This window comes from Bradyrhizobium sp. 61 (assembly GCF_023073075.1).
GTDB lineage: Bacteria > Pseudomonadota > Alphaproteobacteria > Rhizobiales > Xanthobacteraceae > Bradyrhizobium > Bradyrhizobium barranii.
Window position 1 is genome coordinate 1 of record NZ_JADPIU010000112.1, and the last position, 56,057, is coordinate 56,057.

The 56,057-nt window shown below is 64.5% G+C and carries 54 protein-coding genes (1 of these 54 running past the window's edge); 32 read left to right on the forward strand and 22 right to left on the reverse strand.

Annotated elements, in window-relative coordinates; all coding sequences use genetic code 11:
- Positions 1–224: 224 nt before the first annotated feature.
- The 6 genes from IVB46_RS42635 to IVB46_RS42660 form a co-directional block, all read right to left on the reverse strand.
- The gene (locus IVB46_RS42635; RefSeq protein WP_247316099.1) at positions 225–998 is read right to left on the reverse strand and encodes an SDR family oxidoreductase; all 774 of its coding nucleotides are present in this window, start codon (positions 996–998) and stop codon (positions 225–227) included.
- Positions 999–1,161: 163 nt separating this feature from the next.
- Complete coding sequence (gene pimD, locus IVB46_RS42640) at positions 1,162–2,304, reverse strand: pimeloyl-CoA dehydrogenase small subunit (protein ID WP_247316100.1); 1,143 nt, start codon at positions 2,302–2,304, stop codon at positions 1,162–1,164.
- 131 nt (positions 2,305–2,435) lie between these two features.
- A complete protein-coding gene (gene pimC / locus IVB46_RS42645) occupies positions 2,436–3,626 on the reverse strand; it encodes a pimeloyl-CoA dehydrogenase large subunit (RefSeq protein ID WP_014498260.1) in 1,191 nt (396 codons plus the stop codon).
- A gap of 52 nt (positions 3,627–3,678) precedes the next feature.
- Positions 3,679–4,866, reverse strand: a complete 1,188-nt coding sequence (locus tag IVB46_RS42650) for an acetyl-CoA C-acyltransferase (protein WP_247316101.1) — start codon at positions 4,864–4,866, stop codon at positions 3,679–3,681.
- A complete protein-coding gene (gene pimA / locus IVB46_RS42655) occupies positions 4,863–6,545 on the reverse strand; it encodes a dicarboxylate--CoA ligase PimA (RefSeq protein ID WP_247316102.1) in 1,683 nt (560 codons plus the stop codon). The genes IVB46_RS42650 and pimA overlap by 4 nt, the downstream gene beginning before the upstream one ends.
- A 159-nt stretch (positions 6,546–6,704) precedes the next feature.
- Positions 6,705–8,801, reverse strand: a complete 2,097-nt coding sequence (locus IVB46_RS42660) for a 3-hydroxyacyl-CoA dehydrogenase NAD-binding domain-containing protein (RefSeq protein ID WP_063980943.1) — start codon at positions 8,799–8,801, stop codon at positions 6,705–6,707.
- A gap of 130 nt (positions 8,802–8,931) precedes the next feature.
- Between IVB46_RS42660 and IVB46_RS42665 the strand changes: the two genes are divergently transcribed.
- The 9 genes from IVB46_RS42665 to IVB46_RS42705 all read left to right on the forward strand — a co-directional run bounded on the left by IVB46_RS42665 (position 8,932) and on the right by IVB46_RS42705 (position 18,861).
- Positions 8,932–9,798, forward strand: coding sequence for an IclR family transcriptional regulator (locus tag IVB46_RS42665; protein ID WP_063980942.1), 867 nt, complete (start codon positions 8,932–8,934; stop codon positions 9,796–9,798).
- Between the two features lie 66 nt (positions 9,799–9,864).
- Positions 9,865–10,662 (forward strand): ABC transporter ATP-binding protein, encoded by a 798-nt coding sequence (locus IVB46_RS42670; protein ID WP_166345288.1) that lies wholly within the window; start codon positions 9,865–9,867, stop codon positions 10,660–10,662.
- The gene (locus IVB46_RS42675) at positions 10,659–11,372 is read left to right on the forward strand and encodes an ABC transporter ATP-binding protein (RefSeq protein ID WP_014498266.1); all 714 of its coding nucleotides are present in this window, start codon (positions 10,659–10,661) and stop codon (positions 11,370–11,372) included. Before IVB46_RS42670 ends, IVB46_RS42675 begins: the two co-directional genes overlap by 4 nt.
- Before the next feature lie 12 nt (positions 11,373–11,384).
- The gene (locus IVB46_RS42680) at positions 11,385–12,263 is read left to right on the forward strand and encodes a branched-chain amino acid ABC transporter permease (protein ID WP_063980940.1); all 879 of its coding nucleotides are present in this window, start codon (positions 11,385–11,387) and stop codon (positions 12,261–12,263) included.
- Between the two features lie 2 nt (positions 12,264–12,265).
- Positions 12,266–13,285 (forward strand): branched-chain amino acid ABC transporter permease, encoded by a 1,020-nt coding sequence (locus IVB46_RS42685; protein ID WP_247316103.1) that lies wholly within the window; start codon positions 12,266–12,268, stop codon positions 13,283–13,285.
- 40 nt (positions 13,286–13,325) lie between these two features.
- Positions 13,326–14,555, forward strand: coding sequence for an ABC transporter substrate-binding protein (locus IVB46_RS42690; RefSeq protein WP_071916729.1), 1,230 nt, complete (start codon positions 13,326–13,328; stop codon positions 14,553–14,555).
- Positions 14,556–14,697: 142 nt separating this feature from the next.
- A complete protein-coding gene (locus tag IVB46_RS42695; protein WP_247316104.1) occupies positions 14,698–15,924 on the forward strand; it encodes an ABC transporter substrate-binding protein in 1,227 nt (408 codons plus the stop codon).
- A 240-nt stretch (positions 15,925–16,164) separates the two neighbouring features.
- Entirely contained in the window at positions 16,165–17,394 is a 1,230-nt protein-coding gene (locus IVB46_RS42700) for an ABC transporter substrate-binding protein (protein ID WP_247316106.1), read from the forward strand.
- Positions 17,395–17,577: 183 nt separating this feature from the next.
- Positions 17,578–18,861 carry a glycerate kinase gene (locus tag IVB46_RS42705; RefSeq protein ID WP_247316108.1) on the forward strand — a complete coding sequence of 428 codons (1,284 nt, stop codon included), beginning with the start codon at positions 17,578–17,580 and terminating at the stop codon, positions 18,859–18,861.
- Positions 18,862–19,057: 196 nt separating this feature from the next.
- Here IVB46_RS42705 and IVB46_RS42710 read toward each other — a convergent pair whose 3' ends face one another.
- Positions 19,058–19,579: a MarR family transcriptional regulator gene (locus tag IVB46_RS42710; RefSeq protein WP_071916733.1), complete on the reverse strand. Its 522-nt coding sequence runs from the start codon at positions 19,577–19,579 to the stop codon at positions 19,058–19,060.
- Between the two features lie 177 nt (positions 19,580–19,756).
- Between IVB46_RS42710 and IVB46_RS42715 the strand changes: the two genes are divergently transcribed.
- Genes IVB46_RS42715 through IVB46_RS42725 form a run of 3 tightly spaced genes read left to right on the forward strand, consistent with a single transcriptional unit; the run spans position 19,757 to position 23,300 of the window.
- Complete coding sequence (locus IVB46_RS42715; RefSeq protein WP_247316110.1) at positions 19,757–20,797, forward strand: branched-chain amino acid ABC transporter permease; 1,041 nt, start codon at positions 19,757–19,759, stop codon at positions 20,795–20,797.
- Positions 20,798–20,802: 5 nt separating this feature from the next.
- Positions 20,803–22,572 carry a branched-chain amino acid ABC transporter ATP-binding protein/permease gene (locus IVB46_RS42720; protein WP_247316112.1) on the forward strand — a complete coding sequence of 590 codons (1,770 nt, stop codon included), beginning with the start codon at positions 20,803–20,805 and terminating at the stop codon, positions 22,570–22,572.
- Complete coding sequence (locus tag IVB46_RS42725; protein ID WP_247316114.1) at positions 22,569–23,300, forward strand: ABC transporter ATP-binding protein; 732 nt, start codon at positions 22,569–22,571, stop codon at positions 23,298–23,300. The genes IVB46_RS42720 and IVB46_RS42725 overlap by 4 nt, the downstream gene beginning before the upstream one ends.
- 239 nt (positions 23,301–23,539) lie before the next feature.
- Here IVB46_RS42725 and IVB46_RS42730 read toward each other — a convergent pair whose 3' ends face one another.
- Positions 23,540–24,175 (reverse strand): pyridoxamine 5'-phosphate oxidase family protein, encoded by a 636-nt coding sequence (locus tag IVB46_RS42730; protein ID WP_247316115.1) that lies wholly within the window; start codon positions 24,173–24,175, stop codon positions 23,540–23,542.
- A gap of 121 nt (positions 24,176–24,296) precedes the next feature.
- Between IVB46_RS42730 and IVB46_RS42735 the strand changes: the two genes are divergently transcribed.
- Positions 24,297–25,181 (forward strand): LysR family transcriptional regulator, encoded by an 885-nt coding sequence (locus tag IVB46_RS42735; protein WP_208068779.1) that lies wholly within the window; start codon positions 24,297–24,299, stop codon positions 25,179–25,181.
- Between the two features lie 116 nt (positions 25,182–25,297).
- Here IVB46_RS42735 and IVB46_RS42740 read toward each other — a convergent pair whose 3' ends face one another.
- Positions 25,298–25,717: a PaaI family thioesterase gene (locus tag IVB46_RS42740; protein WP_063980931.1), complete on the reverse strand. Its 420-nt coding sequence runs from the start codon at positions 25,715–25,717 to the stop codon at positions 25,298–25,300.
- 316 nt (positions 25,718–26,033) lie between these two features.
- On the reverse strand, positions 26,034–27,203 hold the full coding sequence (pobA, locus tag IVB46_RS42745; protein WP_247345988.1) for a 4-hydroxybenzoate 3-monooxygenase: 1,170 nt from the start codon (positions 27,201–27,203) through the stop codon (positions 26,034–26,036).
- Positions 27,204–27,463: 260 nt separating this feature from the next.
- Between pobA and IVB46_RS42750 the strand changes: the two genes are divergently transcribed.
- From IVB46_RS42750 to IVB46_RS42790, 9 genes are all read left to right on the forward strand, one after another.
- Positions 27,464–28,480, forward strand: a complete 1,017-nt coding sequence (locus IVB46_RS42750) for a TRAP transporter substrate-binding protein (protein ID WP_247316117.1) — start codon at positions 27,464–27,466, stop codon at positions 28,478–28,480.
- 234 nt (positions 28,481–28,714) lie between these two features.
- A complete protein-coding gene (locus IVB46_RS42755) occupies positions 28,715–29,224 on the forward strand; it encodes a TRAP transporter small permease (RefSeq protein ID WP_071916740.1) in 510 nt (169 codons plus the stop codon).
- A gap of 2 nt (positions 29,225–29,226) precedes the next feature.
- On the forward strand, positions 29,227–30,546 hold the full coding sequence (locus tag IVB46_RS42760; RefSeq protein WP_071916741.1) for a TRAP transporter permease: 1,320 nt from the start codon (positions 29,227–29,229) through the stop codon (positions 30,544–30,546).
- A 210-nt stretch (positions 30,547–30,756) separates the two neighbouring features.
- Positions 30,757–31,218 (forward strand): DUF3237 domain-containing protein, encoded by a 462-nt coding sequence (locus IVB46_RS42765; RefSeq protein WP_247316118.1) that lies wholly within the window; start codon positions 30,757–30,759, stop codon positions 31,216–31,218.
- 253 nt (positions 31,219–31,471) lie between these two features.
- Positions 31,472–32,281, forward strand: coding sequence for a crotonase/enoyl-CoA hydratase family protein (locus tag IVB46_RS42770; protein ID WP_071916743.1), 810 nt, complete (start codon positions 31,472–31,474; stop codon positions 32,279–32,281).
- Complete coding sequence (locus tag IVB46_RS42775) at positions 32,278–34,161, forward strand: feruloyl-CoA synthase (protein WP_247316119.1); 1,884 nt, start codon at positions 32,278–32,280, stop codon at positions 34,159–34,161. Before IVB46_RS42770 ends, IVB46_RS42775 begins: the two co-directional genes overlap by 4 nt.
- A 25-nt stretch (positions 34,162–34,186) precedes the next feature.
- Positions 34,187–34,948: a 3-hydroxyacyl-CoA dehydrogenase gene (locus IVB46_RS42780; RefSeq protein WP_038933541.1), complete on the forward strand. Its 762-nt coding sequence runs from the start codon at positions 34,187–34,189 to the stop codon at positions 34,946–34,948.
- 25 nt (positions 34,949–34,973) lie between these two features.
- Positions 34,974–35,393 carry a thioesterase family protein gene (locus IVB46_RS42785; protein ID WP_085403547.1) on the forward strand — a complete coding sequence of 140 codons (420 nt, stop codon included), beginning with the start codon at positions 34,974–34,976 and terminating at the stop codon, positions 35,391–35,393.
- A gap of 90 nt (positions 35,394–35,483) precedes the next feature.
- The gene (locus tag IVB46_RS42790) at positions 35,484–36,635 is read left to right on the forward strand and encodes an ABC transporter substrate-binding protein (RefSeq protein ID WP_247316120.1); all 1,152 of its coding nucleotides are present in this window, start codon (positions 35,484–35,486) and stop codon (positions 36,633–36,635) included.
- 255 nt (positions 36,636–36,890) lie between these two features.
- Here IVB46_RS42790 and IVB46_RS42795 read toward each other — a convergent pair whose 3' ends face one another.
- Positions 36,891–37,619 carry a glutathione S-transferase family protein gene (locus IVB46_RS42795; RefSeq protein WP_135214678.1) on the reverse strand — a complete coding sequence of 243 codons (729 nt, stop codon included), beginning with the start codon at positions 37,617–37,619 and terminating at the stop codon, positions 36,891–36,893.
- 68 nt (positions 37,620–37,687) lie between these two features.
- Positions 37,688–37,948 (reverse strand): hypothetical protein, encoded by a 261-nt coding sequence (locus tag IVB46_RS42800; RefSeq protein WP_135214677.1) that lies wholly within the window; start codon positions 37,946–37,948, stop codon positions 37,688–37,690.
- A gap of 113 nt (positions 37,949–38,061) precedes the next feature.
- Between IVB46_RS42800 and IVB46_RS42805 the strand changes: the two genes are divergently transcribed.
- Positions 38,062–38,760 carry a YafY family protein gene (locus tag IVB46_RS42805; RefSeq protein ID WP_135214676.1) on the forward strand — a complete coding sequence of 233 codons (699 nt, stop codon included), beginning with the start codon at positions 38,062–38,064 and terminating at the stop codon, positions 38,758–38,760.
- Positions 38,761–38,765: 5 nt separating this feature from the next.
- Positions 38,766–39,089: a YkgJ family cysteine cluster protein gene (locus IVB46_RS42810; protein ID WP_247316121.1), complete on the forward strand. Its 324-nt coding sequence runs from the start codon at positions 38,766–38,768 to the stop codon at positions 39,087–39,089.
- Here the strand turns inward: IVB46_RS42810 and IVB46_RS42815 are convergent.
- On the reverse strand, positions 39,086–39,499 hold the full coding sequence (locus IVB46_RS42815; RefSeq protein WP_028148857.1) for a hypothetical protein: 414 nt from the start codon (positions 39,497–39,499) through the stop codon (positions 39,086–39,088). The genes IVB46_RS42810 and IVB46_RS42815 overlap by 4 nt on opposite strands.
- A gap of 293 nt (positions 39,500–39,792) precedes the next feature.
- Entirely contained in the window at positions 39,793–40,140 is a 348-nt protein-coding gene (locus tag IVB46_RS42820) for a DUF3307 domain-containing protein (protein ID WP_038942474.1), read from the reverse strand.
- Between the two features lie 402 nt (positions 40,141–40,542).
- On the opposite strand from IVB46_RS42820, the gene IVB46_RS42825 reads away from it, so the two are divergent.
- The 4 genes from IVB46_RS42825 to IVB46_RS42840 all read left to right on the forward strand — a co-directional run bounded on the left by IVB46_RS42825 (position 40,543) and on the right by IVB46_RS42840 (position 44,395).
- Positions 40,543–41,988, forward strand: coding sequence for a TAXI family TRAP transporter solute-binding subunit (locus IVB46_RS42825; RefSeq protein ID WP_166078267.1), 1,446 nt, complete (start codon positions 40,543–40,545; stop codon positions 41,986–41,988).
- Between the two features lie 123 nt (positions 41,989–42,111).
- The gene (locus tag IVB46_RS42830; RefSeq protein ID WP_071916752.1) at positions 42,112–42,330 is read left to right on the forward strand and encodes a hypothetical protein; all 219 of its coding nucleotides are present in this window, start codon (positions 42,112–42,114) and stop codon (positions 42,328–42,330) included.
- 157 nt (positions 42,331–42,487) lie between these two features.
- Positions 42,488–43,597, forward strand: a complete 1,110-nt coding sequence (locus IVB46_RS42835) for a cyclic nucleotide-gated ion channel (RefSeq protein ID WP_071916753.1) — start codon at positions 42,488–42,490, stop codon at positions 43,595–43,597.
- 12 nt (positions 43,598–43,609) lie between these two features.
- The gene (locus IVB46_RS42840) at positions 43,610–44,395 is read left to right on the forward strand and encodes an enoyl-CoA hydratase/isomerase family protein (protein WP_247345992.1); all 786 of its coding nucleotides are present in this window, start codon (positions 43,610–43,612) and stop codon (positions 44,393–44,395) included.
- Here IVB46_RS42840 and IVB46_RS42845 read toward each other — a convergent pair whose 3' ends face one another.
- Together IVB46_RS42845 and IVB46_RS42850 are read right to left on the reverse strand one after the other, a co-directional pair.
- On the reverse strand, positions 44,396–44,818 hold the full coding sequence (locus IVB46_RS42845) for a DUF6157 family protein (RefSeq protein WP_223153768.1): 423 nt from the start codon (positions 44,816–44,818) through the stop codon (positions 44,396–44,398).
- Between the two features lie 29 nt (positions 44,819–44,847).
- Positions 44,848–45,492, reverse strand: a complete 645-nt coding sequence (locus IVB46_RS42850) for a glutathione S-transferase family protein (protein WP_247345995.1) — start codon at positions 45,490–45,492, stop codon at positions 44,848–44,850.
- 84 nt (positions 45,493–45,576) lie between these two features.
- Here IVB46_RS42850 and IVB46_RS42855 point away from each other — a divergent pair, with 84 nt between their 5' ends.
- The gene (locus tag IVB46_RS42855; RefSeq protein WP_247316126.1) at positions 45,577–46,560 is read left to right on the forward strand and encodes a YafY family protein; all 984 of its coding nucleotides are present in this window, start codon (positions 45,577–45,579) and stop codon (positions 46,558–46,560) included.
- A 138-nt stretch (positions 46,561–46,698) separates the two neighbouring features.
- Positions 46,699–46,932: a hypothetical protein gene (locus IVB46_RS42860; protein ID WP_014498305.1), complete on the forward strand. Its 234-nt coding sequence runs from the start codon at positions 46,699–46,701 to the stop codon at positions 46,930–46,932.
- A gap of 56 nt (positions 46,933–46,988) precedes the next feature.
- On the opposite strand, the gene IVB46_RS42865 is transcribed toward IVB46_RS42860, so the two are convergent.
- From IVB46_RS42865 to IVB46_RS42875, 3 genes are all read right to left on the reverse strand, one after another.
- Positions 46,989–47,936, reverse strand: coding sequence for a fatty acid desaturase (locus tag IVB46_RS42865; protein WP_247346056.1), 948 nt, complete (start codon positions 47,934–47,936; stop codon positions 46,989–46,991).
- Positions 47,937–47,951: 15 nt separating this feature from the next.
- Positions 47,952–48,971 (reverse strand): alpha/beta fold hydrolase, encoded by a 1,020-nt coding sequence (locus IVB46_RS42870; RefSeq protein WP_247316127.1) that lies wholly within the window; start codon positions 48,969–48,971, stop codon positions 47,952–47,954.
- Positions 48,972–49,127: 156 nt separating this feature from the next.
- Entirely contained in the window at positions 49,128–49,931 is an 804-nt protein-coding gene (locus IVB46_RS42875; protein ID WP_247316128.1) for an MBL fold metallo-hydrolase, read from the reverse strand.
- A 129-nt stretch (positions 49,932–50,060) separates the two neighbouring features.
- On the opposite strand from IVB46_RS42875, the gene IVB46_RS42880 reads away from it, so the two are divergent.
- A complete protein-coding gene (locus IVB46_RS42880) occupies positions 50,061–51,473 on the forward strand; it encodes an AraC family transcriptional regulator (RefSeq protein ID WP_247316129.1) in 1,413 nt (470 codons plus the stop codon).
- On the opposite strand, the gene IVB46_RS42885 is transcribed toward IVB46_RS42880, so the two are convergent.
- The 3 genes from IVB46_RS42885 to IVB46_RS42895 form a co-directional block, all read right to left on the reverse strand.
- The gene (locus tag IVB46_RS42885) at positions 51,470–52,477 is read right to left on the reverse strand and encodes an NAD(P)-dependent alcohol dehydrogenase (RefSeq protein WP_247316130.1); all 1,008 of its coding nucleotides are present in this window, start codon (positions 52,475–52,477) and stop codon (positions 51,470–51,472) included. The genes IVB46_RS42880 and IVB46_RS42885 overlap by 4 nt on opposite strands.
- Before the next feature lie 16 nt (positions 52,478–52,493).
- Complete coding sequence (locus IVB46_RS42890; protein ID WP_247316131.1) at positions 52,494–54,107, reverse strand: acyl-CoA synthetase; 1,614 nt, start codon at positions 54,105–54,107, stop codon at positions 52,494–52,496.
- A gap of 68 nt (positions 54,108–54,175) precedes the next feature.
- Positions 54,176–54,943 carry an FCD domain-containing protein gene (locus IVB46_RS42895; protein WP_247316132.1) on the reverse strand — a complete coding sequence of 256 codons (768 nt, stop codon included), beginning with the start codon at positions 54,941–54,943 and terminating at the stop codon, positions 54,176–54,178.
- Between the two features lie 165 nt (positions 54,944–55,108).
- Here IVB46_RS42895 and IVB46_RS42900 point away from each other — a divergent pair, with 165 nt between their 5' ends.
- A protein-coding gene (locus tag IVB46_RS42900) for an ABC transporter substrate-binding protein (protein ID WP_085403529.1) crosses the window boundary here: on the forward strand, positions 55,109–56,057 show its 5' portion. It continues 257 nt past the right edge of the window; only the first 949 of its 1,206 coding nucleotides appear in the window; its start codon is at positions 55,109–55,111; its stop codon lies off the right edge, out of view.

Here is a 56,057-nt window from a genome sequence, read left to right on the forward strand (position 1 = left end):
TGCATCCGCTACGTCGGTCTGATCAAGGCGACCGGACAAGTCGTGCTCGCCTCGATCGCCTTCAACATGAGGCGGTGGGCCACGATCGCCGCGTGAGCCCCCCTCCGAGGGCGACAACTACAGATCTTGGCAGGCAATTGCCGGGACCAGGGCATTTGCTCCTGACGTCTTCAGCCTCAAGAGCCGATAACGCAACAGGCCCACAAGGGGAGAGGGGAAGAAGGCTACACCGCAGCCGTCGTCACGCCGCCGTCGATGACGATGGTCTGGCCGGTCATGAAGCTGGACGCGTCGGAGGCGAGGTAGGCGACGGCGCCGGCGATTTCGTCGGGTTCGCCGATGCGGCGAAGCGGCGTGGTGGCGGTGCGGCGCTTGAGGTTGGCTTCGTCTTCCCACAGCGCGCGGGCGAAATCGGTCTTGACGAGGCCGGGCGCGATGCAGTTGACGCGGACGCCTTTCGGGCCCCATTCGCCGGCGAGCGAACGGCACAGCGCGAAGTCGGCGGCCTTAGAGATGCCGTAGGCGCCGATCACGGTCGAGCCGCGCAGACCCCCGATCGAGGAGATGATGACGACGGAGCCGTTGCCGCGCTCCGCCATTTGCGGGATCGCCAGCGCGGAGAGCCAGATGTTGCTCTTGACGTTACTGCCCATGATCTTGTCGAAGGCCTCGTCGGTGATGTCGAGCAGCGGGCCGTAATACGGGTTCACGGCGGCGTTGCAGACGAGGATGTCGATCTTGCCGTAGTGCTTGATCGTGCCCGAGATCAGCGCCTCGACCTCGGCCTTGCGCGCGATGTTGCAGGGAATGACGATGGCATCACCACCAGCCGCGATGATGCCGTCGGCGACTTCCTTGCAGGCCTCCGCTTTCCGCGATGACACCACGACCTTGGCGCCGAGCTTTGCCAGCAGCTCCGCGGAGGAGCGGCCGATGCCGCGGCTGGAGCCGGTGACGATTGCGACCTTGCCGGTGAGATCGAACGGGGTGTTTTTCATTGTTGTTGGGCTCCGCTGATTCCATTTACTCGATGTCATCGCCCGACTTGATCGGGCGATCCAGTACTCGGCGGCTGAAGTTGCGTGAACGAACTGCCGCCGCGGAGTACTGGATGCCCCGGCCAAGCCGGGGCATGACAGTCTTCGCGTGGCCTCGATCAACTCAGATCAACCCGCTCCCATCCGCGACGCGGCGCTGGTGGTAGTCGGTGTCGCCAAAGCTGTTCTCGATCATGGTGAGGCGCTTGAAGTAGTGACCGATCTTCGCCTCCATGGTCATGCCGATGCCGCCGTGGAGCTGGATCGCCTGCTGTCCGACGAACTTCAGCGACTTGCCGATCTGCACCTTGGCGGCGGCGATCGCGTTGGAACGCTCCTTGGCGTCCTCGAAATCGCCGGCCATGGTCGCGAACATCGACATCGATCGCGCCTGCTCGGCGGCGACGAACATGTCGGAGGCGCGGTGCTGCAACGACTGGAACGAGCCGATCGCAACGCCAAACTGCTTGCGCGTCTTGATGTACTCGACCGTGGTCTTGAGCGACTCGTCCATCAGGCCGACGGCCTCGGCGCAGAGCGCGATGCGGGCTTCGTCGACGACACGCTCGATGAGCGCGAGCGAGTCGTCGGGATTGCCGAGCGCCGCATCCGCGCCGACCTCGACACCGGTGAAGGTGATGTCGGCGGCATGTAGGCCGTCCTGCGTCGGGTACGACTTCTTCGTCACGCCCTTGGCGCCCGCCGGCACCAGGAACACGCCGATGCCGGCCTTGTCGCGGCGGTCGCCCTTGGTGCGGGCGGTGACGATCAGGGTCTCGGCGTTCTCGCCGTTGAGCACGACGAACTTCTCGCCGTCGATCACCCAGCCGTCGCCCTTCTTCTTCGCGGTCGTCGAGACGTCGAAGAGATCGTAGCGCGAGTTCTTCTCGAGCTGGGCAAAGGCGAGCGTCTTGCTGCCGTCGATGATGCCGGGCACGTGCGCGGCCTTCTGCGCATCGGAGCCGGCGTGGCGCAGGAAGCCGCCGCCGATCACGACCGTTGCCAGATACGGCTCGAGCACCAGCGCCTTGCCGAGCGCTTCCATCACGATCATGGTCTCGACACCGCCGCCGCCGAAGCCGCCATCGGCCTCCGTGAACGGCAGACCGAGCAGGCCCTGCTCGGCGAGCTTGCCCCAGACGGCCTGGCTCCAGCCGCCCTTCTCCTTCATGTACTTCTTGCGGCTCTCGAAATCGTAGGAATCGGTCAGCAGGCCGTCGATGCTGTCCTTGAGAAGCCGTTGCTCCTCGTTCAGATCAAAATCCATTTCTTTGGTTCCTCGTACCCGAAATTATCTGGCTTCGTCATCCCGGGCGCGCATCGCGCGAGCCCGGGATCCATACTCCCGATCGTGGCTATGGATTCCGGGCTCGCGCTGCGCGCGCCCCGGAATGACGCCTAGAGCCCCAGCACCGCCTTGGCGATGATGTTGCGCTGGATCTCGTTGGAGCCGCCGTAGATCGAGACCTTGCGGTTGTTGAAGTAGCTCGGCGCGATCTGGGCGGTCCACTCCATGGCTTCGTTCGAGCCGTCGTCGCCGTGCACGTCGTAGGGTGCTGCGAACGGGCCGATCACTTCCATCAAGAGCTCAGTGGTGGTCTGCTGGATCTCGGAACCCTTGATCTTCAGCACCGAGGACGCCGGATTGGGCTTGCCCTTGCCGTGCTTGCCCTCGTCGGCGACGACGCGGAGCTGCGTCAGCTCGAGCGCCTTCAGCTCGATCTCGCAGGCCGCCAGCTTCTCGCGGAACGCGGCGTCCTGGATGATCGGCTTGCCGCCGGATTCGACCTTGCCGGCCAAATCGCGGATGCGGCGCAGCCGCTCCTTGGAGACGCCGACCCGGGCAATGCCGGTGCGCTCATTGCCGAGCAGGAATTTGGCGTAATCCCAGCCCTTGTTCTCCTCGCCGATCAGGTTCTCGATGGGCACCTCGACGTCGTCGAAGAACACTTCGTTGACCTCGACGCCGCCGTCGATGGTCTGGATCGGACGCACGGTGACGCCCTTCGACTTCATGCTGAAGACGATGAAGGAGATGCCCATCTGCTTCTTGGCGGAGGGGTCGGTGCGGCAGAGGCAGAAGATCATGTCGGCGTGCTGGGCGAGCGTGGTCCAGGTCTTCTGGCCGTTGATGATCCACTTGTCGCCCTTGCGCTCGGCCTTGGTCTTGAGCGAAGCGAGGTCGGAGCCGGAGCCGGGCTCGGAGAAGCCCTGGCACCACCAGTCGTCGACATTGGCGATGCGCGGCAGATACTGCTTCTTCTGCTCTTCGTTGCCGAAGGTGTAGATGACAGGACCGACCATGCTGACGCCGAAGGCGAGCGGCTGCGGCGCCGGATAGGACTGCAGCTCCTCGTTGAAGATGTAGTGCTGCACGGAGGTCCACCCGGTGCCGCCATATTGCTTCGGCCAGTGGCTGACGCCCCAGCCCTTCTTGTTGAGGATGCGCCACCACGTCACCATCTCGTCCTTCGAGAGGTGACGGCCCTCGACCAGCTTGCGCCGCGTATCCGGCGGTACGTTGTCGCGGAAGAATGACCGCACTTCCTCGCGAAACGCCTGCTCTTCCTTCGTGAATGCGAGATCCATCGGATCCTCCTGTGAGCTTCTTTGTTTCGTCGCCGTCAGGACGACGGTGAAATTACTGCAACACCTCGAACAAGCCGGCTGCGCCCATGCCGCCGCCGACGCACATGGTGACGACCGCGTATTTGGCCTTGCGGCGGCGGCCTTCGATCAGGGCGTGACCGGTGAGGCGCGCGCCCGACATGCCGTAGGGATGGCCGACCGAGATCGCGCCGCCGTCGACGTTGATCTTCTCGGGGTCGATGCCGAGCTTGTCGCGGCAATACAGCACCTGCACCGCGAAGGCTTCGTTCAGCTCCCAGAGGCCGATGTCGTCGACGGTGAGGCCGTGGCGCTTGAGCAGACGCGGCACGGCGAAGACCGGGCCGATGCCCATCTCGTCCGGCTCGCAGCCGGCGGAGACGAAGCCGCGGAAGATGCCGAGCGGCTTGAGACCGCGCTTTGAGGCTTCCTTGTCGCTCATGATGACGGAGGCGCTGGCGCCGTCGGAGAGCTGGCTGGCATTGCCCGCGGTGATCGAAAAGCCTTCGCCGCGCACGGGTTTGAGGCCGGCAAGGCCTTCAGCCGTGGTCTCGGGGCGCGGGCCTTCGTCCTGCGACAGCGTCACTTCCTTCATCGACACGGCGCCGGTCGCCTTGTCGGTGACTGCCATCTGCGTCGTGATCGGCGCCAGCTCGTCCTTGAACTTGCCGCCCTGCTGGGCCGCGGCGGTGCGGCGCTGGCTCTCCAGCGAATATTCATCCTGCTTCTCGCGCGAGATGCCGTAGCGCTTGGCGACGACTTCGGCGGTGTCGATCATGGGCATGTAGACCTCGCCCTTGATCTTGAGCAGCGCGGGATCTTGCGCGTGGAAGCTGTTCATCTTGTCGTTCTGCACGAGGCTGATCGACTCGCCGCCGCCGCCGACCGCGATCTCGACGCCGTCGAAGATCACCGAGCGCGCGGCGAGCGCGATCGCCTGCAGGCCCGAGGCGCATTGCCGGTCGATGGTGGTGCCGGCGACGGTCACGGGGAGACCTGCGCGGAGCAGCGCCTTGCGCGCGATGTTGCCGCCGGTCGCGCCCTGCTGCAGCGCCGCGCCCATCACGACGTCCTCGACCTCCTTCGGATCGACCTTGGCGCGGGCGACGGCCTCGCCAATGGCGTGGCCGAGCAGCGTTGCGCCCTCGGTGGCGTTGAGCATGCCGCGATAGGCCTTGCCGATCGGGGTGCGGGCGGTGGAAACGATGACGGCGTCGGTCAAGAGCGACCTCCTGATGGGTGTTGGGTGGATTGTGCTGGTTTCTGCTGCTGGCGCAATTCGTGGCGCGACAATTTTCCGACCGGCGTGCGCGGCAGATCGTCGACGAACTCGACGGCTGCCGGCAGCTCGTGCTTGCCGACCTTGCCGGCGAGCTGCGCGCGCAGCTCGTCGAGCGAGAACGGTTTTGCGTCCGGCTTGAGCTTGATGAAGGCCTTGGCGGCCTCGCCGCGATACTGGTCGGGAATGCCGAGCACGATCACCTCGTGCACGCCTGGTATGGTGTAGATCGCCTGCTCGATCATCTGCGGATAGACGTTGAAGCCGCCGGAGATGATCATGTCCTTCTTGCGGTCGACCAGGAAGAAATAACCGTCGGTGTCGACATAGCCGATGTCGCCGGTGAGGAAGCGGCCGTCCGAAAAAGACTCCGCGGATTCCTTCGCCTTATTCCAGTAGCCCTTGGTGACGTTCGGGCCCTTGATGCGGATTTCGCCGACTTCGCCCGGCGGCAGGACTTTTGTGGGGTTCTCCAGCGAGACCACGTCCATCTCGATCCCGGGCAGCATCAGGCCGATCGACCCCGGCTTGTCCGGTCCCGTCGGCGGGTGGCCGGTGCCGGGCGAGCAGGTCTCGGTCATTCCCCAGCCGCTGCGCAGCTTCTTGCCGACCTTGCGTTCGAAGAAGTTCGCGATCTCCACCGGCAGCGGCGCGCCGCCGGAGCCGATGACGGCGAGCGAGGAGAAGTCGCGCTTGTCGAGATCAGGCAGCGCTGCGATCGCGATCCACATCGTCGGCACGCCCGGGAAGTACGTCGCGCGCTTGATTTCGATGTCGCGCATCACCGCTTCGACATCGAAGCGCTGGTGGAGCGAGATCAGATTGCCGCGGCTGAGCGAGGACAGCAGCACGACGGTGAGCGCATAGATGTGGAACAGCGGCAGCACGCAGATCACGCGCTCGATCACGTCGCCGCGCGCCGCACGCGACGGCTTGCCCCAGACATCGTAGATCGACACCGCGGAGGTGAGATTGCCGTGGGTGAGCATCGCGCCCTTGGGCAGGCCGGTGGTGCCGCCGGTATATTGCAGCAGCGCGACGTCGTCCGCCGTCACGGACGGCCACTCGGCCGGCGCGGTGGCGCCCTCGACGAAGCTCTTGAAGGTGACGATGCGGGGATCGTCGGGGATCGGCGCCTGTGGCGTGCCGACCTTGCCCCAATCGTCGTCCTCGCAGACGACCAGGCGATCGATCAGGCCCTTCTCCAGGAACTTCAGCGCGGTTGGCAGCAGCGCCGCGAGGTTGGAGGTGACGAGCAGGCGCGAGCTGGAATCCGAGACCTTGTGCGTCAGCGCAATCTCGCCGTCGAGCGGGGAGAGATGCGCGACGCGGGCACCGGCCTTCAGTGCGCCGAAGAAATTGACGGGGTGATCGGGCGTGTTGCCGAGGAACAGCGCGACGGAACTGTTCCTGCCGCAGCCGGCACGCAGGAACGCCGCTGCCGCGCGCTCGGCCATGGCGGCGAGCTCGGTATAGCTGATCGGACGATCGCGGAATTCCAGCGCGGTGCGCGGGCCGTAATCGGCGGCGGCGTTCGACAAGAGGTCAGGCAGCGAGCCCTGGACGATGGTGTCGTCCCAACGCACGCCCTCGGGATAAAACTGTTCGCCGGGATGGGTCATTATTCTTGATTGGTTGAGCGAGCAACTAACAGAGACCGTCATTCCGGGGCGCGACAAAGTCGCGAGCCCGGAATCCATAACCACCAGCTGGGGTTATGGATTCCGGGCCTGCGCCTTGCGGCGCATCCCGGAATGACGAGGGTTGAGATGAAGCGGCCATCACGCCGCCTTCGACGCCGCGGCCAGCGACGCGAACGTCTTGCCTTCGGCCGCGAGCTTCTTCAGCAGCGGCGCGGGCTCGAGGCTCGGATCGTTGGTCTCCTTGGCGTAGAAGGAGAGACGATCGGCGATGTGCTTGAGGCCGACGGTGTCGGCCCAGAACATCGGGCCGCCGCGGTAGATCGGCCAGCCGTAGCCGTAGAGCCAAACCACGTCGATGTCGGAAGGACGCGCCGCGATGCCCTCTTCGAGGATCTTCGCGCCCTCGTTGATCATCGGGTACATCATGCGCTCGAGGATCTCCTCGTCGCTGACGACGCGCTTCTTGCGGCCGAGACGGAGCAGCGTCTCGTCGATCAGCTTTTCGACCTCCGGATCGGGCAGCGCCGAGCGACTACCTGCTTCATACTTGTAGTAACCCTTGCCGGTTTTCTGGCCGAAGCGGCCGGCTTCGCAGAGCGCGTCCGCGATCTCCGACTTGATGCCGCGGTCCTTGCGCGAGCGCCAGCCGATGTCGAGGCCGGCGAGATCGCCCATCGCGAACGGCCCCATGGGCATGCCGAATTTGGTGACCACGGCATCGACCTGCTGGGGCAAGGCACCTTCGAACAGCAGCTTCTCGGACTGCTTGCCACGCTGCGCCAGCATGCGGTTGCCGACGAAGCCGTCGCAGACGCCGACCACGGCCGGCACCTTCGCGATCTTGCGCGCGATGGTCACAGCGGTGACCAGCGCATCCGGCGCGGTCTTGTCGGCGCGCACGATCTCGCACAGCTTCATGACGTTGGCGGGCGAGAAGAAGTGCATGCCGAGCACGTCCTGCGGCCGCTTGGTCGACTTCGCGATCTCGTCGATGTTGAGGTAGGAGGTGTTGGAGGCGAGCACGGCGCCGGGCTTGACGTATTGGTCGAGCTTGCCGAACACTTCCTTCTTCACCGCCATGGTCTCGAACACGGCCTCGATCACCAGGTCAGCATCACCGACGTTCTCGATGCCGACGACGCCGTTGATCAGCGCCATGCGCTTGGCGGGCGCGTCGGCCGGGATGCCGCCGCGCGCGGCGGTCGCTTCCCAGTTCTTCTGCATGATGCCCATGCCGCGCTTGAGCTGCTCCTCGCCGGTCTCGATCAGGGTGACGGGCACGCCGGCATTGGCAAAGGACATCGCGATGCCGCCGCCCATGGTGCCGGCACCGAGGATGGCGACGCGGTTCACGGGCCGCGACTTGGTGCCTTCAGGGACGCCGGCGATCTTGCTGGCCTCGCGCTCGGCGAAGAAAGCATAACGCTGCGCCTTGGACTGGTCGCTGGAGACGAGCTTGAGGAAGCCCTCGCGCTCCTTCTTCAGCCCCTCGTCGAACGGCAGGTCGATGGCGTAGCCGACGGCGTCGGCGGCGGCGAACGGCGCTTCCAGGCCGCGCGACTTCTTGGTCATGGCGGCGACCGCATTGGTGAAGATCGAGCGGTCGGCCTTGGCCGCCGCGAGCTTGGAATCGTCGTCGCGCAGGCGCCGCAGCGGACGCTTCTCGGCGAGCAGCTTGCGCACGAAGGCTTCGCCGCCGGACGCCGGACCTTCGACGATCTCCTCGATCAGGCCGTTCTTGAGCGCTTCAGCAGCACCGATCGGATCACCGCCGACGATCATCTTGACCGCGAGTTCCGGCCCGACCGCGCGCGGCAGGCGCTGGGTGCCGCCGGCGCCCGGCAGCAGGCCGAGCTTCACCTCGGGCAGGCCGAGCTTGGCTTCCTTCACGGCCACGCGGAAATGACAGGCCAGCGCGACCTCGAGGCCGCCGCCGAGCGCGGTGCCGTGGATCGCGGCGACGACCGGCTTGGGCGAGTTCTCGATCTCGGCGAGGACGTCGTTGAGGGCGGGCGGCTTCGGCGGCTTGCCGAACTCGGTGATGTCGGCGCCGGCGATAAAGGTGCGGCCGGCGCAGGTCAGCACGATGCCCTTGATCGCGGGATCGGCGATCGCGGCCTTGATGCATTCGAGAATACCGCCACGCACTGCGGCACTCAGCGCATTGACCGGAGGACTGTTGACCGTGACGATCCCGACTTCGTCATGACGCTCAAGCTTGACCACTTCGCTCACGGCTTCCCTCCTTGGTGGGGATTTACTTTTGTTCGATTTCGCGGTGCGGAATTTAATTCCGCATCTTGACGGCAGGGTTATTTTGAAGCACGGACGTTGTCAACGACTCCGCGCAAGAAGCAGATCAGGGATGAAGCGTACAGGCAAGAAGACTGCGACCGATCGGAATTTCGTCGTCGCGCTTTCCCGCGGACTAGATGTTTTGCGCGCATTCCAACCCAGCGACGGACTTCTCGGCAACCAGGAGATCGCCGCGCGGACGAACCTGCCCAAGCCGACCGTTTCGCGCCTGACCTACACGTTGACGAAGCTCGGTTATCTGACACCGGTTCCCCGTTTCGAGAAGTATCAGCTCGCGCCCGCCGCGATGGCGCTCGGTTATGCGGCGTTATCCAATCTCGGCGTTCGGCATTTGTCCGAGCCATTTCGCGAGGAATTGATGCGCGCGACCGGCGGCGCCGTCGCGATCGGCGGCCGCGACCGTCACAGCATGATCTATTTCGGGCAAAGTCGCGGCAGCGAGACGGTCGGCGTTCAACTTGACGTCGGCTCCCGCGTGCCGATTGCAACCAGCGCGATGGGCCGCGCCTATTTCTGGGCGCTCGATGACGAGGGGCGCGCCGAGGTGTCCCGCATCCTGCGCGAACATTACGGCAGCCGGTGGCCGAAGATGCGCGACGGATTGGAACGTTCCGGCGAGACCGTTGCGAAATACGGTTTCGCGATGTCCGTCGGCGACTGGCACGACGACATCGGCGCCGCCGGCGTCGCGCTCAAGCTCAACGACGGAACCGGACCTTACGCATTCAATTGCGGCGCGCCCGCATTCCGCTTCACGGAAGAGCGTTTGATCAACGACATTGGACCGCGTCTGCTGGCGATGGTAAGGAACATTGAAGCGGCACTCGGGGGACTGATGCCGCAATCCAAAAAAGAAGTCAGCAAAAAGCTGAAATCAGGAGGAAAAGTTGCGCGTGTGGCCGAGGGGTTCAGATAGCCTTTGTCATCACCGGGAGCGGTTCGCATCGCCCCTTCACCCACTAACGTGTGTGGGCGAGACGAGATGACGCAGGCACAGCTCGCGCGGGGGACATCGCCCCTGCTCGCGGTTCGCGACGTCAGCGTCGTGTTCGGCGGCATCATCGCGCTCAACGGCGTGTCCTTTGACATGCACAAGGGCCAGATCCTCGGATTGATCGGCCCCAACGGCGCCGGCAAGACTACGCTCTTCAACTGCCTCTCGCGGCTCTATCAGCCGTCGTCGGGCGACATCCTGATGGAAGGCGTGAGCATCCTGTCGCGGCCTCCGCACCGGATCGCCGAGATCGGCATCGGCCGCACCTTCCAGAACGTGGCGCTGTTTCCGAACCTCTCGGTGATGGACAACGTCCGCGTCGGCGCCCATTCGAAGACCTCCAGCGACATCATCAGCGACTCGCTTCGGCTCGCCTGGGTCCGGCGCAGCGAGACCGAGGTCAACAAGAAGGTGCAGGAGATCCTCGCCTATCTCAAGCTCGAGGACGTCGCCCACACCATCGTGTCCGGCCTGCCCTTCGGCACGCAGAAACGCGTCGAGCTGGCGCGCGCGCTCGCGGCAGACCCGAAGATCCTGCTGCTCGACGAGCCGGCCGGCGGCCTCAACCACGAGGAAGTCTATCTGCTCGGCGACCTCATCCGCCGCATCCGCGACGACCGCCACATGACCGTGCTGCTGGTCGAGCACCACATGGGCCTCGTGATGTCGATCGCCGACCACGTCGTCGCGCTGAATTTCGGCAAGAAGCTCGCGGAAGGCACGCCGGCCCAGGTGCAGGCGGACCCCGACGTCATCAAGGCCTATCTCGGGAGCAAGGACCAATGACGACGCTGCTCAACGTCAAGGACCTGCGCGCCTATTACGGCCAGGTCCAGGCGCTCCATGGCCTGTCCTTCTCGCTCAACGAGGGATCGTTGACGACGCTGCTCGGCGCGAATGGCGCCGGCAAGACCACCACCCTGCGCGCGATCTGCAACATGGTGCGTTCCACCGGTGCAATCGAGTTCGAAGGCAAGCCGCTCAGCAACCGCTCCACCGAGAGCATCGTGCGGTTCGGCATCGCCCACGTGCCGCAGGGCCGCGGCACCTTCACGACCATGACGGTCGAGGAGAACCTCCAGCTCGGGGCCATCACCCGCAAGGACAGCGCCGGCATCGTTTCCGACATCGAGCGCATGTACGCACATTTCCCGGTGCTGAAGCAGCGCCACACCCAGCAGGCCGGCACGCTCTCGGGCGGCGAGCAGCAGATGCTCGCGGTCGCCCGTGCGCTGATGCTGCGGCCGCGCCTGATGCTGCTCGACGAGCCGTCCTTCGGACTGGCGCCGCTGGTCGTGCGCGACCTGTTTGGCATCCTCGGCAAGATCAACCGCGAGGACAAGGTGTCGATCCTGGTGGTCGAGCAGAACGCCCAGCTCGCGCTCGAGCTCGCCGACCAGGCCTATGTGATCGAGACCGGACGCATCGTGATGTCGGGCAATGCCAAGGACATCGCGAACAACGAAGAAATCCGCAAATCCTATCTGGGTTACTGAGGAGCCGGCACGATGGAGCTGTTCACCAACCAAGTGCTGGCCGGCATCGCCACGGGCGCGATCTACGCCTGCATGGCGCTCGCCGTGGTCATGATCTACCAGGCGATCGACCATCTCAACTTCGCGCAGGGCGAGATGGCGATGTTCTCGACCTTCATCTCCTGGCAGCTGATGCAATGGGGCGTGCCTTACTGGGCCGCCTTCATCCTCACGCTGGCGCTCTCCTTCGTCGCCGGCATCGCGATCGAGCGCATCCTGTTCAAGCCGCTGGCGAAAGCGCCGGTGCTGACCAACGTCGCCGGCTTCATCGCGCTGTTTGCGATCATCAACTCCTCGGCCGGCCTGATCTGGGACTTCACCATCAAGCAGTACCCGACCCCGTTCGGCTCCGCGCCGTTCCTGGGCAGCCAGCTGATCTCGACCCACCAGGCCGGCATGATCGGCGTCACGGTGCTGCTGCTGCTCGGCCTCTACTTCTTCTTCCAGTACACGCGCATCGGCCTGGCCATGCGCGCGGCCGCCTCGGTGCCTGAATCGGCCCGCCTCGTCGGCATCAACACGTCCTGGATGATCGCGCTCGGCTGGGGCATGGCGACCGCGATCGGCGCGATCGCCGGCATGCTGATCGCCCCTGTCGTGTTCCTCGAGCCCAACATGATGGGCGGCGTGCTGATCTACGGGTTTGCCGCCGCCGTGCTCGGCGGTCTCACCAGCCCGTTCGGCGCCGTGGTCGGCGGCTTCCTGGTCGGCATCTTCGAGAACCTCGCCGGCACCTACATCCCCGGCGTCGGCAATGAGCTGAAGCTCCCGATCGCGCTCGCGCTGATCATCTCCGTCCTGGTTGTCAAACCCGCTGGCCTGTTCGGCCGGCACATCGTCAAGCGAGTTTGATCATGAGCGCTGCAGAAGAAGTCGTTGCAGAAGGCCACGAGGCGGTCGAGGCCGTTCCGAAGCGGGCCATGACGCTGGGCACCGGCACCTCGCTGGTGGTGCTCGCGGCACTGCTGATCGCGCCCGTCTTCGTCAAGAACTTCATCATCTTCCAGATGACGATGCTCCTGATCTACGGGCTCGCGGTGCTGGCGCTGAACATCCTGACCGGCGGAAGCGGCCAGTTCTCGCTCGGCCAGAGCGCGTTCTACGCGGTCGGCGCCTATACGACAGCGGTGCTGATGGAGCACTTCAACGTCAATTACGCGCTGACGCTGCCGATCGCCGGCGTCGTCTGTTTCGGCTTCGGCTTCCTGTTCGGGCAGCCGGCGCTGCGGCTCTCCGGCGTCTACCTCGCGCTCGCGACCTTCGCGCTCGCCACCGCCATGCCGCAGCTCCTCAAGCTGAACTTCCTCGAGCACTGGACCGGCGGCGTGCAGGGCCTCGTCGTCACCAAGCCGGACGCGCCGTTCGGGCTGCCGATGTCGCAGGACATGTGGCTGTATTACTTCACGCTCGTGGTCGTGATTGCGATCTACATCTTCTCGGTGAACCTGCTGCGCTCCCGCTCGGGCCGCGCCTTCATGGCGATCCGCGACAACGAGATCGCGGCCTCCGCGATGGGCATCGACGTCGCGCTGTACAAGACGCTGGCGTTCGGCGTCTCCGCCGCCATCACCGGCATCGCCGGCTCGCTCGGCGCCATCGCGGTGCAGTTCGTGGCGCCCGACAGCTACACCATCACGCTCGCGATCTCGCTGTTCCTCGGCATGGTCGTCGGCGGCGTCGGCTGGCTGCCCGGCTCGATCGTCGGCGCCGCCTTCATCATCTTCGTGCCGAACATCGCGGAGGGCATCTCCAAGGGCCTCTCCGGCGCGGTGTTCGGCGTGCTCCTGTTCCTCGTCATCTACCTCGTGCCGCATGGCGCAAGGCAAGTCGCGATCATGGGCCAGCAACTCGCCGGTCGGCTCAGGAAGAACTGAAACGTCCATCCAGACTGTTGTTTTAACCAAGGAGACCCAATTGCTTTTCGGAAGAATACTGCGAACCACCGCACTCGTAACGGCGGTCGCGACCCTCACCTCCGGCGCAGCACTTGCCCAGAAGAAATACGACACCGGCGCGTCCGATACCGAGATCAAGATCGGCAACATCATGCCGTACAGCGGTCCGGCGTCGGCCTATGGCATCATCGGCAAGACCGAAGAAGCCTATTTCAAGATGATCAACGACAAGGGCGGCATCAACGGCCGCAAGATCAACTTCGTCACCTATGACGACGCCTATTCGCCGCCGAAGGCCGTCGAGCAGGTCCGCAAGCTGGTCGAGAGCGACGAAGTGCTGGCCGTGTACAATCCGCTCGGCACGCCCTCGAACACCGCGATCCAGAAGTACCTGAACGCCAAGAAGATCCCGCAGCTGTTCGTCGCCACCGGCGCCACCAAGTGGAACGACGCGAAGAACTTCCCCTGGACCATCGGCTGGCAGCCCTCCTACCAGAGCGAAGCGCAGATCTACGCGAAATGGCTGATGAAGGAAAAGCCGAACGCCAAGGTCGCGATCCTCTACCAGAACGACGATTTCGGCAAAGACTACCTCAAGGGCACCAAGGACGGTCTCGGCGCCAAGGGCGCGTCCATGATCATCATGGAAGAGAGCTACGAGATCTCCGAGCCGTCGATCGACGGCCACATCGTCAAGATCAAGGCCGCCAATCCCGACGTGCTGCTCATCTACGCGACGCCGAAGTTCGCGGCCCAGACCATCAAGAAGACCGCCGAGCTCAGCTGGAAGCCGCTCCAGATCCTCACCAACGTGTCGATCTCGGTCGGCAGCGTGATGAAGCCGGCTGGCTTCGAGGCCTCGCAGGACGTGCTGTCGGCGGCCTATGCCAAGGATTCCACCGACCCGCAGTGGAACAACGATCCCGGCATGAAGAAGTGGAACGAGTTCGTCGACAAGTACATGCCCGGCGCCGACAAGACCGACACCGGCATGGTCTACGGCTACGGCGCGGCGTCGACCCTGGTCAAGACGCTGGAAATGTGCGGTGACGACCTCACCCGCGCCAACCTGATGAAGCAGGCCGCTTCCTTGAAGGATTTTGCACCGGACACCCTGCTGCCCGGCGTCAAGATCAACACCAGCGCCACCGACTTCGCCCCGATCTCGCAGCTCCAGATGCAGCGCTTCAAGGGCGAGAAGTGGGAACTGTTCGGCGAGATCATCAGCGGCGACGTCGCCTCCGAGTGATGCTGACGCAATAGTCCAAGTCTGGTCAGTTCAAGTCTAGTCAAATCTGACAAAGCCCCCGCGGGCGACCGCGGGGGCTTTTTGTTGACGTCAGGCGTCAATCTTGTTCAATGCGGCGCCGATCCATTCCGGGTGGAGAAAGATGACTGTCGTTCGATTTCAGGTTGCGGCCGTTTCGGCCGCGCTCGCGTTGTGCACTGCGGTGAGCAGCCCGGCACTGGCGCAAAAGAAATACGACAGCGGCGCTTCCGATACCGAGATCAAGATCGGCAACATCATGCCCTATAGCGGGCCGGCCTCCGCCTATGCCGCGATCGGCAAGACCGAGGAAGCCTATTTCAACAAGATCAATGCCGAGGGTGGCATCAACGGCCGCAAGATCAAGTTCATCTCCTACGACGACGGCTATTCGCCGCCGAAGACGGTGGAGCAGGCGCGCAAGCTGGTCGAGAGCGACGGCGTGCTGCTGATCTTCGGCTCGCTCGGCACCTCCACCAACGGCGCCATCCGCAAATACATGAACGAGAAAAAGGTGCCGCAGCTGTTCGTGGCGAGCGGCGCCTCCAAATGGAACGATCCGAAGCAATATCCGTGGACCATGGGCTGGCAGCCGAGCTACGCCAGCGAGGCGCGCATCTACGCCAAATACATCATGAAGGAGAAGCCGGACGCGAAGATCGCCGTGCTCTACCAGAACGACGATTTCGGCAAGGACTATCTGAAGGGGCTGAAGGACGGCCTCGGCGCAAAGGCGTCGATGATCGTGCTCGAAGACGGCTACGACACGTCGGAGCCCGCGATCGACGAGCACGTCGTGAAGCTGAAGGCCTCGGGCGCCGACGTCTTCCTCAGCATCACCACGCCGAAATTCGCCGCGCAGGCGATCAAGAAGGCGGCCGAGATCAACTGGCATCCGGTCCACATCATCTCCAACGTCTCGGCGTCGGTCGGCGGCGTGCTCGAGCCCGCGGGCCTGGAGATCTCGCAAGGCATCCTGTCGGCGAGCTACACCAAGGACGGCTCCGACCCGCAATGGAATGCCGATGACGGCATGAAGAAGTTCTATAATTTCCTCGCGCAGTACGACCCCAAGGCCAACAAGCTCGATGCCGGCGTGGTGTTCGGCTATGCCGCGGCCCAGACCATGGTGAAGGTGCTGCAGATGTGCGGCGACGAGCTCACCCATGAGAACGTCATGAAGCAGGCCGCTTCCTTGAAGGATTTCGAGCCCGACACGCTGCTGCCCGGCATCAAGATCAACACCTCCGCCGATAATTTCGCCCCGATCGAGCAGCTCCAGATGATGCGGTTCAAGGGCAGGAAATGGGAGCTGTTCGGCGACATCATCTCGAGCGAGCTCGGCCATTGAAGCGGCGCAACTCAAAATCGCCTCAGACTGGCTAATCAACTCAAGACAGCGGCGCCGTCTCGCAGTCGCACACGAGCGCGCGCCGGTCCTTGACTACTAAAGGAGCAGCCCCTGCGACACAGCCGCGGGGGCTTTCTGTTGAAGGCTCCCGGTAAATCGTATTGAATTGCCTCCGCGCCGCCAAAAATCATCAAGCCAAGAAAAGGGACGCACACACACCAAGAAAATAGGGAGATAGGAATGCCCGCTGTCACCGGCAAACTTGCGGCCGCGTCACTGGCGCTTGCGCTCATTGCGGCCTCGGCCTCCACTGCATCGGCCCAGAAGAAATACGATACCGGCGCGACCGACACCGAAATCAAGATCGGCAACATCATGCCCTACAGCGGACCGGCCTCCGCCTACGGCATCATCGGGCGGACCGAAGCCGCCTATTTCAAGAAGATCAACGACGAGGGCGGCATCAACGGCCGCAAGATCAATTACATCTCCTATGACGACGCCTACTCGCCGCCGAAGACGGTGGAGCAGGCTCGCAAGCTGGTCGAGAGCGACGAGGTGCTGTTCATCTTCAACTCGCTCGGCACGCCGCCGAACTCGGCGATCCACAAATACATGAACTCGAAGAAGGTGCCGCAGCTGTTCGTCGCGACCGGCGCCACCAAGTGGAACGATCCGCAGAACTTCCCCTGGACGATGGGCTGGCAGCCCAATTACCAGAGCGAGACGCAGATCTATGCGAAGTGGCTGCTCAAGAACAAGCCGGACGCCAAGATCGCCGTGCTGTTCCAGAACGACGATTACGGCAAGGACTATCTCAAGGGCCTGAAGGATGGCCTCGGCTCGAAAGCCGCCTCGATGATCATCATCGAAGAGAGCTACGAGACCTCCGAACCGACCATCGACAACCACATCGTCAAGCTGAAGTCGACCGGCGCCGACGTCTTCATGAACATCACGACGCCGAAATTCGCCGCGCAGGCAATCAAGAAGAATTCCGAGATCGGCTGGAAGCCGCTGCACTTCCTCAACAACGTCTCGGCCTCCGTCGGCAGCGTGATGAAGCCGGCTGGCTTCGAGAACGGCCAGGACATCATCTCGGCCGACTATCTGAAGGACGTGTCGGATCCCGCGTGGAACAACGATCCCGGCATGAAGGAGTTTCTGGCGTTCATGACCAAATACTTCCCCGAGGGCGACAAGCTCGATAAGGGCACGATCGTCGGCTATGCCGTGGCGCAGACACTGGTCCAGGTCTTGAAGCAGTGCGGTGACAATCTCACGCGCGAGAACATCATGAAGCAGGCGGCGAACGTGAAGGACTTCCGCACCGAGGCGCTGCTGCCGGGCGTGAAGGTCAACACCTCGCCGACCGATTTCGCGCCGATCAGCCAGCTTCAACTCGAGAAGTTCAAGGGCGAGAAGTGGGAGCTGTTCGGAGACGTGATCAGCGCCGACGTCGGCGGCTAACCCCAAACGACAGAGAGCCCCCTGCGCGGCCATCGCAGGGGGCTTTTGCTTGCGCGCGGATTATGATCACGCGATTGCACAATCGAATGATGGTAAAGCCCGCTTACGCTTTGGCGCCTGATGCGGTAGGCAGGGAGCTGGCGATTTTGTCGCCATCATTTCAGTTCGCTGAAGGCCTTCGTCATGACCGACCGACGTCCCCTGCTCCGCGCGCTCTACGACGCCGCCGTTGCCGCCGCCCATCCCAGCACGATTCTGGCGCCGCATCTGCGGCCCGCGCCGAAAGGACGCGTGATCTGCCTCGCCGCCGGCAAGGGCGCGGCTGCGATGGCCGCGGCCGCCGAGCGGCACTATCTCGACACGCTCAAGCTCGCGCCGGAGCGCCTCGTCGGCATCGCCACCACGCGCCACGGCTACGGCGTGCCGACGCGCCGCATCCGCGTGGTCGAGGCCGGTCATCCCGTTCCCGATGAAGCCGGCCTGAAGGGCGCCGCCGATACGCTCGCGCTCGCGAGCGAGGCCGGGCCCGACGATCTGCTGCTGGTGCTGCTCACCGGCGGTGGCTCCGCGAACTGGATCGCGCCGGTGGACGGCATCAGCTTCGCGCAGAAGCAGGCGGTCAACAAGGCACTGCTCCGCTCGGGCGCGCCGATCGGCGAGATGAACACGGTCAGGAAACATTTGTCGCGGATCAAGGGCGGCCGGCTGGCGCGCGCCGGCAAGAATGCCGCCGAGATCGTGACGCTCGCGATTTCCGACGTGCCGCACGACGATCCGTCCGCCATCGCCTCCGGCCCCACCGTGCCGGACCCGACCACGCTGGCGGATGCGCGCGCGATCGTCGCGAAGTACAAGCTCGCCATCGACGACGCCGTCCGCCGCGCGCTCGACGATCCCGCTAACGAAAGCGCTAAGCCTGACGATACCGCCTTCGCCCGCGCGCATTTCGAGCTGATCGCGCGGCCCAAGCAATCGCTCGACGCCGCGGTGAAGCTCGCCAAGGAGGCCGGCTACGAGACCATCGATCTCGGCGCCGATCTCGAAGGCGAGGCCCGCGAGGTCGCAGCCGATCACGCCAGGCTCGCGCTTGAAGCACGCGCGCAAGGCAAGCGCCTCGCGATCCTCTCCGGCGGAGAACTCACCGTCACCGTGCGCGGCAATGGGCGCGGCGGCCCCAACCAGGAATATGCGCTGGCGCTCGCCGGCCTGCTGAAGGACACGCCTGATATCTCCGCTCTCGCCGGCGACACCGACGGCGCCGATGGCGGCGCCGGCCACCCCACCGATCCCGCCGGCGCGCTGATTGATGCGGCGACGTTCGCGAAGATGAAGGCGCTGGCGCTTCAGCCGCAGGCCTATCTGGACAACAACGACGCGACGACGTTCTTCGAGGCAACCGGCGATCTGCTGATGCCGGGACCGACGCTGACGAACGTGAACGATATCAGGGTGATTTTGGTGGATTGAGGCGCCTGCCCAGGTCTCACTGTCATTCCCCGCGACCCGGCTACGCCAAGGCTTCGCCGGGGTTGAGGTCCAGGGGCGCCGAAGCTTTAGCGTAGGCGGCAGGCGGGCAATCCAGTACGCTGCGGCCTATCGGCTCGATCACAAACGTCTCGGAGTACTGGATCGCCCGGTCAAGCCGGGCGATGACAGCCGGGCCTCAAAACTCGTTCGCGATCTTCGAGAGCATCCCGATCAGGGCTTCGCGGTTGGCCTGCCCGAGCAGCTCGTTCAGCCGGGACTCGTGCTTGGTGGCGACGAGCTTTTTCGCCCGGGTCAGCACGGCCTTGCCCTTGTCGGTCAGCACCAGGATGTGCGAGCGGCGGTCGTTGGTGGAGCGGATCCGCGCGCAAAGGTCGCGGCTCTCCAGATTGTCGAGCATCGCCACGAAGTTCGGGCGCAGGATGCCGAGGGTCGAGGCGATCTCGGTCTGGTTACGGCCCGGGTTCTTCTCGACCAGCAGCAGCACGGAGAACTGCGCGGGCGTGAGCTGGAGCGAGGCCATGCAGCGCAAAAAGTTCTCGAACACCTTGAGCTGCGCCCGCTTCAGCACGTAGCCGAGCTGTTCGGAGAGCTCGCCAAGCTGGAGGGCTTCGGGCTGGGCCTCGGCCGCGTCCTTGCGGCCCTTGGCCGCGTCGCCGGGCTTTTCAGAAGACTTTTCAGCGGTTTTGGAAACGGTCATCGCCTCGTGCTCGTGATCCCGCTAAATTCGGGGCGGGTCGTCCGCCCCACCCTTGAAGTTATATTTGATAATTGTTATGGACCATATCAAATATCGTCAGCGTTTCAATGGCTGTGAGCGGACCGTCCACCGCAATTGCGGAGCCCGGTCCCGATCTTTGAGGGGGAGCGTCCGGTCTTGAATACCACCATCATGCTGTTCCTGGTACAGGACGGCATCACCAATGGCGCGATCTACGCGCTGCTCGGCCTGGCGCTGGTGCTGGTGTTCGCCGTCACGCGCGTCATCCTCATTCCCCAGGGCGAATTCGTCACCTACGGCGCGCTGACCTATGCCTCGCTGGCCGCGGGCCAGATGCCGGGCACGGCAAAGCTAGCGCTGGCGCTGGGCATCGGCGTTTTCGTGTTCGACCTGTTCGTGGCGCGCAAGGCGCTGCACGGCCGCCTGATCGCGCGCAGCCTCGTCACCAACGTCGTGCTGCCCGCCATCGTGCTGGCGCTGACCGTCTACTTCGCCGCCCAGAAGCCGCCGGTGGCGGTGTGCATCGCGCTGTCGCTGGTGATCGTCGCGATGATCGGCCTCTACCTCTACCGCATCGCGTTCCAGCCGCTGGCGCACACCTCCGTGCTGGTGCTGCTGATCGCATCGGTGGGCGTCCACCTCGCGCTTCAGGGGCTGGGCCTGCTGTTCTTCGGCGCCGAAGGCCAGCGCGGCCCTGCCGTGCTGTCCGGCTCCTTCACCGCCGGCGCGCTGCGCTTCACCGGCCAGAGCATCACCGTCTACGGCATCACCGTCGCCTTCATCATCGGGCTCTGGCTGTTCTTTGGGCTGACGCTTTACGGCAAGGCGCTGCGCGCGACCGCCGTGAACCGGCTCGGCGCCCGCCTTGCCGGCATCCGCACCACGCTGTCCGGCCAGATCGCCTTCCTGCTGGCGTCCGTCATCGGCGCCCTGTCGGGCATCATGATCGTGCCGATCACGACGCTCTACTACGACTCCGGCTTCCTGATCGGCCTCAAGGGCTTCGTTGCCGCGATCATCGGCGGCCTCGTCAGCTATCCGCTCACCGCCGTCGCGGCGCTGGTCGTCGGCATCGTCGAGGCGTTCTCGTCCTTCTACGCCTCCAACTACAAGGAAGTGATCGTCTTCATGCTGCTGATCCCCGTGCTGCTGCTGCGCTCGCTCGCCGCGCCCGCGGTCGAGGAAGAGAAGGACTGACGCGCATGCAGAGCCGGCTTCCCATCCTCGTCTTCGCGCTTCTCATGGCGGCGATCCCGTTCGTTCCGGGCATGCCGCCGTTCTGGATCGTGCTGCTCGACAATATCGGCCTGACCGCCTTGGTCGCGATGGGCCTCGTGCTGCTCACCGGCGTCGGCGGCCTGACCTCGTTTGGCCAGGCGGCTTTCGTCGGCTTCGGCGCCTACACCACCGCGGTGCTGTCGACGGCCTATGGCCTGTCGCCGTGGCTGACCTTGCCGCTGTCGCTGGTGGTCAGCGGATCGTTGGCGGTGCTGCTCGGCCTCGTCACCGTCCGTCTCTCCGGGCACTATCTGCCACTCGGCACGCTCGCCTGGGGGCTGGGCCTGTTCTATCTCTTCAGCAAGCTGGAATTCCTGGGAAGAAACGACGGCATCTCGGCGATCCCGCCGCTGTCGATCGGCTCGTTCAAGATGCTCTCGCCCGGCTCGATCTATTACGCGATCTGGGTTGCCGTGATCCTCTCGGCCCTGCTCACGATGAACCTGCTGGATTCCCGGACCGGCCGCGCCATCCGCGCGCTGCGGCGCGGACACGTCGCGGCCGAAGCGTTCGGCGTGCACACGCCGCGCGCGAAGCTCCTGGTGTTCATCCACGCCGCGGTGCTCGCCGGCCTCTCCGGCTGGCTCTACGCGCATCTCCAGCGCGCGGTGAACCCGACGCCGTTCGGCGCGCAGGCCGGCATCGAATATCTCTTCATCGCGGTGGTCGGCGGCGCCGGCTATGTCTGGGGCGGCGTGCTGGGCGCGGCGATCGTCGTGGTCCTGAAGGAGGTGCTGCAAAGCTATTTGCCGCTGATCCTGCCGGGCTCCGGACAGGTCGAGACCATCGTGTTCGGCATCATGCTGGTGGCGCTGCTCCAGCTTGCGCCCGGCGGCGTCTGGCCCTGGCTGATGTCGTTCCTGCCCGAGCGAACCAGCGGCAAGAAGCCGGACACCTCGCTGAAACTGGAGCAGCGCACCCGCGCGGCCGGCCAGTCCGGCGTCCTGCTCCAGGTCGAGAAGGCGCGAAAGCAGTTCGGTGGCGTGATCGCGGTCAACAACGTCTCCTTCGACGTGCAGGCCCGTGAGATCGTCGCGCTAATCGGACCGAACGGCGCGGGCAAGAGCACGACGTTCAACCTGATCACCGGCGTCCTGTCGGCGACATCGGGCTCGATCTCGGTGCTCGGCAAGAAGGTCGACAGAGCGCCTCCGCAGGAGATCGTCAAGCTCGGCATCTCCCGCACCTTCCAGCATGTGAAGCTCGTCCCTGATATGACCGTGCTGGAGAATGTCGCGATCGGCGCGCATCTGCGCGGCCATTCCGGCCCGATCTCCTCGATGCTGCGGCTCGACCGCGCCGATGAAGCGAAGCTGCTCGCGGAGGCCGCCCGCCAGATCGAGCGCGTGGGCCTCGCCGAGCAGATGCATCAGCTCGCAGGCTCGCTTTCGCTAGGCCAGCAGCGCATCGTCGAGATCGCGCGTGCGCTGTGCGTCGATCCGATGCTGCTGCTGCTCGACGAGCCGGCCGCCGGCCTGCGCCACATGGAGAAGCAGCGCCTTGCCGCGCTGCTGCGCGAATTGCGCGACGGCGGCATGAGCGTGCTTCTTGTCGAGCACGACATGGGCTTCGTGATGAACCTCGCCGACCGCATCGTGGTGCTCGATTTCGGCACCAAGATCGCGGAAGGCACGCCCGCCACGATCAAGACCAATCCCGAAGTGATCAAGGCCTATCTCGGAGTGGCGGCATGAGCGCGCTGTTGTCCGTCGCCGACGCACATGTCGCCTATGGCAAGGTCGAGGCCGTGCGTTCGGTCTCGCTCGAGGTCGGCGCCAACCAGATCGTCACCATCGTCGGGGCCAATGGCGCCGGCAAGACCACGCTGCTCTCCGCCATCATGGGCATTTTGCCGCTGAAAGGCCGCGTCGCCTTCGCCGGGCAGGATCTGTCACGGCTCGACATCGAGGACCGCGTCGCGATGGGGCTCGGCCTCGTCCCCGAGCACCGCGAATTGTTCGTGACCATGAATGTCGAGGACAATCTCGAGCTCGGGGCCTTCCGCATCGAGCGCAGCAAGGCGAAAGCCTCGATGGAACGCGTCTACACGCTGTTTCCGCGGCTGAAGGAGCGGCGCAAGCAGCTCGCGGGCACCCTCTCCGGCGGCGAGCAGCAGATGCTCGCGATGGGCCGCGCACTGATGGGCGAGCCGAAGCTCTTGATGCTGGACGAGCCGAGCCTCGGCCTCGCCCCGATCATCGTCGCCGACATCTTCCGCATCGTCACCGAGCTGCGCGCCAGCGGCGTTTCCGTGCTGCTGGTCGAGCAGAACGCGCAGGCCGCGCTGAAGATCGCGGACCAGGCCTATGTGATGGAGCTCGGCGAGTTCGTGCTCAGCGGCAAGGCGAGCGATGTCGCCGCGAACGAGCGCGTGGCGGCCAGCTATCTCGGCTTCCAGCACGAAGGCGCGAGTGTGATCTGATTTCTTGGCTAGCTCCACTTCCCTTCTCTCCTTGCGGGAGGAGGCGGCTTAGGCGGTCTTCGGCCGCCGTTCTTAAGAACGCCGATGCTTCGCATCGGCTATGGCGCTGGATGAGAGGTTCTCTCCGCGAATTGCGACGTGGGACCATCGCAGGCGGGGAGAAACCCCTCATCCGTCTCGCGGCTACGCCGCGAGCCACCCTCTCCCGCAGGGGGAGAGGGTGTACCGTGGGAGCTGCGCTAGCTTTCGCTTGAAGGCAGACTCGCTTTTCCCTTCAACGCCGCGACCTCCGCTTCCAGCTCCGCGATCCGCTGGTCCCTCGCCGCCAGCGCTGCCGCGACATCCGGCGCATCGAACTTCTGCGGAATGTGCTGCGGGCAGTTGGTGTCCCACGCTGCGATCTTGAACAGGATCACCTGCTCAGGGCGCGCCCGGTACCCCTTGGGCATCAGCGACGTCGTCAGCGCCTCGTCGTCCTCGACGACGCGCGCCTCGCCCCAGATCTTGACGCGGCGGCGATGGGCGTAGTCCATCACGAAGATATAGGCCTTGGGATTCTCGGACAGGTTTCCCTGCGTGATGTATTGCCGGTTGCCGGCGTAGTCCGTGAAAGCCAGCGTCTGCTTGTCCAGCACCTTCAAAAACCCCTTCGGGCCGCCGCGGTGCTGGATGTAGGGCTGGCCATCGGCCGAGGCGGTGGCGAAATAAAAGCTGCTGGCGTCAGCCAGGAACGCCGCGAGGTTCTCATCGACCTCGGTGCGCCAGCCGCGCTGCTCGGCATGGGCATAGCCTTCGCGCGATCCCTTTCGGGTCTGGATCGATTTCACCGCCGGCGTGAACGCCACGTCGCTGGCGTAGGTATGAGTTGCCGTCATCGGAACATCTCCTGAAATCCCGGCGCATCCCTGCGTCTTTCGCTCTCTTAAATGGACCTTCCGGCGGGCAAAACAATCTGGCCGCTTGACACTTCATCATTGCAATATATGCAATAATACGATGGACCGCCTCGAAGCCATGCACGTCTTCGTCACCGTCGCCGATCTGCGCGGCTTTGCGCCGGCGGCGCGCAAGCTGCAGCTGTCGCCTTCGGCCGTGACGCGGCTGATCGCGGCGTTGGAGGAGCATCTCGGCGCGCGGCTGCTGCAGCGCACCACCCGGCAGGTGAGATTGACCGATGTCGGCACGCGCTATCTGGAGCGCGCGCGGCGCATCCTCGCCGATGTCGAGGAGGCCGACGGCTCCGCGCGCGAGGAGCGCAACCGGCCGAGCGGCCGTCTGGTGGTGTCGGCGCCCCTCGGCTTCGGGCGGCTGCATGTCTCGCCGGTCATGACCGATTATCTCAAGCGCTATCCGGAGGTCACGGCCGAGCTCAGGCTCTCGGACAACCTCGTCAATCTCGTCGAGGACGCAGTCGATGCCGCGGTGCGGATCGGCCATCTCGCCGATTCTTCGCTGGTCGCACGCCAGGTCGGCGAGATGCGGCGGATCACGGTGGCGACGCCGGGCTATCTGAAGCGCCACGGCGAGCCGAAGACGCCACAGGAATTGCTCGCGCACCAGACCATCGCGTTCGGCCCCTACGCCAATTGGCACTTCGTCCAGGACGGCCGCGATATCGAGTGGACGCCGACGCCACGTTTTACCAGCAACAGCGCCGACGCCGCCCTGCAATATGCAGAAGCCGGCGGGGGCATCACGCGGGTGCTGGCCTATCAGGCCGCAGAGGGCCTGAAGCGCGGGCGGCTCAAAATCGTGCTGGCGAAATACGAGCAGCCGGCGCTGCCGATCCACATCGTCTATCCGACCTCGCGCCTGCTCTCGGCCAAGGTGCGCGCCTTCATCGATTTGGTGGTGGAGACGGCGGAGTGGAAGTTTGGGTGAGGTCTCCCTCTCCGTCATGGCCGGGCTTGTCCCGGCCATCCACGTTCTTTGACGCGGAAAGTCAGAACGTGGATGCCCGGGACAAGCCCGGGCATGACGACGGAAAGGCCGGGGGCTCATCCCTTCTTCGGCACCACGCGGAACGTCCCGCTCGCGCGTGCAATCACGACGTCGTCGGCCTTTGCGAGACTCTGCGCGAAACAGATCGTCTTGCCGGTCCGGATCACGTCGCTCTCGATCGCGAGCCACTGACCGATCTCGGCGGAGCCGACGAAATCGACCGTGAGCGAGATCGTGACGAACGAGGTGGTCCAGTTCGTCATCTGCGCGCAGCTATAGCCCATGGCGTTGTCCGCGAGTGCGGCGATGAGGCCGCCATGGATCAGGCCGCGGCCGTTGGTGTGCGGCCTGGCAAGACGCAGGCCGATGATCACGGCCTTGTCGGTTTTCTTCGCGTAGAGCGGCTCCCACGGCTCGGTGAGCGGACTCTTGCGGGAAAGCGGCTCGAAGCCGTCAGGGATGTCGGTGTCGGTCATAGCGTGTCTCGCGTTGCTGGCTGGCGCCATTGAACGCGATGGACGTGACGGACGCATCACCTACAAAGTTTTAAACGGAATTTGCGCGGGTGTTTGAAATGGGCACTCCCGTCATTGCGAGGAGCGAAGCGACGAAGCGATCCAGACTTTCTCCGCGGAAATAGTCTGGATTGCTTCGCTTCGCTCGCAATGACGATGTGGAGAGAGCACCCGATGCCGTAGGGTGGGCAAAGGCGCATAGCGCCGTGCCCACCATCTCGTAGCAAACGCAAAAGCTGGTGGGCACGCTTTGCTTTGCCCACCCTACGGCACCCTCCTAAAACGGCAGCCCCACATAGTTTTCCGACAGCGACGTCATCGCGGCCTGCGACTGCGTGACGTAGTCGAGCTCGGCGAGCTGGATGCGCCCGCCGATGGTGCCGGTGTCGGGGAATTTGTGCAGCATCGAGGTCATCCACCAGGAGAAGCGCACCGCTTTCCAGACCCGCGCCAGCGCCGTGGCGGAATAGGCGTCGATGCCGGCGTTGGATTTCTCGTCGTAGAACTCGCGGAGTGCGTTCGACAGATAATGCGCATCGCTGGCAGCTAAGTTCAGGCCCTTCGCGCCGGTCGGCGGCACGATGTGGGCGGCGTCGCCGCACAGGAACATCTTGCCGAACCGCATCGGCTCGGCGACGAAGCTGCGCAGCGGCGCAATGCTCTTCTCGATCGAGGGGCCCGTGACCAGACTGTCGGCCGCCTCCTGGTCCAGTCGGCGCTTCAATTCGTCCCAGAAGCGGTCGTCCGGCCATTGGTCGACATGGTCGTCGAGCGCGCACTGCACGTAGTAACGGCTGCGCTTGGTCGAGCGCATGGTGCACAACGCAAAGCCGCGGGCATGGTTGGAATAGATCAGCTCGTGGCTGACAGGGGGCGTCTCCGAGAGGATGCCGAGCCAGCCGAACGGGTAGATCCGCTCGAACTCCTCGATCGCCGTAGCCGGGACGCTGGCGCGGCTGACGCCGTGAAAGCCATCGCAGCCGGCGATGAAGTCGCAATCGATCGTGTGGGTGACCCCGTCCTTGACATAGGTGACGCGCGGCCGACTGCCGTCGAAATCATGCGGCTGCACGTCCTTGGCCTCGTAGACCGAGGTGAGACCCGCGGCCTTGCGCGCATTCATCAGGTCGAGCGTGACCTCGGTCTGGCCATAGATCATGACCGTCTTGCCGGTCGCGGCCTTCATGTCGATGCGGTGACGGCGCCCGGAAAAGGCGAGCTCGATGCCTTCATGCACCAGGCCCTCGGCATGCGCCCGCGCGCTGGCGCCAATCTGGTCGAGCAGCGCGACGGTTCCCTCCTCGAGGAGGCCGGCACGGATGCGGCCGAGCACGTAGTCCGGGCTCTGCCGCTCGAGAATCACATTGTCGATGCCGTATTGGTGCAGCAGTTGCCCAAGCAACAATCCGGCCGGCCCGGCCCCGATGATTGCGACTTTTGTCCGCAATACTTGCTCCTCCCGATCCTGTAGGTTTTCGCCGCGGCTCGCTTGTCGCGTCGGTCCGCGCAAGATAATTATATCATATAATCGTTGGGCAAAAGGGGAGTGCGCCCGGGCAGCGACAAATCCATGCAACATGGCTGACGTAGATGACGCGGCGGCACGCCGCGCCAGTTCCGGCTTGAACGCGCCGGCAAATTAGATAACATGTTAATTAATGAGACCGGGCCATCGAAGCCCGCCGTCGAAACAGGGAGAGACGACCGATGAGGAAAGCCTGTCTGGCGTTGCTGCTGGCAGCAAGCGTGAGCCCCGCGTTCGCGCAGGACAAGACCTTCGACCTGAAGGTTTCGCACTGGGTGCCGGCGTCGCACCCGCTGCAGAAGTCCCTGGAAGACTGGGTGGCCGCGGTGAATAAGGATTCCGGCGGCACCATCACGGGCAAGGTGTTTCCCGCCCAGCAACTCGGCAAGGCATTCGACCATTACGACATGGCGCGCGACGGCATCGCCGACGTCACCTACGTCAATCCCGGCTATCAGCCCGGCCGCTTCCCGATCGTCGGCGCCGGCGAATTGCCGTTCCTGATTTCGGACGCCAAGGGCGGCTCGATGGGCCTGGACGCCTGGTACCGCAAATATGCCGAGAAGGAGATGAAGGACGTCAAATACTGCCTCGCCTTCGTCCACTCGCCTTCGTCGTTCCATTCCAAGACGAAAAAGATCGTGATGCCGGAGGACGTGAAGGGCCTGAAGATCCGTCCCGCACACGCCACCATGGCGAATTTCGTCACCTCGCTCGGCGGCACCAATGTGCAGTCCTCTGCGCCCGAAGTGCGCGACATCATCGAGCGCGGCGTCGCCGACGGCGTCACCTTCCCCTGGGGCTCCCTCGTGCTGTTCGGCATCGACAAGGTGACCAAGTACGACATGGAGGCGCCGCTCTACACCACGACCTTCGTGTTCGTGATCAACAAGGACAAGTACAGCGCAATGTCCGACAAGCAGAAAGCCGCGATCGACAAGAACTGCTCGACCGAGATGGCCGGCGTGGTCGGCGAGCACTGGGGCAAGTTCGAGGATGCGGGCATCGACAAGGTGAAGGCCGAGACCGGTCACGAGGTCTACAAGCTGACGCCGGAGCAGACCGCCGCCTGGAAGAAAGCCGCCGATCCCTTAGTCAAGACCTGGGGCGACGGCGCCAAGAAGGCCGGCGCCGATCCGGACGCGGCGCTTAGCGAGCTGAAGGCGTCGCTGAAGAAGTACAACGCGCTGGCGGAGTAGCGCCAAGCTGCGGCCGCGGCCGGCTCTCTTCTTCCCCCTCTCCCCGTTCTTACGGGGAGAGGGTTGGGGTGAGGGGCTGCTTCCGCAGAGACGGTGACAGCTCGATTCGCGGAGAGTCCCCCTCACCCGAATTCGAGCGACGCTCGAATTCGACCTCTCCCCGCAAGCGGGGCGAGGTGAAGTGCGCGGCGAGACCGAGATCAAACAATGACAGCACACGACGTGACACCTCCCATGAAGCGCTCCTGGATGGACCGCATCATCGACACGATCGAATGGATCGCGGCCGGCTTCGTCGGCATCGTCGCGCTCGACATCTTCCTGTCGGTGCTGCTGCGCAACACGCTGAACTACTCGATCCCCGATTCGTTCGATATCGGTCGCATGCTGCTCGGCATTCTCATCTTCTGGGGCATCGCGGCGACGTCCTATCGCGGCACCCACATCACGGTCGACCTCGTCTGGGGCAATGTCGGGCCGCGCTATCAGCGCTGGATCGACGTGTTCGCAACGCTGGTGCTGCTGTTCGTCGTCACCGTGCAGACCTGGACGCTGTTCGACAAGGTGCGCGGCACCTACAACGACAACGTCCAGACCTTCGACATGCACATGCCGACCTGGCCGTTCTTCGCGGTCGCGTGGATCGGCGACGTCTCCGCGGTGCTGCTGATCGCGATCCGCACCTACCGCCTGATCTTCCATCCCGAAGACATGCACGATCCCAAATTGAAGGCGACGGAGTAATCATGAGCACCGATGCCGTCGCCTTAATCGGCTTCGTTTCCCTGTTCGTCCTGATGCTGCTACGCGTGCCCGTCGGCATGGCCATGGGCCTCGTCGGCGTGACCGGCTTCGCTTATCTCGTCAACGGGACGGCCGCTCTGAAGCTGGTCGGCCAGACATCGATGCGCACGGTCACCGACTACACCTTCGGCGTCATCCCGATGTTCCTGCTGATGGGCTCCTTCGTCAGCAATTCCGGCATGAGCCGCGAGCTGTTCCGCGCCGCCAACGGTTTCGTCGGACATCTGCGCGGCGGGCTCGGCATCGCCACCGTCGGCGCCTGCGGCGGCTTTGCCGCGATCTGCGGCTCCTCCGTCGCGACCGCCGCGACCTTCTCCGCCGTCGCCTACCCCGAGATGCGCCGCTTCGGCTATCCGCAGTCGTTCGCCACCGGCGTAATCGCAGCCGGCGGCACGCTGGGCGCGATGCTGCCGCCGTCCACCGTGCTCGCGGTCTACGGCATCATCACCGAGCAGGACATCGGAAAGCTCTTCATCGCCGGCATCATTCCGGGCCTCCTGGCGATGACCATGTACATGATCACGATCTTCCTGATCGGTCATTTCCGCCCGGACTTCCTGCCCAAGGGCAAGGTGCTGCCGTGGCGCGAGCGCTTTGCGGGCCTGAAGGACATCTGGGCGCCGGTCTTGCTGTTCGTGTTCGTGATCGGCGGCCTCTACGGCCTGCCATTCCTGCCGCGCTTCACGCCGACCGAAGCCGGCGGCGTCGGCGCCGCGGGCGCCTTCATCATCGGCGTGGTCACGGGGCGGCTCGACCGCGAGAAGATCTTGGCCTCGCTGCTCCAGGCAACGCGCACCGCGGCCGCCGTGTTCACCGTGCTGATCGGCGCGCTGATCTTCGGCTATTTCCTCACGGTGACGCAGACGCCGCAGAAGGTCACCGAATTCCTCACCGGCCTCGGCCTCGGCCCCTACGGCGTGCTGGCGCTGATCATGGTGATGTATCTCGTGCTCGGCTGCCTGATGGACGCCATGGCGATGATCATCCTCACCGTGCCGATCATCTTTCCCGTCATCACGCATCTCGGGTTTGACCCGATCTGGTTCGGCGTCATCATCGTGATGACCGTCGAGCTCGGCCTGATCCATCCGCCGGTCGGGATGAACGTCTTTGTCATCAAGAGCGTGGTGAAGGACGTTTCCTTCTCCACGATCTTCAAGGGTGTGATCCCGTTCGTGGCGACGGATCTGGTGCGGCTGGTGATTTTGATCGCGTTCCCGCTGCTGGCGACCTGGCTGCCGACGCGGATGATGGCGCACTAGTGAACGCCTATTGCGCGACGCGCTGTTGTCCCCTCTCCCCTTGTGGGAGAGGGTGGCTCGCCGCGTAGCGGCGAGACGGGTGAGGGGTATCTCTCCGCCCGCACACCTGCGTTTGCGGAGACAACCCCTCATCCGGCGCTTCGCGCCACCTTCTCCCACAAGGGGAGAAGGAAGATCACTGCGCTTAGCGCAATAGATTGGAGAGAAGCGATGACCACACCGGCGCTCGAGACCAAATACGTCTTCACCGTTACCGCAAAGATCGGCGACGTCGTCACGGCCGGCGAGACCGGCATCGGCGTTCGCCGCATCATCCCGATTATCGGCGGCGAGGTGACGGGCGCGATCACCGGCAAGGTGCTGCCGTTCGGCGCCGACTTCCAGACCATCCGGCCCAACGAGCTGATCGATCTCGAAGCCAGATACGCCTTCGAGACGGATGACGGCGCCGTTGTCTATGTCGAGAACAAGGGCATGCGGTTCGGCCCGGTCGAGCTGCTGCAAAAGCTCAAGCGCGGTGAGCCGGTCGATCCGAAGCTGATCTATTTCCGCACGGTCCCGAAGTTCGAGACGGGGCACGAAAAATATCGCTGGCTGATGGAGCACATTTTTGTCGGCTCAGCCGCACGCCATGCGGACCGCGTGGTGATCGACGTGCATCAGGTGGTGTGAGAAGCCTGCCACCTCGTCATTGCGAGCGCAGCGAAGCAATCCAGGATCTTTCCGCGGAGAGACTCTGGATTGCTTCGCTGCGCTCGCAATGACGGTGGATGCGGCAACAGCAGCGTATCACAAGGCCGTAGAGACCCCTGACCGCCGGATGAGATCCAGGCAATTCAATCCCCGCCGGGGGTGATATCCTCCCCGCCCTCCTTGACTCCCCCAGAATTCGTTATACAACATAACTATTCTGACAAGGACGCAAATGACACAGGGAAACGCCGAGACCGCTAACGCGGGCGCCTCCGGGCTTTTGAGGATCGAGCGGGCGGACCGGGTTCTGACCGTGGGCCTGAACCGGCCGGCCAAGCGCAATGCGCTCAATGACGGCATTATCCTCGAAATCGGCGAGTGCTTTGCCTCCCTGCCCGAGGATATCGGCGCGGTCGTCATCCACGGCATCGGCGATCATTTCTCCAGCGGTCTCGACCTCTCCGAGCTCCAGGACCACGACGCGACCGGCGGCCTCCTCCATTCCCAGATGTGGCACAGGGTGTTCGACCGCATCCAGTACAGCCGCGTGCCCGTGATCGCTGCGCTCCGGGGCGCGGTGATCGGCGGCGGGCTGGAGCTTGCCTGCGCCGCCCATATCCGCGTCGCCGAGCCCTCGACCTATTTCGCCCTGCCGGAAGGGCAGCGCGGCATCTTCGTCGGCGGCGGCGGCTCGGTGCGGCTGCCGCGGCTGATCGGCGTTGCCAGGATGATGGACATGATGCTGACCGGCCGCGTCTACAGCGCGACCGAAGGCGCCTCCTACGGCTTTACCCAATATGTGACGGAGGCCGGCAACGGGCTCGGCAAGGCGCTGGAGCTTGCGACCAAGGTCGCCTCCAACGCGCCGCTGACGAACTTCGCCGTGCTCCAGGCGCTGCCGATGATCGCGGAGGCCAATCCGCAGGCCGGCCTGTTGATGGAATCGCTGATGGCAACAGTTGCGCAGAGCGACAAAGAGGCAAAACGCAGGATCCGCGAATTCCTCGAACACAAGACCGCAAAGGTGAAGCCGAAGTCATGAGCGGACAGCCGTCCTCTTCCAGCATGGAGCGCGGCGCGAGCACTTCCCCGCTGCGGCCCATTTCGTTCGGCGATCCCGTCGTCAACATCGAGCGGCGCGACGACGGCACGATTTATCTGCGGCCCAAACAGCCGCTCGGCGACTATCCGGTCCGCCTCACCGACCGCCTGCATCATTGGGCCAAGGCGACGCCGGACCGCGTCTTCATGGCCGAGCGCGAAGGCGGCCGCGGCTGGCGCAAGATCACTTACGCCGAGCTGCTCGCCGCGAGCCGGCACATTGCCTCCGGCCTGATTGCGCGCGGCCTGTCGGCGGAGCGGCCGGTCGTCATCCTGTCAGGCAATTCGATCGACCACGCGCTGCTGGCGTTCGGCGCGTTCTATGCCGGCATTCCGTTCTGCCCGGTGTCGCCGGCCTATTCGCTGGTGTCGAAGGATTACGGCAAGCTCTCTTACCTGATGAAGCTGCTGACGCCCGGCCTCGTCTTTGCCGAGGATGCGGGCAAGTTCGCGGACGCGCTCGCCGCCAATGTCTCGCTCGGCACCGAGATCGCCGCGTCCTGGGGCAGCGTGCCGGGTCGCGACGTCACCCTGCTCGCCGACCTCATGGCGACGCCGCTTCGCAGCGATCTCGACGCGATACACGACAAAATCGGCCCCGACACGATCGCAAAGTTCTTGCTGACGTCGGGCTCGACCGGCAATCCCAAGGCCGTCATCAACACCCAGCGCATGATCTGCGCCAACCAGGTGATGCTGCGCGAGACGCTCGCCTTCCTCAAGGACGAGCCCCCGGTCATCATCGACTGGCTGCCCTGGAATCACACCTTTGGCGGCAACCACAATATCGGGCTGACGCTTTACAATGGCGGCTCGATGTATCTCGACGCCGGCAAGCCGGTGCCGGGCGGCATCGAGGAGACCGTGCGCAATCTCCAGGAGATTTCGCCGACGGTCTATTTCAACGTGCCCAAGGGCTATGAATCGCTGCTGCCGTATTTGCGCGACGACCAGGGCCTGCGCGCAAAGTTCTTCGACCGCCTGCACGCGATGTTCTTCTCGGGCGCCGCGCTGTCGCCGTTCGTCTGGAACAGCCTCGACGAGCTCGCGGTGAAGGAGAAGGGCTACCGCGTGCCGATGCTGACGGGCCTTGGCGCCACCGAGACCGCGCCGTTCTTCATGTCGGTCAATCCGCGCACCAGCCGCTCCGGCCATGTCGGGCTGCCCGTGTCCGGCAATGACGCCAAGCTGGTGCCGAACAACGGCAAGATGGAAGTGCGCGCCAAGGGGCCGAACGTGATGCCCGGCTATTGGCGCCAACCCGACATCACCGCGAAATCCTTCGACGAGGAAGGATTCTACAAGATGGGCGATGCGCTCAAGCCCGTCGATCCCGACGATCTCAACGCCGGCTTCGATTTCGACGGCCGCGTCAGCGAGGACTTCAAGCTCGGCAGCGGCACCTGGGTCAGTGTCGGCCCGCTGCGTGCGCGCTTCGTCGCGGCCTGCGCGCCGCTGGTGCGCGACGTCGTCATCGCCGGCATCAACCGCGACGAAATCTCCGCGCTGGTGCTGCTCGATCTCGACGGCTGCCGGCTGATCAACCCGACGCTGCCGGCCGACGATCTCACCGTCACCGCCCGGGACAGGCTGGTACGTGAGGCCTTCCGCGAGCGCCTGACGCGCTTTCTGTCTTCGGCCACCGGTTCCTCGACGCGGATCACGCGCGCGATCCTGCTGGATACGCCGCTCTCGATCGACAAGGGCGAGGTCACCGACAAGGGCTCGATCAACCAGCGCGCGGTGCTGGAACATCGCGACGCGCTGATCGAGGAGCTCTACGCTGCCAATCCATCGGACCGTGTGATATCGGTCGGCTAAGAAACCATCGCCAAAGGAGAACGCCATGTTGTTGAAGGATCAGGCAGTCATCGTTACCGGCGGTGCATCGGGACTGGGCGCTGCGACCGCGCGAAAGCTGGCGGCGCAGGGCGCCAAGGTCGCGGTGTTCGACCTCAATGCCAAGCTCGCGGAGACCGTCGCCGCCGAGCTCAAGGGCGTTGCCGTGACCTGCGACGTCTCCGATGCCGCCTCGGCTGAAGCTGCGATCACGCAGGCGACCAAGGCGCATGGACCCGCGCGCGTGCTGGTCAATTGCGCCGGCATCGGCGTCGCCAAGCGCGTGGTCGGCCGCGACGGGCCGATGGCCCTTGCCGATTTCGACAAGGTGATCAAGGTCAACCTGATCGGCACCTTCAACATGCTGCGCCTCGCCGCAACCGAGATGTCCAAGCTCGAGCCGCAGGCGACCGGCGAGCGCGGCGTCATCATCAATACGGCGTCCGTTGCCGCCTATGACGGCCAGATCGGCCAGTCGGCCTATTCGGCCTCCAAGGGCGGCATCGTCGGCATGACGCTGCCGATCGCGCGCGAGCTCGCGCAGTTCGGCGTCCGCGTGCTGACGATCGCGCCCGGCCTGTTCCTGACGCCGCTGCTGGCCAACCTGCCGCAGGAAGCCCAGGACTCGCTCGCCGCCGCGATCCCGTTCCCGCGCCGGCTCGGCCACGCCGACGAGTTCGCCGCGCTCGCGCTGCACATGGTCGAGAACTCGTACCTGAACGGCGAAGTGGTCCGCCTCGACGGCTCGCTGCGCATGGCGCCGAAGTAAGGCGCAACGAAAGCAGGGCCATCGCATGTTCGTGAACCGGCGCGACGTCCAGATCCAGTGGGGCGACTGCGACCCCGCCAACATTGTCTATTACCCGCGCTATTTCGCAATGTTCGACGATTCGACGTCGACCCTGTTCGAGGTCGCCGGATTCTCCAAGCAGGATTTGGTCCGCAAATACGGCCTGGTGGGCATCCCCATGGTCGACACGCGGTCCAAGTTCTACATCCCCTCGACCTATGGCGACTGGATCACCATCGAAACGAAGATCGAGAGCATCAAGCGCTCGAGCTTCGAGGTGAAGCACAACGTCTACAAGGGCGAGGCGCTGGCGATCGAGGGTTTTGAGACCCGCGTCCTGGTCCGCCGCGATCCCGTTAACCCCGACAAGCTGAAATCGGCACCGTTTCCGGCGGAAATGGTAGCCAAATTCACGGGGAGCTAGGTCTGGAGCTAAATCGCCGCATCACCAAAAGAGGGGGCTGAATTACCCCCCGATTTCTGCTTTCAAAGAAACACGTCAAGGGAGGAATAGATGAAACGCTTTTACCTGACCGCCGCCATCGCCGCGGCGACGCTTGCCCTGCCGGCTCTGCCTGCGCTGGCCCAGACCAGCGAAATCACCATCGGCATCACCACCACCACGACCGGTCCGGGCGCAGCTCTCGGCATTCCCGAGCGCAACGCGCTGGAATTCGTGCCGAAGGAGATCGGCGGCGTGCCGCTGAAGGTGATCGTGCTCGACGACGGCGGCGATCCCACCACGGCGACCACCAACGCCCGCCGCTTCGTGACCGAATCCAAGGCCGACATCATCATGGGCTCGGCACTGACGCCGCCGACCATCGCGGTCTCCAACGTCGCCAACGAGGCCGGCATTCCGCATTTCGGCCTGGCGCCGTTCCCGATCACGCCTGAGCGCATGAAGTGGTCGGTGACGATGCCGCAGCCGATCCCGATCGTGGGCAAGGTGCTGTACGACCACATGAAGTCGAAGGGCGTGAAGACCGTCGGCTATATCGGCTATTCCGACTCCTATGGCGACCTCTGGTTCAACGACCTGAAGGCCCAGGCCGTGCCGATGGGCATCACCATCGCCGATGAGGAGCGCTTCGCCCGCCCTGATACGTCGGTGACCGGACAGGTGCTGAAGCTCGTCGCCGCCAACCCCGACGCGATCCTGGTCGGCGCCTCCGGTACCGCGGCTGCGCTGCCGCAGACCGAGCTGCGCGAGCGCGGCTATCAGGGCCTGATCTACCAGACCCATGGCGCCGCCAGCATGGACTTCATCCGCATCGCCGGCAAAGCAGCGGAAGGCGTGCTGATGGCCTCCGGTCCCGTCATGGACCCCGAGGACCAGCCCGACGAGGCCGCCACCAAGAAGCCGGGCCTCGCGCTCAACACCGCCTATGAGGCCAAGTACGGCCCGAACAGCCGCAGCCAGTTCGCCGGTCATTCCTATGATGCGTTCGAGATCCTCAAGCGCATCATTCCGACGGCGCTGAAAACCGCAAAGCCCGGCACGCCGGAATTCCGCGAAGCGATCCGCCAGGCGCTGCTGTCGGAGAAGGAGCTGGCAGCGAGCCAGGGCGTCTACAACTTCACCGAAAAGGACCGCTACGGCCTCGACGAGCGCTCGCGCATCCTGCTCACGGTGAAGAACGGCAAGTACACGCTCGTGAGGTAAGGCGCGGCAAGAGTTTTGAGACGACGAGAGCCGGCCCGTTGGGCCGGCTCTTTTGTTTTTCTTCTGGGGCGAATTGCCTACCGAGGTCGTCATGCCCGGGCTTGTCCCGCCTGCGCGGCCGAAGCCGCTTCGGCGAGGCGAAGGCCCGGGCATCCACGTTCTTTGCACCGTACCGCAAGGCGTGGATGGCCGGGACAAGCCCGGCCATGACGGTGTGGAGAGTTCAGCGCCTCGAGAACTACGGTCTTGTGAGCGCTAAGCCGCCTGCCGCAGCGGGGTCCAGGCGAACTCCGGATAATAATCGTCCATCATGCGGTCGACATAGGCGGTGAGGTTCGCAAATCCCTCGGCGCGCTGACGCAGGCCGGATTCGAAGAAGGGCGTCAGGATTCCGGCGAGCGCGCCGAAGGCGGTGGCATCGACGCCGCAGGGCTTGTTGCCCATCAGGTAGGCCTTGTCGCCGAGCTGCACCGAAAGCGCGAACAGCGAACGTACCGCGAGATCGACGTCGTCATCGGGCGCGTGGCGGCCGAGGCCGGAGAGCAGATAGTTCTCGGCGACACGAAATTGCGCATCCTCGCGCAACTTTTCGCGATTGTGCTCCGGCGCGCCGTCGAAGAAATGCGAGGGCCCCTTGGCGAAGTTGACCGGATCGACCCAGCGCGCCCCGACCAGCGCCCAGTAGACGTGATGCTCGATCATGCGCTCGAACGCCCAGGCCTGCGCGCGCTCGGAGAGCGACAGCCCCGCGTCGAAATCGAAGCCATAGCGGCGCTCGATATGGGCGCGAATGAAGGTGGAATCGGCCACCGCCTCGCCGCCGTCGTCGATGAACGGCAGCTGCCCCTTGGGCGAGGCCGGCGGCATCGCCCGCTCCTTCCGGTAGGGCAGTCCCGCCATCTTGAGCTGCACCTCGGTCTTGGTGACGAAGGGGCTGATTTCCGGCAGGCCGAAGCCGGCGCCAAAGCCATAAAGCGTGATCATGCGAACTCTCTCCTGGACCTGCGAAATTTGGGCTTGCGAAATTTGGACTTGCGAAACTTTGAGGGAACCTAGTGACCGGCTGCTGCCACCATGGTGGCAGCAGCCGTGATATCTTCTGCGAAACGGGCCCCCCGCCAGGCGCGGGCCATGACATGGCGGGCCAGCGCGTCCGCAGCCTGGGTCAGCAAGCGTGCCATCACGCTTGCGAGAGCAAATCGGAGGTCGACGGCCATGAGATCGAGCGAAACGAGACGGCTGAGCCCCCAGGCGGACCAGACCTGTGCCCGCAACATCGGAATCGCCGGGCCGAAATGGGTTGGAATGATCATGGACAAATCCTCTTCAGTCGATGTGTTGTCCCGGTATAGACACCCCCTGCTGCCAACATCCTGTCAGCAGCAGCGCGCCATTTTCTGATCCGTCACCCGATAAGAGAATTGCCATGAGACGCGCCGACCGGCTGTTTCAGATCATCCAGGTGCTGAGGCGCACGCGTAAGCCGCTGACCGCGGACGCGATCGCGGCCGAGCTCGAGACCTCGAAGCGCACCATCTATCGCGACATCGCAACCTTGATCGGCCAGCGCGTGCCGATCCGCGGCGAAGCCGGCATGGGCTATATCCTCGAGAAGGGTTTTGACCTTCCGCCCTTGATGCTGACACCCGACGAGATCGAGGCGGCGGTGCTGGGCGCGCAATGGGTCGCGGGCCATGCCGATTCCGCGCTGGCACGCGCGGCCGAAGATTTGATGGCCAAGATCGCCGACACCGTGCCTGAGCGCTTGCGTCCCTTCGTGCTGGAGCCGGCAAGCCGCGCGCGGCCGAGCTGGAACAGGGAGCCGGACCGCCTCGACATGGCGCGCACGCGCACCCAGATCCACGAAGGCAAGAAGATCATGCTGCGCTATCGCGACGAGCAGGGCCGCCCCAGCGAGCGCATGATCTGGCCGATCTCGGTCGGCTATCTCGAAGCCGTGCGCCTGCTTGCGGCCTGGTGCGAGCTGCGCGGCGACTTCCGCAGCTTCCGCACCGATCGCGTCGTGGATGCGAACTATCTCGACGATAAATATCCGGAGCGGCGCGACGTGCTGCGCGCAAGATGGCGGCAGAGCCTGGTCTGGGGCCCGCCAAAGGACACGTGAGCGCGATGGAAGAGACCTCCCCCGTCGACCTGTCGAGCTGGTGCCAGAGCTGCGGCGCCTGCTGTGGCTATTCGGAGAACTGGCCGCGCTTCTCGATCGAGAGCGACGAGGAGCTTGCCGCAATTCCCGAGACGCTCGTCAACGCGCGCCAATCCGGCATGCGCTGCGAGGGCGATCGCTGTTCGGCGTTGCGGGGGGAGATCGGAAAGCAGACGGCCTGCGGCATTTACGAGGTGCGGCCGGAGGTGTGCCGCACCTGCATGCCGGGAGACGCCGAATGCGCGATGGCGCGGCGGAAATTCGGACTGCCGGTAATCGAGGCCGCTTAGGCTGGAACGGCTACAGCTGGAACGGCTTCGCTGACCTCGTCGTCGAACCCGTCCTCAAGCGGTGCAAGCACCGAGAGCGGCTTGGTCGACAGCGTGATCGGCTTGCGGCCCCCCGACAGTGACGGCGACGATTTGACCGTGCTTTCGCGCGACAGCGCGTAGAGCGTCGAGCCGACGCGGCCACCGTTGTCGATCAGGTCACGCTCGTTGCAGCTGGCTGCGATCGCGACCGCCAGCGAGTGCAGATGGCTGCGGCGATAGCAGAACAGCGCCAGCCTGGCGCGCGCGTCAGGGGAAACACTCTCAACCAGCCTCGGCAGGCCACTCTCGCTGGCGCGATACATCTCACCAAGGAGCTCGTCGCGGACCGGGCAGAAATCGCTTTCATATGCGTCGCGGCTTGAAAACATTGCGGTTCTCCTCGTTGCCGAAGATGCAGCGCAATTCTCTAATGAAAGGTTAACCACGCCGCCCGGTAGTCACCCGGGGTCCTTGCGCCCTCGTCGCGAATCGGAGGCGCCCTGGTGGGTTGAAAACGGGGTTGACGACCGCCTGCGGCCATCCTTCGAGACGCCCGCCATTGGCGGGCTCCTCAGGATGAGGTCTGTTTCTGCTGAAAGATCTTAACCCCTCATGGTGAGGAGGCGCGAAGCGCCGTCTCGAACCATGCAGGCCCGGCAGCCACTCCGGCGAGCCGCCGGCCTCAGTTCGCCGCCATGAAGATGGAAAGGCCAAAGCCGGTCAAATGATGCAGGGCCTGGTCGACGCCGATCAGGGTCCAGAACCAGGGATGCGCCAGGTCGACACCGAAATTGGCGGAGACGAACCCCTTGGCGCGGTCGATGGTGATGTGGATCGCGAAGTCGATGAACGCGACGAACCAGAATCGCGGCGCCACTATCAGGATCAGCGGCAGCGCAACCGCGAGGTGAATCAGGCAATGCACCAGAAGCGGCAAAGCCCAGCCGTGCTTCTGGTCCTTGCCGTGCGCCATCCAGGCGGTCTGGAGCACGAAATCGGCGATGATGTGCTTGAAGGTGAGCAGCAACATCCAGCCAATGAGCGCTTCGACCGGAACCGCCGATGACATGGGTGGAAACGACAAGCTGACGCCCTCATTGACGTGACAAGAAAGATCGGAGCGTTAGCGCAACTTCTTTTTGGACCGGTCAAATCGCCGGGACGTGTGATTTATGACATCTCCCGCGACGGAATGCAGCCGGGGGGAACTGGAAAATCGCCAACTGTGGCTAACTGGTGATAGGATGACCAATCGCCGCGGCCAGATCGAGTAAGGTTACCTCCGGCTCGAATTTTGCATTCCGGTACCGGCGCGCTATCATTGTCGGCAGAGAATATCGTTCTTTTTTCAGACGTTTAGGAATTGCAGGGCGCCCGCCGCGATCGCATCCGCGAGCCGTCCGCCACTCAGGAATAGGGCCGGAGTGCTGCCATGAGTACTGAAGGCCCAACCTCGTCACCGACCGAACCGCCGCCGCGGCGCCCCAAGGTGATCAAGACCAATCAGCAGCAGGTCTTTCTCTACGTCGTGCTGACCCTGCTGCTGTCGCTCGCCACCGTCTGGGGCGGCCGCGCCATGCTACACAATTCGGAGACGCTGACCTTTGCCGTCGGCACCCCCAACAGCGACGAGGCGCTGTTCGCCGCCAAGCTCGCCACGCTGCTGAAGAACAACGCCTCGCGCTTCCGGATCAAGATCGTCAACAACGCAGACAATGCCAAGGCGCTCGCACAGTTCGACCGCAAGCAGGCTGACCTCGCCGTCCTTCGCACCGACACCAAAGTGCCGCTGCGGGCGCGCACGCTCGCGATCCTCGAGCACGATCTGGTGCTGCTGCTCGGTCCCGGCAACAAGAAGATCAAGTCGCTCGCCGAACTCAAGAAGAAGAAGGTTGCCGTCGTCGCCGAGAACGAATCCTCGCTCGCCTTCGTCCGCAGCATCCTCGACATCCCCGATGGTCCGGATGCCGCCAGGATCCAGATGGCGCCGCAGGGTGCAACGCTCGACAAGCTGTTTGCGCCGGCGAGCGGCTTCGGCGCGGTGATCGCCATCGTCCATGCCTCCAGGGCGGTGCGGGACAAGGCCTATGAGCAGGTCGCCAAGCGCGGCGGCTTCACGCTGAACGCGATCGACGAGGCCAAGGCGCTCGCGCGCAAGATTCCCGGCATTTCCAGCGAAACGCTGACTGCGGGCACGCTGTCCGCATCGCCGGAAATTCCCGACGACGACCTCGACACGATCGGGCTCGAATGGCTGCTGGTCGCGCAATCAAGGATGTCGGCGAGCACGGCGGGCGAGCTCGCGCGCGTCGTCTATGAGAACAAGTCCGCACTCGGGCTCGACAACGGCTTCGCCAGCCGAATCGAGCCGGCCTCCGTCGAGAAGGATGCCTACGTGATGGCGCATCAGGGGGCGGCCGACTACATCAACGACGACACCAAGTCGTTCATGGATAAGTACAGCGACCTGATGTATCTGGGCGCCGCCGCGCTCAGCGTGATCGGCTCGATCTTCGCAGCGATCTACGCCAAGATCACCCGGATCGCGCCTGAGAAGGCTGGCGAGCTTTCCACCGCCGTCCTCGACATCGGCGAACGCATCGAGCACGCCCATTCGCTGGACCAGCTCGAATGTCTCCAGGACGAGCTGGAGGGCATTCTGCGCGGCGCGGTCATAGGTCTCAGGGACGGCACGATCAGTACCGACGGGCTCGACACCTTCAAGCTCGGCTACGAGTTCGTCCGCGACGAGATCGGCATGCGCCGCGACTATCTCAAACGCCACTGCGGCGAGGCCGACAAGGTCGCCCAGGATACCGCCCCTCCCCAGCAGGACGAGAGCAAGATCGTCGTGGTGAAGACAGCTCAGAGTGCCTGACCTATCGATTTGACGGGTCTCGCAGCGGCGCCCTGCCGGCATTTCCCGCGAATCCTCCGGCCGAATTCGGGAACCGCCCCCATCCACAACCGTTTGCTCCCGGATACAACCGGAGCACGCGCCATGCGTACACTCCTCGTCATCATCCTTCTGGGCATGCTGGTGGCGGCTGGCTATTTCGCCTATTCCGCAATGACGATCGAGGGCGAGCCGATCCCGACGGAAGGCTATGTGGCGTTGGCGCTGGGCGCGGGTTTCGCCATCGTCGTCGGCATCGGCTTGATGATGTTGCTTTTTTTCAGCAGCCGCCGCGGCTACGACGAGCCGCCGCATTTCAGGTAGCGCCACGGATCTCACGGCACCGGGCTTTCCGCGCTCCTGTCCGACGATGCTGCGGGCAGTCCCCTGCCCGTCGTTGACGGCTCCTGCCCGGGCGGGCACTTTGGCGGCGGCGTCCCAGCCGGGACCGCAACAGACACGATCGAGCCCGCCTTCCCGCATGTCCAAGCCGCTGATCCCCGCATTGGCCCAGTTCGTGGCCGCCACGGCCGGCCGCAACATGACCAAGGCGGCCTATGTGGCGGTCGGGCTCGGCGTGCTCAGCATGGTGCTGCTGACGGTCAACCCGGCCTATGAGACGGCTCACCGCTGGGTCGACGCCCTGCTATGGGCCTGCCTCGTCTATTTCGTGTTCGAATGGGTGGTCCGGCTGCGCCACATGGCACAAACGGGGCGCCTGTCGCTCTACATGACCTCCTCTGCCGGGCTGGTCGATGCTCTGGGCGCGCTGGCCGTGCCGGTCGCGCTCCTGATCGGCATCGAGCCGAAGACGGCGTGGCTGCTCAGCGTGCTCTGGGTATTGAAGGTGGTGCCGGGCATTCCGGGCCTGCGGCAGCTGCGCCGGGTGCTGGTGCTGGAATCGGGGCCGCTGGTCAGCGTGCTCGTGATCTTCCTGATGGTGGTGTTCCTCGCTTCCGTCGCCGAATATTTCCTGGAGCGGGACGTGCAGCCGCAGACTTTCGGCAGCGTCCCCGCCGCGCTGTGGTGGGCTGTCGTCACGCTGACGACGACGGGCTACGGCGACGTCGTGCCGGTGACGCCGCTCGGGCGCATCGTGGCGGCGATGGTGATGATCTCAGGCCTCGGCGTGTTCGGGCTGTGGACCGGTATCCTGGCGACCGGCTTTGCCGCCGAGACCCGGCGCGACAATTTCCTCAAGACCTGGGAATCCGTCAGCAAGGTGCCGTTCTTCGCAGCGCTCGGCCCTGCCGCCATCGCCGACGTCACCCACATGCTGCGCACCATGGAGCTGCCGGCGCGCACCATGATCATCCGCAAGGGCACGCAGGGCGACTGCATGTATTTCATCGCCGCCGGCGAGGTCGAGGTCGACCTGCCCGGCAAGAAGGTCCAGCTCGGCGAGGGCGCGTTCTTCGGCGAGATGGCGCTGCTCGGCAACAACAAGCGCGGCGCCAATGTCTCGACCACGAAGGTGTCGCGGCTGCTGGTGCTCGACCTCGTCGACTTCCGCGTGCTGATGGCGCGGCACCCCGATCTCGCCGAGACCATCGATGCGGAAGCCAAGCGCCGCACACTCGAGAACAAATAAATGGAGACAAGAATGTCGGACACAGCCGACGCAGCCTCAGGCCCCGTGCTCGAACGTGACGGCGCACGCGCCACCATCCGCCTCAACCGGCCCAAACATCTCAACCGGCTCCAGGCCGAGGATCTCGGCGAGCTGGTCAGACTTTTCGACCGGATCGAGGCCGATCCTGATATCCGCGTGCTGGTGCTGACCGGCACGGGGCGGGCCTTCTCGGCGGGCTATGACCTCAACTCGGTTGCCGAGCGCGCGGTCAGCGCCAACGAGCAGCAGAGCGCGGGCTCGGCGTTCGAGGTCGTCGTCAACCGGCTGGAGGACCTCGGCGTGCCGACGATCTGCCGGCTCAATGGCGGCGTCTATGGCGGGTCGACCGACCTCGCGCTCGCCTGTGATTTCCGCATCGGCGTCGACACCGCCGAGATGTTCATGCCGGCGGCGCGGCTCGGGCTGCATTACTACAGAAACGGCATCAAGCGTTACGTGACGCGGCTCGGCGTCGACAATGCGAAAAAGCTGTTCCTCACCGCGCAGAAGATCAGCGCGCCGGAGATGCTGCGGATCGGATACCTCACGGCCATGGTGCCGGAGGAAACGCTCGATGAAGAGGTTGACAAGCTCGCGAGCGTTCTCGCCGGCAACGCCCCACAGGCGATGCGCGGCATGAAGCGCGCCATCAATGAATTCGCCCGCGGAGAGCTGGATGAAGCCGCCGCCGATCAGCGCCACCGCGACAGCATGCGCGGCGACGAGATCAAGGAAGGTATCAAGGCGTTCGCGGAAAAACGGTCGCCAAAATTCTGATCACGCCCGCTGCGACCGCATCGCGCGCACCTGCGTGAGCTTGGGATCGCGGACGAGCGCCTGGTAGCGCTTGCTGTCGACGGCGTAAATCGCGATCCGGCCCTCACTGTCGGCATGAACGCCCCAGCCGAAGCGCTTGCCCAGGCTCGACGCCCTCATGCACGCCTGCCCCCGGGAGAAGAACGCTTCACGGGCCGCGCGCTTCTCCGTCTTCGTCGCCTTCACATCGAGCTCGCGTCCCGGCGCGGACGTCGCGAAGATCACGTCGTCGGACGTGTGCTTGTAGGGTGCCTTGGCGATCATCCCGTACTGCAGGCACGCCACCGTCGGCTTTCCCGCGCGCAGCGGCGGCTCCTCGCCGGTATGCGCGGGACAGTCTTCAGCGACCCGGATGAAGGTGTTGAAGCAGTTGGTCGTGTGCATCGACTTTGTCATCTGCAACCCTGGATCATTCAACCACCAGCAGCCGCGGCGTGCTGCGCCGCCATCTCGTCGTCGGCGGCATTGATCCGCTGGAACGCAGGCCGCGAGGTCATGCGTTCGGCATAACGAACGAATACGTCTTTCTTCGGCACGATGCCGAACATCATCGTCCAGCTGAACGCGACGCCCCACAACACATCCGCCGCCGTCATGCGCTCGCCGAGCAGATACGGACCCTTCGACAGTTGCACCTCGAGCGCGCCCAGCATGGCGTCGTAATCGGCATAGGGTGACTGCATGATCGGTGCCGGCTCGCGCTGCATGAACTTGTCGATCAGGGCCGGCTCGAACGATGCGCCGTAATAGGCGATCCAGCGCAGGTAAGGACCGCGCAGCGGATCGTTCAGTGCGGGCGTCAGCCCCGCCTGCGGAAACAGATCGGCGAGATAGATGGTGATCGCGACCTGCTCGGTCACCAGCGCCTCGCCGTGGCGGACCGCCGGCACCTTGCCGAGCCGATTGATGGCGAGATAAGCGGGCTTGCGCTGCTCGCCGGCCTTCATGTTGAGGACGTGGAGATCGTAGGGCGCGCCCAGCTCCTCCAGCAGCACCCGCGTGCCGGTGGCGCGGCTTTGCGGCGAATAATACAGGGTGATGCGGTTTTGATCGGTCATAACAGGTCTCCATCTGGCCGGCTGGCGATGGCGCTTGTAGCGGACCATACCTGACATCCGGTGTCAGGTATGGTCTAAGGGATCATGCGCGCGAGCAGAATGCTGTCGATCCTCACCACCCTCCAGGCCAGGGGGCAGGTCACTGCGCCCGAGCTTGCGGAAGCCTGCGAGGTCTCGGTGCGCACGATCTATCGCGACATCGACGCGCTCGCGGCGTCCGGCGTCCCTGTCTATGCCGACCGCGGCGCGGAGGGCGGCTATCGCCTGCTCGACGGCTATCGCGTGCGCTTGAACGGCCTGTCGCAGAACGAGGCGGAGGCTCTGTTCCTTGCGGGACTGCCGGGACCGGCCGCGGCGCTCGGGCTGGACGCGGCGATGATCGCCGCGCAGAACAAGCTGATGGCGGCACTCCCTGCCAACCTTCGCGAAGACGCCGGGCGGATGCAGGAGCGTTTTCACCTAGACGCACCCGGCTGGTTCGGCGAGACGGAAGAGCCCAAACATCTGCGCACCATTGCCGGCGCGGCTCTGCGCGGGACGCTGATCAAGATCCGCTACCAGAGCTGGCGCGCGGAGAAGCAGCGCCGCGTCGCACCGCTCGGGCTGGTGCTGAAGGGCGGCAGCTGGTATCTCGCCGGTCACGTCGACGGCAGCACGCGCACCTATCGCATCGCGCGCGTGCTGGACTGCACCGCGCTCGACGACCGCTTCGATCGTCCCGCCGCGTTCGATCTCGCCGCCTATTGGCAGGCTGCGACGCTTCGCCTCGAAGCCGAGATGCATCCCAATGTCGCGATCGTGCGGCTGTCGCCGTTCGGCGTCAAACTGCTCGACGCGCTGAGCCAGCCTTACGTCAAGGCGCGCACCCAGCTTGAAGAGACCGCGGATGCGGACGGCTGGCGCATCGCGCGCGTTCGGACCGGCAAGACGTCATGGCACGCGGCATCCGAATTGTTGCGGCTGGGGTCCGAAGCCGAAGTGCTGGAGCCCGCCGATCTCCGCGAGAAGATGGCGGAGATGACGCAGGCGATGGCTGCGCGCTATCGCGCAGCGGCGCGAAAAGCCTGACAGCGGCGCATTTCACCGAAGCTCACGAAACATTCCTGAAACACGATTCCTGCCTCGCGCCCTGAACGCGTTCGCGTCTCAGCCCGACGGAGAAGCAGGGACACAACAACGGCCTTAGCGCCACACTGGAGAATGAAAATGTTTCGTAAGCTTGCTCTTGGTCTGATCGCTGCTGGTTCGCTCGGTGCGGCCGCTCTCGCGCCCACCGCGGCTTCGGCCCACGGCTTCCATCATCACTGGGGTCCCGGCTGGGGCTTTGGCGGCGTCTACGTCAACACTGGCGTCAGCAACTGCTACCAGGAGCGCGTCGTCAGGACCCGCCATGGCCTGCGCGTCCGCGTCGTGAATGTCTGCGCCTACGGGATCTACTGATATCTGATGCCCTCGACAAAGCTCCGGTCGCACTGCGGCCGGAGTTTTGCATTGGGTTAACCAATCTGCCGATGCCGGCGAAACCAGGCCCAGGTCTCGCGCGTCGTCCTGATATAACCGCGGCCGCGATGGACGATCTCGTCGTCGACGATCTCGTTCAGCTTCGGCAGCGCGTGAAACGGGATCGAGGGATAGGCGTGGTGCTCGACATGGTAGGGCATATTCCACGCGAACCATTTGACGATCGCGCTGGTGTAGGTGGTGCGCGTGTTCTGGAAGGCGCTGCGGGTGCGGTCGCAGCCGGTGTGCTCGGCATAGAGATAGGGCCGCAGGAAGGACTGCCCGATGATCAGCGGGACAATCCAGACCCAGAGCAGCAACGCCGAGGAAAACCACAGCGAGAGCGCGAGCAACAGCGCATAGAGCCCGGCATAGGCGCGCGCCTCGCGCACGATGGTGGCGCGCTTGTTTTCGGGAATCCAGGGCACGGTGACCTTGCCGGTGACGGCGTGGCCGAGCATCAACCGGAGGCGGCCGGCGACCTGAAGCAGGCCGCTATAGGCGAGCGCAAGCTGCGTGTCGGATGTCGGCTTCACGCCGACGATCAGCTCCGGGTCCTTGTCCGGATCCTGGGTGTAGCGATGATGGTCCCAGTGAAACAGGCAGTAATATTCGTAAGGTTGTCCGATGATGAAGGCCGAGGGATAGCCGACCGCAAGGTTGAGGCCACGGCTCCTGAACGCGGTCTTGTGCGCGGTCTCGTGCAGCGCCATGAACAGGAAGGCGACGAAATAGCCCTGCACCGCCATCAGCGGCAGCGCCCATAACACGCCCCAGGCTGAAGAGACCTTCCAGACCAGCGCGCCGACCAGCACGACCAGGCCGTAATGGCTGAGACTTTTCGCGGCCCCCCTGAGATTGGAGCGCACCGACAATTCGCGCAGCATGGCCGGGTTCAGCGGCTTCAGACGATGGCCGGGCTCTGAAACGGTCGCGTCAGTCATCATCGAAGGCTCGTCCTATTTGCTGAGAAGCTCTGCGACCTCGGCCTTGAGGAAGGCCTGGTCGCGCGGATTGTTGACGGGGTTGCCGGCGCGATGGCCGTGCAGCGACGGGATCGGATGCAGCACCGCCGATTTTGCGTTGACCAGCCTGCCGAGCTCGTCCTCGTTGTCGCGGACATCGAAATAGCGGTCGGTCGCACCCGGCATCAGCAGCATATGCGCCTTGATCGCGGCCAGCGCCCGGTCGAGATCGCCGCCGAATGAAGCGCAACGACTGATGTCACCGCGTTGCCAGATCCCGGCCTGCGCGAGGAGATCGTTGGCATCACGCCGGGCAAAGGTCGCGTCCCAGTTCCGGACCAAATAATCCTCGAGCGAGGTGAAGCCCGCCTCGCGCCAGAGCTCGTCGCGGTAAAAGCCGTGCGACATCGCCCAGCCGGCATAGACGCGTCCCATGGCGCGATAGCCGGCAACGGGCTTCTCGACGAAGCGGCCGTCGCGGAAGGCGGGATCACCGGTCAGCGCAGCCTTCACACTTTCGAGGAAGACGTAATTATAGGGCGCGCAGCGCGCACTGCCGCAGACCACCGCGGCCCGCGCGACCATGTCGGGATGCAGCGCCGCCCAGTGATAGGTCTGCATGCCGCCCATCGACCAGCCATAGACCAGCGCGAGTTTTGTGATGCCGAAACGCTCGGTCAGCAGCCGGTGCTGGATCGCGATGGCGTCGTGATAGGTGATTTGCGGGAATGGCGCCTCGCCGGAATTCGACGGCGAGGACGACAGGCCGTTGCCGAACAGATTCGGGATGATGATGAAGTAGCGCGTAGGGTCGAGCACGCCATCGGGCCCGATCAGCCATTCCGTGTCGTAGTGTTGGGCGCTGAACGAGGTCGGGTAGAGAATGACGTTGTCCCTGGCGGGGCTGAGGGTGCCGTAGGTCTTGTAGGCGAGCTTCATCGCGGGGAAGACGGCGCCGGACTGAAGCGTGACGTCGCCGGCCTCAAAGATCTCGTAGTCGCGCTGCCCGGTCATGCGTCCAACTCCCGCTCACGCGGCCGCAGCATGCGCCCGCCGAGACAACGATGCATTGTTCGTGCCGGACCGGCAAACGCATCGTTGCGTCGCGCTTAATATCTGTACTTATAGTACAGTTATTAGATCGAAACAAGGGGGTTTGGTCGTCGCGCGTCAGGCGATGGCCGCAATGTATCGCTGCACGGACGCCGCGAATGCGGCCTTGGCATCTAAAGCGATGTTGCGGCCCCACCAGGCGCCGTAGATGCGGTCAAAGGCGAGCGGCTCCACAGCGGCTGCGATCCGCCGCACCGCGCCGGCGTTGAGCGGCATGTAGTTCGGATAGGAGTACATGAAGCTGACGAAGCGGCGGTCCATCGCCACCTGCGCGATGTCGCCCGTGAGCAGCGCGCCCTTGCCATCCGCACCGCGCGCATGGTGCAGCATGGTGGCGCCCGCGAAATGACCGCCGGTGCGCAGCAGCAGCACATCGTCGGAGATGCGCTGCTGATCGCCGGTCCAGTGCACGATCGAGGGATGCGGACGCGTCACCCATTGGCGATCATCGGCATGCAGATAGACCGGCGCACCGCCGAACGCCTCGCTCCAGTCGGCAAGCGCGCCGTAGTAGTGTGGATGCGAGATCGCGATCGCCTTCAGCCCGCCCAGCGAGCGCACATGCGCGATGGCTTCCGACGTCGCCAGCGGGACGCAGTCCCACATCAGACAGCCGTCGCCGAGCGGCACCAACAGCGCGCGCTGGCCGATGGCGAAGCTCGGCTCGGACCCGATGCCGGTGAGGCCGAGATCATCCCGCCAGGCAAGGCGGTGCCGTTCCGCCAACGCTTCGCGTGTGAGGAAGGTTTGGCCCTTCCAGTTCACGAACTGCCGCTCGTCCTCGCAGATCGGACAGGATGCGGGCGGCTTTTCGCTTTCTGGAAATTGGGCGCCGCAGGTTTCGCAGGTCCAGAGAGGCATGGCCATGATCCAGAAGAAGGAGGGGACACCCACGAGATGACGCCGCAGCCCTCCCATCGCAAGTGCGGAGGAACCAACCCGGCCAGCACATGTTACTTTCCGGTCCGCCCCCGCGCCAGTTGGCCGGTCATGTCAGACCGTCTTGTCAGCCCTGCTTGTGCAAGACCATTTCCGCCGGCAGTCGCTCAACGTCTCGATGGCATCGCGCTCCCCTCCCCGCCGCTATCGGGCTGTCTCGGCTACAAGTTCGGCTATGTCGCCGTGCTCGCGCTGGCAGCCGCGTTCGGCGCCATCGCGATCGCCTGCGTGCTGATGATCCCCGCAAAGGCGATCGACGATCGCGCCTCGCGCGGCTGCAAGGAGAATGACCCCGACAGCGCGCCGGATGCGTTCACCATGCTGCTCAAGCACCGGGCGCTGCTCGTGCTGGCGCTTTTTCATCTCGGCACACCGGGCTGCGGCACCAGGTCGCGGTCACAGCGCGTCATTGCGCGTGGCTTATCACGCAATCCGGCGCTTTTGCGGTTGCGGAGCACCGGCCTGACGATACAACCTGCCGTAAATCGCCAACTAACCTGCCCTTCCCGATCGATGATCCAGCCTCAACTCTCATTCGATGGCGACCCGAATGGCCAGGCCTATGAAAGATGGCGCGAGCAGTTTTGCCGCCAGGTCGCCGACGTCGATTTCGTTCCGATCGGGGAAGGACGTGTTCACCGGACCATTTCGCCGGCCATTCTTCCGCGCCTCCGACTCTCGGCCTCGTTCGGCACGCCGATGTCCTTCGTATCGCTGGGGACGAACGACGAATTGGTGATCACGATGTCGCCGAATTCGGCGCTGAGCGGGACCATGGGACGACGTCCGCTGGAGGTCGCCGCCGGCGACGTCACGATCGGCGACCCCTCGATCAAGGGCGCCCATATCACCCAGACGACACACGGCAACTTCCAGACCGCGCTACTGCCGCGCAAGGCGCTGCTGCGCGCGTGCCCGAATGCCGAGGACCTGATCGCGCGGTCGATCCCCGGCGCCAATCCGATCACGTCGATGTTCCTGCGATATTATGACCTCGCGCACACTTATGCCGACAAGCTCGCGCCCGCGGAGCTCGATGCGGTCTCGCAGCATTTGTTCGACCTCTCCGTGCTGATGATCGGAGCGCGCGGCGATGTCGCCGAGCAAGCTCGCATGCGCGGCCTTGCGGCGGCGCGTCTCGAAACCCTCAAATCCGACATCCTGGCCCAGCTCGACAACCCCGCGCTGTCGCTCACCGTCCTTTCAGCCGCGCACCGGATCAGCCCGCGCACGATTCAGTTGATGTTCGAGCAGGCCGGCATCACCTATAGCGGCTTCGTGCTGGAGCAACGGCTGCTGCGCGCCGAGCGGCTGCTTCGAAATCCAAACCTGCGCGCGCGCAAGATCATCGAGATCGCGCACCTCGCCGGCTTTCACGACGTCTCCTACTTCCATCGCGCGTTCCGTCGCCGCTTCGGACGGACGCCCGACGACGTCAGGAAGCTCTCCGGCGAGATGGGCTAAGGAAACTCAACCACGATCTTGCCGAAGTGGCCGCCCTGTTGCATCAGCCGCAGTGCGTCCGGCACGGCATCGAAGCCGAACGCACGGTCGATCACCGGCTTCATGCCGTTGCGGCCGATCGCGGCTGTCATCCCCTCGAACATCCGCCGGCTGCCGACCGACAGGCCGATCACGTGAAGGTTCTTGGCGAACAGGCTCGGGATCGCGATCTGCTGCGAGACGCCGGTGAGCACGCCGATCACCAGAATGTTGCCACCGACCCTGATAGCCTCGAGCGACTGCGCAAAGGTATCCTTGCCGCCGACTTCAACCACGTGATCGACACCGCCGCCGGTCCAATCGGCCGCGGCCTTGCCCCATTCCGGCACCGTACGATAATTGATGGTGTGGTCGGCGCCGAGCGCCTTGGCACGTTCCAGCTTCTCGTCGCTCGACGACGTCACGATCACGCTCGCGCCGGCGAGCTTTGCGAATTGCAGCGCGAAGATCGAGACACCGCCAGTGCCCTGCACCAGCACGGTGTCACCGGGTTTCACCCTGGCCTCCTCGAACAGCGCGCGCCACGCCGTGAGCCCGGCGCAGGGCAGCGTCGCCGCTTCCAGGAATGAAAGGTACGATGGAATGCGGCTGACGCCCTCGGCATCGAGCAGCATCACCTCCTGCAACACGCCCGGCCGCGTACCGCCGAGCGCATAGCGGCGGCTGGTCGCCGACACCTTCCCGTCGATCCAGGACTGGAAGAACATCGGACAGACGCGATCGCCAACCGCGACGCGGGCAACGCCGTCGCCGACCGCGATGACTTCGCCGGCGCCGTCCGAGAACGGGATCAGCGGCAATCGGGAGACGCCGCCCTTGCCCTGCACCGTGAGCAGATCACGGTAGTTGAGCGATGCCGCCCTCATCCGCACCGCGACCTGCCCCGGACTAGGCGTGGGCTCGGGCAGATCGGCCAGCTCCATCCCCTCGATCGACCAGTCGCGCGCGACCTGCCAGACCTTCATGGCGACCGCTCCGTGCCTACGTTCCAAAATTCTTCTGGATCGCCTTGTCGAGCGTCTCGCCGCCGACGAAGCGCTGGCGCAATTCGCGCTTGAGCAGCTTGCCGCTCGGGTTCTTCGGCAGGCTGTCGACGAAGATGACGCGCTTGGGCACCTTGAAATGCGCCATCTGGCCGGCGCAGTGCTTGATGACGGCATCCTCGTCGAGCGTCTCGCCGGTCTTGACCACGACGATCGCGGTCACCGCCTCGATCCAGCGCGGATCGGGCAGGCCGACGACGGCAACTTCCGACACCGCGGGGATGCGGTAGACCATTTCCTCGACCTCGCGACTGGCGACATTCTCGCCGCCGGTCTTGATCATGTCCTTGACTCGGTCGACCACGGTGATGTGGCCCTCGGCATCGACGGTGGCGAGATCGCCGGAGTGAAACCAGCCGCCGGAGAACGCCGCCGCGGTCTTCACGGGGTCATTGTAATAGCCGGAGAGCAGATGCGGCGAGCGGTGCACGATCTCCCCGACCTCGCCGACTTTCACATCTTCCATCGCGGTGTTGACCACGCGCGTCTCGACATTGAGCACGGGCTTGCCGGCCGAGCCGGCCTTGCGCAGCTGGTCCTCGGGCAGCAGCACGGTCGCGAGTGGCGCGATCTCGGTCTGGCCGTAGAAATTCCAGAATTTTACGGCGGGCAGGCGACGCTGGAGTTCGAGCAAGACTTCCACCGGCATGATCGAAGCGCCGTAATAGCCCTTCTGCAAGGTCGACAGATCGGTCTTGTCGAAATTCGGCGAGCGCAGCATCGCGATCCAGATCGTCGGCGGCGCGAAGAACGAGGTGATCTTGTGGGCCTGGATCAGCGCCAGGATGTTGTCGGCGGTCGGTTTGCCCGTGATCACGCCGGAGGCGCCGAGATAGATCTGCGGCCCCAGGAAGACGTCGAGCTGGGCGCAATGATAGAGCGGCAGCGCGTGCAGGAACTTGTCGTCCGCGCTCATGCCGCCGTCGATGATGCAGCTCACGTACTGCCACATCACGGCTTCATGGGTCAGCATCGCGCCCTTGGGCAGCGATTCGGTGCCGCTGGTGTAGACGATCTGGGCGAGATCGCGGCTGTCGACCGAGGCCTCCAGGAACGACCCGTCGGGGCTGAGGAGATCGTCGAAAGTGGTGAGGCCCGCGGGCGCGGATGCCGGATCCTCGCCCGGCAGCCAGATCATCTTCTCGACCGCGCAATCCCTGGCGCTTGCGGCCTTTGCCGGCTCGACGAAATCGGGACCGGTCGCAAGCAGCTTCGCGCCGGAGCTTTTCAGGATGAAATTGATCTCATCCGGGTTGAGCATGAAATTGATCGGCACCAGCACCGCACCGATCCGCGCCAGCGCGAAGCGCAACGCCGCAAACGCATGCGAATTGCGCGAGAGCACGGCAACGCGATCGCCCTTGCTGACGCCGAGACCGAGCAGGCCGCGTCCGAGCCGGTTGCAGATCGCGTCCATCTCGGCAAACGTCCAGCTCACATCGCCGCAGCTCACTGCGAGCTTGTTCGGCTCGCGGCCTGCCGAGCGGCGCAAGAGATCGCCGATGGAATGCTCGCGCGCTTTCGAGATGGTGGCTGCGGTGTCGCCGGTCATGTGTTCCTCCGTGTGACGTCTTTGTTTGTTGGATTTCTTGGCTGAAATCTTGCGTCTTCATCAGGCGCCTATCTGCGCCGGGCCGCCTGGGCGTGCTCCATGTACATGTGCTCGACCGACCGATCGAGCGAGGCGATTTTCTCGAAACCGCGCCGCCAGTCCTGCAAGTGCCGGCGCGTCCAGAGCACGCCCGCCTCGCGGTCGCGGCGGCGGATCGCCTCGATCAGATGGCGGTGCGCGGCGACGAGGCGTGGGCCGCCTTCGGCAACGCCGGTCACGATCATCTCTGTGGTCGGATAGAACAGCTGCGCCGCCGGCTCGCGTGCGAGCTGGAGCACGCGGTTCTGCGAGGCCTTGGCGACCAGCACGTGGAATTCGGCATCGCATTCGGCAAGCGTGGCGGGATCGCCGACCACGGCCTCGCTGCGCACGAGATTGTCGGTGAGCTCGGCGAGGTTATCTTCGGTCGCGCGCTCCACCGCGCCTTCGATGCTCGCCACCTCCAGCGTCATCGAGGCCTCGTAGAGCTCGCGGAACGTCACCTCGTGCAGCACCAGTGCGCGGCTGAGGCGGCTTGCGAGCTTGGTGTAGCGCGGCAGGCAGGCGTGCAGACGGCGCGAGGAATCGCGGCTGATCAAGCCGCCCTCCTCCAGCACGCGGATGCCTTCGCGAATGGTCGAGCGGTTGACACCGAACTGGCGCACCAGATCATGCTCGGTGCCGATGGGATCGCCGGGCTTGATGCGCCCATTGACGATCTCGCGCTCGATGGCGTCGGCGACTTTCTGATAGGCCGGCGCGACATCGATCGGACGGAAGAGCGGCGAAATCGGCACGGTAGCCCCCAATGGCGATTGTCCGACAAACTATAGGATCGCCCCGAAGACGCGTCAAACTGCGCCATTCATGCCGCAGATGCAGCAAATTGACTCCTGGGGAACCTCCCTCTAACTTTGTCGGACAAAGGGGCAGAATAGTCCCGTACAAGAGGAAACGTATCCATGAGACCTATCGCAGCACTCGTGTCTGCGGCCGGCTTGCTGTCGGCTGCCCTGATCGTCCCCGCCTCCGCCCAGCAGACCCCGCTCAAGATCGGCGTGCTCTCCGACTTCTCCTCGGTCTATTCCGACATCGGCGGCCAGGGGAATGTCGAAGCCACCAAGATGGCGATCGAGGATTTTGGCGGCCAGATGTTCGGCAAGCCGATCGAGATGGTCGCAGCCGACGTGCTCAACAAGCCCGACGTCGCCTCCACCATCGCCCGCAAATGGTGGGAGACCGAGGGCGTCGACATGATCATCGACCTGCCCACTTCCGCCACCGCGCTCGCGGTGATGGAGCTGTCGAAGCAGTACGAGAAGGTGATGATCGTGACCGATGCGGCAAGCTCCGACATCACCGGCAAATCTTGCTCGCCCTACACCGCGCACTGGACCTATGACACCTATTCCAACGCCCACACCGTCGGCAGCGCCATCGTCAAGAACGGCGGCGACAGCTGGTTCTTCCTCACCGCGGACTACGTGTTCGGTCATTCGATCGAGCGCGACACCGGCGACGTGGTAAAGGCAGCCGGCGGCAAGGTGCTCGGCAGCGTCAAGCATCCGCTCAACACGGCCGATTTCTCGTCATTCCTGCTGCAGGCCCAGGCCTCCAAGGCCAAGATCATCGGTCTCGCCAACGGCGGCGGCGACACCATCAACGCGATCAAGCAGGCCGGCGAGTTCGGTATCGTCGCCGGCGGCCAGAACCTGGCTGCGATCGTGATGTTCATCTCCGACGTGCACAGCCTGGGGCTCAAGCTCGCGCAGGGCCTGATCATCACCGAAGCCTATTACTGGGACCTCAATGACAAGACCCGCGCCTTCGGCAAGCGTTTCCAGGAGCGCATCAAGCGCATGCCGACGATGAACCAGGCCGCGACCTACAGCGCCACGCTGCACTACCTCA

Bases quoted from the DNA above. Each gene is read 5' to 3' on its own strand.
- IVB46_RS42855 (WP_247316126.1), top strand. From the start codon at position 45,577: ATGCGCGCGAGCAGAATGCTGTCGATCCTCACCACCCTCCAGGCCAGG.
- IVB46_RS42875 (WP_247316128.1), bottom strand. From the start codon at position 49,931: ATGCCTCTCTGGACCTGCGAAACCTGCGGCGCCCAATTTCCAGAAAGC.
- IVB46_RS42665 (WP_063980942.1), top strand. From the start codon at position 8,932: ATGAAGCGTACAGGCAAGAAGACTGCGACCGATCGGAATTTCGTCGTC.
- IVB46_RS42735 (WP_208068779.1), top strand. From the start codon at position 24,297: ATGGACCGCCTCGAAGCCATGCACGTCTTCGTCACCGTCGCCGATCTG.
- IVB46_RS42850 (WP_247345995.1), bottom strand. From the start codon at position 45,492: ATGACCGATCAAAACCGCATCACCCTGTATTATTCGCCGCAAAGCCGC.
- IVB46_RS42780 (WP_038933541.1), top strand. From the start codon at position 34,187: ATGTTGTTGAAGGATCAGGCAGTCATCGTTACCGGCGGTGCATCGGGA.
- IVB46_RS42890 (WP_247316131.1), bottom strand. From the start codon at position 54,107: ATGACCGGCGACACCGCAGCCACCATCTCGAAAGCGCGCGAGCATTCC.
- IVB46_RS42730 (WP_247316115.1), bottom strand. From the start codon at position 24,175: ATGACGGCAACTCATACCTACGCCAGCGACGTGGCGTTCACGCCGGCG.
- IVB46_RS42770 (WP_071916743.1), top strand. From the start codon at position 31,472: ATGACACAGGGAAACGCCGAGACCGCTAACGCGGGCGCCTCCGGGCTT.
- IVB46_RS42870 (WP_247316127.1), bottom strand. From the start codon at position 48,971: ATGACCGGGCAGCGCGACTACGAGATCTTTGAGGCCGGCGACGTCACG.
- IVB46_RS42820 (WP_038942474.1), bottom strand. From the start codon at position 40,140: ATGTTGCTGCTCACCTTCAAGCACATCATCGCCGATTTCGTGCTCCAG.
- IVB46_RS42835 (WP_071916753.1), top strand. From the start codon at position 42,488: ATGTCCAAGCCGCTGATCCCCGCATTGGCCCAGTTCGTGGCCGCCACG.
- IVB46_RS42775 (WP_247316119.1), top strand. From the start codon at position 32,278: ATGAGCGGACAGCCGTCCTCTTCCAGCATGGAGCGCGGCGCGAGCACT.
- IVB46_RS42675 (WP_014498266.1), top strand. From the start codon at position 10,659: ATGACGACGCTGCTCAACGTCAAGGACCTGCGCGCCTATTACGGCCAG.
- IVB46_RS42800 (WP_135214677.1), bottom strand. From the start codon at position 37,948: ATGATCATTCCAACCCATTTCGGCCCGGCGATTCCGATGTTGCGGGCA.
- IVB46_RS42865 (WP_247346056.1), bottom strand. From the start codon at position 47,936: ATGACTGACGCGACCGTTTCAGAGCCCGGCCATCGTCTGAAGCCGCTG.
- IVB46_RS42880 (WP_247316129.1), top strand. From the start codon at position 50,061: ATGTCAGACCGTCTTGTCAGCCCTGCTTGTGCAAGACCATTTCCGCCG.
- pimD (WP_247316100.1), bottom strand. From the start codon at position 2,304: ATGGATTTTGATCTGAACGAGGAGCAACGGCTTCTCAAGGACAGCATC.
- IVB46_RS42860 (WP_014498305.1), top strand. From the start codon at position 46,699: ATGTTTCGTAAGCTTGCTCTTGGTCTGATCGCTGCTGGTTCGCTCGGT.
- IVB46_RS42840 (WP_247345992.1), top strand. From the start codon at position 43,610: ATGTCGGACACAGCCGACGCAGCCTCAGGCCCCGTGCTCGAACGTGAC.
- pimA (WP_247316102.1), bottom strand. From the start codon at position 6,545: ATGACCCATCCCGGCGAACAGTTTTATCCCGAGGGCGTGCGTTGGGAC.
- IVB46_RS42815 (WP_028148857.1), bottom strand. From the start codon at position 39,499: ATGTTTTCAAGCCGCGACGCATATGAAAGCGATTTCTGCCCGGTCCGC.
- IVB46_RS42720 (WP_247316112.1), top strand. From the start codon at position 20,803: ATGCAGAGCCGGCTTCCCATCCTCGTCTTCGCGCTTCTCATGGCGGCG.
- IVB46_RS42725 (WP_247316114.1), top strand. From the start codon at position 22,569: ATGAGCGCGCTGTTGTCCGTCGCCGACGCACATGTCGCCTATGGCAAG.
- IVB46_RS42635 (WP_247316099.1), bottom strand. From the start codon at position 998: ATGAAAAACACCCCGTTCGATCTCACCGGCAAGGTCGCAATCGTCACC.
- IVB46_RS42710 (WP_071916733.1), bottom strand. From the start codon at position 19,579: ATGACCGTTTCCAAAACCGCTGAAAAGTCTTCTGAAAAGCCCGGCGAC.
- IVB46_RS42680 (WP_063980940.1), top strand. From the start codon at position 11,385: ATGGAGCTGTTCACCAACCAAGTGCTGGCCGGCATCGCCACGGGCGCG.
- IVB46_RS42785 (WP_085403547.1), top strand. From the start codon at position 34,974: ATGTTCGTGAACCGGCGCGACGTCCAGATCCAGTGGGGCGACTGCGAC.
- IVB46_RS42825 (WP_166078267.1), top strand. From the start codon at position 40,543: ATGAGTACTGAAGGCCCAACCTCGTCACCGACCGAACCGCCGCCGCGG.
- IVB46_RS42705 (WP_247316108.1), top strand. From the start codon at position 17,578: ATGACCGACCGACGTCCCCTGCTCCGCGCGCTCTACGACGCCGCCGTT.
- IVB46_RS42695 (WP_247316104.1), top strand. From the start codon at position 14,698: ATGACTGTCGTTCGATTTCAGGTTGCGGCCGTTTCGGCCGCGCTCGCG.
- IVB46_RS42700 (WP_247316106.1), top strand. From the start codon at position 16,165: ATGCCCGCTGTCACCGGCAAACTTGCGGCCGCGTCACTGGCGCTTGCG.
- IVB46_RS42830 (WP_071916752.1), top strand. From the start codon at position 42,112: ATGCGTACACTCCTCGTCATCATCCTTCTGGGCATGCTGGTGGCGGCT.
- IVB46_RS42810 (WP_247316121.1), top strand. From the start codon at position 38,766: ATGGAAGAGACCTCCCCCGTCGACCTGTCGAGCTGGTGCCAGAGCTGC.
- IVB46_RS42805 (WP_135214676.1), top strand. From the start codon at position 38,062: ATGAGACGCGCCGACCGGCTGTTTCAGATCATCCAGGTGCTGAGGCGC.
- IVB46_RS42765 (WP_247316118.1), top strand. From the start codon at position 30,757: ATGACCACACCGGCGCTCGAGACCAAATACGTCTTCACCGTTACCGCA.
- IVB46_RS42760 (WP_071916741.1), top strand. From the start codon at position 29,227: ATGAGCACCGATGCCGTCGCCTTAATCGGCTTCGTTTCCCTGTTCGTC.
- IVB46_RS42885 (WP_247316130.1), bottom strand. From the start codon at position 52,477: ATGAAGGTCTGGCAGGTCGCGCGCGACTGGTCGATCGAGGGGATGGAG.
- IVB46_RS42755 (WP_071916740.1), top strand. From the start codon at position 28,715: ATGAAGCGCTCCTGGATGGACCGCATCATCGACACGATCGAATGGATC.
- IVB46_RS42740 (WP_063980931.1), bottom strand. From the start codon at position 25,717: ATGACCGACACCGACATCCCTGACGGCTTCGAGCCGCTTTCCCGCAAG.
- IVB46_RS42685 (WP_247316103.1), top strand. From the start codon at position 12,266: ATGAGCGCTGCAGAAGAAGTCGTTGCAGAAGGCCACGAGGCGGTCGAG.
- IVB46_RS42795 (WP_135214678.1), bottom strand. From the start codon at position 37,619: ATGATCACGCTTTATGGCTTTGGCGCCGGCTTCGGCCTGCCGGAAATC.
- IVB46_RS42845 (WP_223153768.1), bottom strand. From the start codon at position 44,818: ATGCACACGACCAACTGCTTCAACACCTTCATCCGGGTCGCTGAAGAC.
- IVB46_RS42750 (WP_247316117.1), top strand. From the start codon at position 27,464: ATGAGGAAAGCCTGTCTGGCGTTGCTGCTGGCAGCAAGCGTGAGCCCC.
- pimC (WP_014498260.1), bottom strand. From the start codon at position 3,626: ATGGATCTCGCATTCACGAAGGAAGAGCAGGCGTTTCGCGAGGAAGTG.
- IVB46_RS42790 (WP_247316120.1), top strand. From the start codon at position 35,484: ATGAAACGCTTTTACCTGACCGCCGCCATCGCCGCGGCGACGCTTGCC.
- IVB46_RS42670 (WP_166345288.1), top strand. From the start codon at position 9,865: ATGACGCAGGCACAGCTCGCGCGGGGGACATCGCCCCTGCTCGCGGTT.